Genomic DNA, 55503 nt, shown 5'->3' on the forward strand with positions numbered 1-55503 from the left:
TTAGTAATAGCTTTAGCCACGCCAAAGCAGAAACTGCTGATCAGTGGCTCAGATCGTTCGCATTTGCATGGAATCAGCTTATCTGAACACGACCACCGAAACACCGCCGCACTTGAACCGGTGGTGTGTGGGTGTGACGAGCCGCCGGGAAACCGATCGATAGCAACGAGAGACACCCGAAGGCAGCGAGAGAGACGATCCACTTGGACGCCGCCCGACGTCGGGAAACGGCGTCACGACCGCTTTACTTGTACTGCTCGCAAACGCGCCGGATACCCTCCTCGAAGTCGATCTGCGGTTCCCAGCCAGTCGCCTCGCGCATCTTCGAGGGGTCGGCACAGGTGTCGTGGACGTACACGTCCTTGGGAATCGGGTTCTCGACGTACTCGGGTTCGACATCGGTACCGAGTTCGTCATTAATGAGGTCGACGACAGTGTTGAAATCGTACGCCTCGCCCGTGCCGAGGTTGTACACGCCGTCGAGTCGGTGCTCGGCCGCCAGCACCAGCCCGCGCACGATGTCCGAGACGTGGGTGAAGTCCCGCGTCTGCGCGCCGTCACCGTACAGTTTGGGCGCCTCGCCGTTCGCGATGTCGTCGGCGAACTGCGCGATCACGTTGGCGTACTCGCCCTTGTGTTCCTCGGCGCCGCCGTAGCCCTGGTACACCGAGAAAAATCGCATCCCCGCCGCGGTCAGATCGTAGTGGTTCGAGAAGTACTCCGCGTAGCTCTCGCGAGCCATCTTCGAGGCCTCGTAGCCCGTGTTCACCGTCACGTCCATGGCCTCGGGCGAGGGGTCGGTCCGACTGCCGTAGATCGACGACGTCGACGCGTACACGACCGTGTCACAGCCGTCGGCTTTGGCCTGCTCGACCACGTTCACGAATCCCTCGACGTTCACCCGCGCGCCCGTCGTCGGGTCCTCCTCGTGCATCGCGTACGACGACAGCGCCGCCAGGTGGAACACCACGTCCACGTCGGTCGGGAGATCCTCCTCGAGCACGCTCACCTCGTGGAATTCGACGCCGTCGTCGAGGTTCTCGGGCGTGCCGAGGTAGCCGTCGTCGACCACGATCACGTCGTTCTCGGCGGCCAGCTCGTTCGCCAAGTTCGATCCGATAAAGCCCGCACCACCGGTCACCAGAATCCGCTTGTCCTGCATTGTTCGAGGAACCCCCGCGGAGAGTGAAAAGGTTATCTACACGATGTGATCGGAGAGGCCGAAGATCGAGAACGAAGCCGCGACAAGAGGGGGAACGAAGCGGCGATAAAAATGACTGAGCCCTCACTCCGTACGGTCGACGCCCGCAATCTCGAAACGGGCCCCGCCCGCCCGCCCATCGGTGACGGTGATCGTCCAGTCGTGGGCGTCTGCGATCCGACGGACGATCGCGAGTCCGAGACCGCTCCGATCCTCGGCGGTCGAGTAGCCGGACTCGAACGCGGCGTCGAGATCGTCCATCTCGAAGCCGTCGCCGTCGTCGGCCACGTAGAACCCCGCCGTTCCATCGCGTTCGAGCGGGCCGACCGTCACCGTCTCCTCGGCCGGTCCGTGTTCGATCGCGTTCTGGAACAGGTTCTCGAGGAGCAACCGGAGGCCACCCCGATCGGACTCGATCCGGATCGAGTCCTCGACGCGGAGCGACACTCCCGGTTCATCGATCGACAGCCAGGCGCTCTCGGCGACCGATCCGAGATCGGTCGGGGACACCTCGTCGAACTGCCGACCGGTGCGGGCCAGCGTCACGACGCCGTCGACCAACTGTTCCGAATTATCCAGAATGGCGGCGGTCCGCTCTATGTGCTCGTCGTCGTGCTGCCGACGCGCCAACTCCAGCGAACTCCGAGCGGTCGTGAGCAGGTTCGACAGGTCGTGAGACAGCACCTGTGCGACCTCCTCGAGCACCTCCTCGTCTTCGAAGTCAGTCTCAGTCAGATCGTTCCCCATCCTCCTGCTCGAACTTTCAGTCATACTAACATAACGGCGATGAATCCCCCGATTGTTGCCCCATTTTCCCGACCCAGAGCGCTCTCCGCCGGCACGATGCGAACGACTCTTTGCCGATCCGGGTGACGGCCGACTCGGACATGTGGCCCTGGGGACACGCCGCCGTCGGATACCTGCTGTACGCCGCGATCGCCCGCGGACGAACCGACTCACGTCCGGCGAGCGGTGCGGCCGTCTGGCTCGCGCTCGGCACGCAGGCCCCCGATCTGGTCGACAAACCGCTCGCGTGGACCGCGGGCGTGCTCCCCACGGGCAGGACGCTCGCCCACGCGCTCCCGATCGTCCTCCCGTTTCTGGCGGCGACCTACGCGCTCGCCGGACGCCGCGGTCACACGGAGTGGGCGTTCGCGTTCGGGCTGGGCTATCTCGCGCACGTCTTCGCCGACGCAGTACCGTCGCTGGCGTGGGGCGACCCGGCGTACGCCCGCTTCCTGCTGTGGCCGCTCCTGTCGGTGCCGCCGTACGACGAGACACAGTCGTTCCTCGCGCACCTGACGGGGATCGATCTGACGGGATACTTCACGGCTCAACTGGTCCTGACGGCAATCGCGGCCGCAGTCTGGTGGCGCGACGGGCTGCCGGGACTCGATGTCCTCGTTGCGGCGTGGCAACGCCTCGGCGCGGCCGTCACCTGAGAGCGGCTGTCTCCGGTCCTGCTGCCTCACAGTGGCGTCGTGGTGCCCCCAGCCACACAGTGGCGTCGTGAGACTCTCCCAACCTCACAGCGGTGTTGCGAGTCCAACCGACCTCACAGCGGCGTCGCGAGTCCACCCGGCCTCACAGCGGCGTTGCGAGTCCACCGTCCCCACAGCGGCGTCGTGACGCCGGGGTTCGCCACGGGGTGACAAACTCTTTTATTTTGGGCGCGAAAGCAACTCGCATGGGACCCTACGAGGGCGACGTACCGTCGGAGTCGATCGACTACGAGCCGGTTAGCGTCAAGGACGTCCTCGTGGAGATGAAAGACACCTCGGAGCTGCTGATCGATCTGTCGTACTCCGCGGTGCTCCACGGGAGCGAGGCCGTCGCCCGCGAGGTTCTCACCTTAGAGGAGAAAATGGGCGTGCTCCAGATGCGCGCCCGGATGAGCTTGATGATGGCCGCGCGCAACCCGACCGACACCGAGCGGCTGGCGCCGGTGCTCGGCGTCGTCGGCGGCGCCCAGAAGATCAGCGACGCCGCCGGCGACGTCGCCAAGATCGTCATCGAGGAGATGGGGTTACCCGAGGCGATGCGGGCGGCGATCCCCGAGGCCGTCGAGATGCTGGTCCGGGGGTCCGTCGCCCGCGACTCCGACTTTGCGGGACGGACGCTCGAAGACGTCAACCTCGAATCCCGGACCGGCGTCCGCGTCATCGCGATCCGCCGGGGGCCGGAGTGGATTCTCAACCCCGGCCCCGAAACCACGGTCGAGCCAGCCGACGTCGTGATCCTTCGCGGTCCCGACCAGTCGATCGCGGAGGTCTACGAAACGTACACCGGGGAGGCCTACGAGCCCCCGGAAGTCGACGAGCCCGGCGTCGCCGACCTGGATCGAGCGGTCGACTCGATCGTCCACATGAAAAACCTCAGCGAGCTCGCGGTCGATCTGGCCTACAGCAGCATCCTCTTCGACAACGTCGAACTCGCCAAGGAAGTCCGGAACTTGGAGGTCGAGGTCGACGCCCTGCAGTCCCGGTTCGAGGCGTGGACGCTCCGGGCCGCCGCCGACGCCGACGACCCCGTCGTGCTGCGCGGGCTGATCCGGCTCGGCATCGCGACCGAGGTGATCAGCGACGCCGCCCTGGAGATCAGCGAGGGCGTGCTGCGAGACATCGAGGTCCATCCCGTCGTCGAGCTCGCGGTCAAGGAGAGCGACGAGATCATCTCTCGGGTCGAGATCGCGCCGGGAAGCCCGCTGGTCGGCACGGACGTCGTCGAGGGGATTCCCGACACCGAGGTGAGCATGAGCGTCATCGCGATCCGGCGGCCCGACGAGGGGTGGCTGCTGGTCGCCGATAGCGAGACCGAACTGGTCGCCGGCGACGTGCTGATCGCCAAGGGGACGCGCACGTCGGCCGAAACCTTCGAGAAGCTGGCGAACGCCTGAGTTCTGCTGCCCTTCCAGCCCTGACAGTAGATAGTAGCGCAGTTTCCTTATTTAGAAATCTGCTTGAGGCGGAGTCAAGTGAGTTCGTTAAGTGCGTGTGCGAATCTCTCAAAAGAATTGCATCAAGGTCCATACCATCGCAGTACCCATTATGAGGAACAGGGCTACACCCCGTAGTCCACAGAAGAGCGTACTCGCTTGTTTCACGAGGTAGTAAAGCCGCGTTGGCCAATCTCGTTATTTTTCACTAAATTGTCGGGGCATTCATAATATATCTCGAACGGAAAATTTATATATGATAATTCTACATATATGACACCGTGGTTTCAAGACGTGAGTTGCTGAGTGGGGCTGCAGTTGGGGTTGCTGGAGTCTGCGCTGGATGTTTGGGGAACGACTCCACTATTTCGGCGTCGATCTTCAACGACGAACTGGTGAAAGACCGCCTGACCGGAGATGGGGAATTGTCTAACACCCGGGAGCAGTTGTTGGCCGATATCGTCGCCGGTGGTCTCACAGACGGGCTTACTGAAGAAACAGAACATTTCACTGGCCCTCCCATGTTGTATCAGGATGCACTCTACGACGTGGTTTACTGGCAGACCGACCAGCGAGAATGCTACCAGTTCGAAGCCGTTCCTGCCGCTGACACTATCGACGGTGAGCAGACACCGTTCGACGAACTCCCAGAGGCCGACCGTCGTGTACTGGAACCGCATCGGTGGCGGTTCGGTGACGAGTCTGGGTCGCTCGATGGACTCGTCGCCTACGAGGAGAACAGGGTCTTTGAGTCAGAACTCGTCGGCAATCAGACGCAGGAGGTGGTTCTCATCGGTGGCGCACCGTACCGATTCGAGTTCACCACGACGAACCCGGACAGCTACATCTTCGTCGGGCAGAGGGTCGCCTCTTCAGTCAGCGAGTATCGCCATCAACTGGTAGATGAACACCAGTTCGAACTATCGGGCCTCTCGGAGGCCGAGCGAGAAATCTTTGAGGATGCCATCGACGGAGGAACTAGTGGTAATTCGGACAACGACGCCCTCACGAGCCTCGTCGAACGGTTCAAAGAATACGAAACGGCTATCGGGGACGACTGGATAACCCGGTGGAGGGGAACGATATATTACGTCTCGATTATATACGACTCCCACTGGTGAGTGTCCTCACTGTTCGTTCCCTTCCATAGCCTGTTGCAAGGTTTCGAGATTACAATGACTGGTACTGATACATCCTTCACCTATACTGAACGGGAATTTCGAGGAGAACTCCGAATAATAAACCGATCTCCAACTACTGCTAATGTCACCGCAACACGGTCAGCGCCACGGCGAACAGGATGACGACGCCCAAGACGTCGGTGACGTTCGTGACGATCGGGATCGTCGTCTCGTCGGGATCGACGCCGAACCGATAGGACGCGTACGTCGCGCCGATGCTCAGCCCCGACGCGACGAGCGCGAGCAACATGCCGCTGCCCATCGAGATCACCAGCAGGTCGACCAGCCCCATCGGCGCGCCGAGCAGGTGGCCGATCGCGAACGCCGCGACGCCAGTGACGCCGAACACCGTCGCCGCGAGCGCGAGCGTCGCGAGCACGTCAACCCACAGCACCGGGTCGCGAGGATCGAACGACAGCGTCCCGAGGTGGAGCCGCGTCGAGAGCCGGGCGCTCAGAATCGCTCCGAGGTTCCCGCCGGTGCCGATCATCACGGGGACGAGCACTGCCAGCACCCGATACTCCGCCAGGAACGCCTCGTACGTGTCGAGCACGAGGCCCGAGCCGAGCTCGAGCATGCTCAGCGCGGCCAGCAGCGGCACCATCCGGCGCACGATGCCGGGGATCGTCCAGGCGCCGACGCCGTCCGCCGAGCTCATCGGCGAAGCACCTCCAGCCGCGCGGCACTCGCCGTGATCACAGCACCACCCCCACCGTCACGAGCGCGACGTAGAGGAAGAACACGCCGAAGATGTCGCCGATCGTCGTGACGATCGGGCCGACCAGGTTGTCGGGGTCCATCCCGCGCTCGTAGCTCGCGAAGATCAGCGTCAGCAGCCCGGCGATCAACACGACCGCCGTCAGCGTCCCCGCGATGAGCAGAATGGCGATCAGCTGAACGAGGCTCGCCGAGTCGCGCCCGAGCAGCGCCAGCAGCGCCCACGACGCCGTCGCGATGAACACCGAGATTGCGACGCCGTTCACGTACGACGCGACGACGGCGTTGACGAGCCGCTGCTGCCACTCGAACTCCGGTTCGAGCAGTCCCTGGTGGATGCCGCTGGCGACGCGCGCCCCGAGCGAGCCGTACACGTTCCCCCGGGTCGCCAGAAACGCTGGCAGGAGGAGCCACATCCCGGGGAACTGCTCGAACGCGCGGGTCATCGCGTCCGAACCCAAAACTGTGCCGGCGATCAATCCGCCGACGAGGCTGGCCAGCAGGACGGGCAGGGACTCCCGGTAGACCTGCCAGACCTCCCGGCGGACGTCCATACGCGACTGTCATCCAGTCGAATGTTAAACCTACCGAGCGTCCGCGGCGGCATCGGCCGCCGTTCGCCGACCGCTCGCCCCCGATCCGTCGTCGCGTCCGACCCACTCGTACCCGTCGGCCGCCTCCCGGATCGTCCCGTCGCGTTTCCACGCCTCGACGACCTGCCGGAGCCCCTCGCGGTAGGTCGGATGCACGGGCTCCCAGCCGGTCGCGGACCGAAATTGCTCTGCGGTCGTCGGCATCGGCTGCGAGAGCAGCGTCGCGTTCTCCGCACCCACGAACGCGCGCGCCAGCCACGCGGGAATCCGCCGCGGCGCTGACGCGTCGACCCGATCTACGAGTTCGCCGAGGAACTCGGCGGCGGTCGCAGGGCGGTCGTCGACGACGTGGAACAGCCCGGACGCCTCGGCGTCGACGGCGTCCGCGAACGCCGCGGCCGCATCGTCGGCGTGGAGCCAGGACAGTTCGGCGTCGCGCCGACCCAGCGCCCCGCCGCCGACGACCGGCAGCCGCCCGGCGAGCAACTGCTCGCCGAACTGCCGGGTGTGGGTCGCGTCGGGCGCGTAGAAGAAGCCACAGCGCAGGATCGCGGCGTCGAAGCCCCGCTCAGCGCCGGCGTCGCGCAGGTAGTCCTCGGTCTCCGCCGCCGATCGGGTCGCGCGCGTCGGATGCCGCGTCGCGGTCTCGTCGAACGCCGAGCCGTCGGGCTGGCGGGCGACCCAGACGACGCTGGGAAACAGGATTTGGTCCGCGTCGTCGCCCGCGACGGAGACTATGTTTTTCGCGCCCTCCAGCCTGACGCGGTCGTTTCGCTCCCACGCGGCCTCGCTCGGCTTCGACTCGGTCGGAATCGCGGTCGCGGCGTGGACGACGGCGTCGGGCGCGTCGATCGCCCGTTCCAGCGAGTCGCGATCGAGCACGTCGCCGCGCCGCGGGACGCCGCCGCGCGCCTCGATCAGTTCCGCGGCCGCGTCGTCGCGCGCTAGACCGACCACACTGTGACCGCGAGCCGCGAGTCGCTCGACGAGCCTGCGACCGAGAACGCCAGTCGCGCCGGTGACGAACACTCTCATGACGGGATGAGCTACGTCCCCCGACGCCGAGTCTCCGCTGCGGGACTGGCCCGGGAGCTTTAACAGCGGCGTCCGTAGCCGCCGCCGATGAAGCACGTCCGGCTGACCCTCGACGCGGGCGGCCGCGAGGCCGAGATCCACCCGATGTACGACGTGATGGCCAACGCGCCGTTCGTCGAGCGCGCGACGGCGATGCACTGGAACTACTCGGGCGAGGAACTCGGCATCATGCACTACGTCGAAGGCGACGCCGAGCGGTTCCGGGCGGCCGCCGAGTCGTTCCCGGAGGTGATCGACATCGAACTGACGCGCGCCGGCGCCGGCGAGTTCTACGCGTACGTGCTTGACGCGACGAACGAACCGGTACGAAAAATGTTCGAGGCGGTCGATCGAAGCCCGGCTGTCGTGATCCCGCCGATCGAGTACGCGGCCGACGGGACCGTGTCGTACTCGGTGTTCGGCCCCGGCGACGAGATCCAGGCGGCCATCGAGCGGCTGCCCGACCCGGTCGACGTGACGGTCGAAGAGATCGGCGGCCTGGCCGCGGTGCCGGGCGTCGAAGCGGGGCTACTGAGCGATCGCCAGCGGACGGCGATGGAAGCCGCACTCTCGCTCGGGTACTACGAGATCCCCCGAGAAGCGAGCCACGAGGACGTCGCCGAAGCGATCGGTTGCGCGCCGAGTACGGCCGCCGAGCACCTTCGGAAGGCCGAAGCCAAAGTCGTGCGATCGGTACTCAGGACGTAGCGACGCAAAAAACACGACCGCGGACCGCGAAGGTTCGGCCCTACTCCGCCGGATGCACGTCCGTCACGGTGCCGACGCCCTTGCTCTGTCCCTCGCGGAAGACGAACCGCTGGCCCTCCTCGACGAGGTAGGGCCGGAACTTGAACCGGACCGTCGCCCGGCCCTTGTCGCCGGGCAGCAGCGTCCCGCCCTCGGGGTAGAACGCGGCGGCCTCGCTGACGGTTTCGAGGTGGACGACCGGCTCGTAGCCGTCGTCGATCCGCGTCGGGTGGTTGAGCACCATCACCTCGGCCTCGAACTCGCGCACGGCGGTCGGCTCGGACTCCCGGGGGATCAGCACCATCCCGCGCTCGACCTCGGATTCGGGGATTCCCTTGAGCGCGATGCCGACGATCCGGCCGGCCTCGGCGTGGTCCACACGGTGGTAGTGCATCTCGATCGACCGGGCCTCGACCTCGCGGAACCCGCCATCCGGCATCGGCCCGATCAGGAGTTCGTCGCCCGCCTCGACCTCACCGGACATGATCGTTCCCGAGGCGACCGCCCCGACGCCGGTGACGTTGTAGGTGCGGTCGACGTACATCCGGAACTCGCCGTCGGCGCCGGCAGTCTTGGGCAGGCGCTCGAACAGCTCGTCGAGCACGTCGACGCCCTCCATCCGAACGGCGCTGGTGGTGACGATCGGCACGACCGTCTCGCCGATCTCCTCGACGGCGGCGTCGACGCCGTGGCGATCGATCCGCAGCGGCGAGCGGTCGGCCTCGCGGAGCATGCGCTCGATCTCTCGCTCGACTTCGCGCAGGCGGTCCTCCGAGACGACGTCGGCCTTGGTGATCGCGACGATCGTCGGCAGCTCGGTGGCGAGCAACACGCCGAGATGTTCGCGGGTCGTCTTGGTCGGTCCGTCGTCGGCCGCCACCGTCAGGAGGCCGTAGTCGAGCTTCTGGCCGACCAGCCCGCGGATCGTCGTCCGGAGCCACGGCTCGTGGCCGACCGTGTCGACGAACGACACCAGCCGGTCGGATTCCTCGACGATTCGCGCCCGATCGGACTTGCGGTGGGGATTGTCCATCCGGACCGGGCCGTCGTCGTCGAAGCCGTACACAGCGTACGACAGGTCCGCCGAGAGGCCGCGTTCGACCTCGTGGGGCTGGACGTCGAGATAGCCACGCGTCCCGCCGTCGCCGTCGTCGGCCTGCCCGGTCACGAGCGAGCCGACGAGCGTGCTCTTGCCGTGGTCGACGTGCCCCGCGGTGCCGACGACGATGTGACTGTCGTCGACGTCGAGAATGCCGCCCTCGCGGATCGTCGCGACGCCGACCAGTCCGCTCGTCGCGTCCTGCCCGACGGCGTCGCCGCGAGTGCCGCCGTGCGTGCCGTCGCCGCGCCCGCCCTCGCCACCGGCGTCGCCCGGCGGCGAGCGGTTCGCCGCGGAGTCGGCGTTCGACGGATCGACGCCCCACGTCTGGACGTCCTCGATGTGGGCGCCGGCCTCCTCGGCCAGCAGGCTCAGCACGTCCATCGACTCGGAGAACTGCGCGGGCGGAATACCAGCCAGTCCGCCCTCGTCGGTGACGCCGACGACGTACGTCGCCTCGCCGTCGCCCGAGAGCACGCGGTGACGGAGCTGGGCCGCCAGGCTCTCGCGGCGACCGTCCGACAGGTGCACGTCCCGCTGGAGTCGCTCCTTGAACTCGACGCTGCCGCCTTCCCGCTCGCCGCGCTCTATCGCCCGCTCGAGCACGGCCCGGTCGGGGCTCATATCGCTCGCTTAGGGAACCGTTACCAAAAGACTTCCCACCGACAGACAGTGACACGCACGATTCGTCCGGCTGAATCGGCCGATCGTCGAGTGAGAGGGGCCGCTCCGAGGCGGAAGTCAGCGTTTCGAGAAGCAAATACCCCGTAGCTCGAAGTCACCGCACCGCAGGTCGCCGCCCCGACTCAGCCCTCGGTATCGAACCGAACGCCATCGAGATCGACCCGGAGTCCGCCGGCGTCGCTCTCGCCGAGCGAGAGCCGCCAGCCGTGGGCCTCCGCGACGGCGCGAGCGATCGACAGCCCCAGTCCGGGCCGGACCTGCTCGGTCGAGTATCCCGCTTCGAGCGCCTGCTCGCGCTGGTCCTCGGGGATTCCGGGTCCGTCGTCGGCGACGAACAGCCCCGTCTCGGTCGCGCCCACGGTGATCGTCACCGGGGCGTCCTCGGTCGAGCCGTACCGGATGGCGTTCTCGAACAGGCACTCGTACAGCTCGAACAGGCGGTTGTACTGCCCGGAGACGGTGGGAATCTCCTCGACGACGAGTGTCGCTTCGGGCGGCTCGAGTTCGCCCCAGCACGAGCGGACCAGCGACTCGACGTCGATCGGATCGAACCGCTCGACGCGCTTGCCGAGACGGGCCATCGTGACGACGGCGTCGCCGATTTCGCCGATCTCCGCGAGCGCCTCGTCGACGTGCTCGAAGTACTCCTCGTCGCCGTCCCGGCGAGCGCGTTCGAGATACCCCCGGGCGATCGTCAGCGGGTTCTGGAGATCGTGGCTGACCACGCTGGCGACTTCCTCGATCCGCTCGTCGGGCGAGCGGACGCCGTCGGGTCCGGACGCGCCCGCGTCGGCGTCGTGCGGTACATCTGCGGCGGTGGCTTCGGCGACGGCGTCGCCCGCGGAAACCGTGTCGGCGCCGCCGTCGGTCGCCTGTTTGGCGTCCGTGCGTTCGGCGGTCGGTTGTTCGGCGTCCGTGCGTTCGGCGGTCGGTTGTTCGGCGTCCGTGCGTCCGGCGGTCGGTTGTTCGGCGTCGACGCCACACTCCGGCGACCCGACCGACACGGCCGTGTGGATTCGATGGGCCAGCAATGTGAACTGTGCGGGACGGCCCTTCTGAAGGTACTCGGTCGCACCGGCGTCGAGCGCCCGCTCGACGAGCGCCTCGTTGTTCCGTGCGGTAAAGAGGAGACAGGGCACGCCGGGAGCGCGCTCCCGCACGCGCTCGACCAACTCGATGCCGTCGCTCGTCCCCATGTCCAGATCCGTGACGACGCAGTCCACGTCGTCGACTGCCAGCAGTTCGAGCGCAGCGTCGGGATCGTGGAGCGTGGTCACGTCCAGCGAATCGTCCTCCACCGCGAGGTAGTCGGCAGTCAGCGCGGCGAACTCCTCGTCGTCGTCGACGTGCAGGACGGTGACCGATTCTCGCATCTACCCGAGAATACTGCCCCGGATACATATCTCTTATTGCGATATATTTCTTGTCAGACACTACATTTACTTACCGCCTACCGGCAGGTATTATGAGAGTTACCGGCGGAAAACAGCCCGCCAGCTATCCGTCGTCGGTCAACGTCTCGTAGGCGCGGTTCACCCGCTTGAACGCCTCCTCACTGCCTTCGTCGGTGTCCGGATGAACCGACTTGACCTTCTGCCGGTAGGCCTTCTTGATCCGGGCCTGGTCGGCGTCGGGCGTCACGCCGAGCACCCGGGCGGCCTCGGCCGGCGTCGGGCCTTCGGCGACCGCCTGACTCCCGTTGCGGGCTCGCTGTCCGCGTGGTCCGCCGCGTCTGCGACGCCCGCCTCCCTCGCCGCCACGGCGGGCGCCGGCGAACGGCCCGCGGGTGTCGCGGAACCGCTGCTCGCGCGGTCCGGCGCCGAAGCCGCCTCGGGACTGCTCCCGTCGCTCGTACTCGCCGGCCGCGGCGCGCTGGCGGACGCGATCGGCCATCCGTCCGGAGGCGTGGTACCACACCAGATACGACGCCAGCCCGAACGCCGCGGCGATGGTGAGGAAAAACAGACTAAAGCGAAGCGCGAGAACGAACTGCAGGACGGCCATGACGGCGAAGACGCCGGCCAGGGCCATCAAGAGCGGCGATCGCTGCACGGATGGGCGTACGTGCTCCAGCATTCATATACTCTCGTGCGCCCCGGAGATCCGCCGGAAGTCGCGGTTCGCGCGTGCGGGAGGGTCAGGTGGTCGACAGTCGCAGGACCGATCCTCAGCTCTCGATGCGGACGGAGCCCAGCTTCGCTCGTTCCCACTCGTGGCGCTGCCTGAGGCGGTGAAACCCCTTCTCAGTCAGCGAGTAGTAGTTCGTCCGCCTGTCGAGTCGGCCCTTCTCGACGAACCCCTCCTCGACGAGCGTATCCAGATTCGGATAGACGTTCCCGCGGTTCACGTCGGTCGTCGCCTCAGCCTCGAAGCGCGCTTTGATGTCCTGTCCCGACGGTCGATCCGTACTCGCGATGATGAACAGGAGGTCCCGCTGGAACGCCGTCCTGTCGAATAACGTCATACGCTCACTCCCTCGATTCGCACTATCGTTATTTGCTATCTGAAACGACGTATGCTTCTGTTACTCGGTAAATAACATCTTTCGAGTTATAGCAGTCACCGAGATTACACCATTTTCCCGTCATCACGGCCAGAAGCTCGCGGTCAGACCGGCTCGCCGAACGCGTACACGGTGCTGTGGCCGGTCACCTCGACCTCCAGGAACTCGCCGACCTCGACGCCGCGCTCGCCGGCGTTCTGGACGATGATCTGGCGGTAGGCGCCGTCGCGGCACTTCACGGAGTCGCCGGTGCCTTCCTCGACGGCCAGCACTTCGCGCGTCTCGCCGACCATCGAGTCGTAGGCCTCGGCGACGATCTCCTGCTTGAGTTCGGACATCTCCTTCGAGCGGTCCTTCTTGACCTGCCCGCCCAGGCCCTTGAGGTCGGCGGCGTCGGTGCCCGGCCGCTTCGAGAAGCGCGTGACGTTGACCTTCTCGGGACGAGTCTCTCTGAACAGCGCCATGCTCTGGGCGTGGTCGCGGTCGGTCTCGCTGGGGAAGCCGACGATGAAGTCCGTCGAGAGCGTCCAGTAATCGAGCCGGTCGTCGAACGTCTCGACGACCTCGACGAACTCCTCGACTTGGTGCTGCCGGCGCATGTCGCCGAGCACGTCGTTCGAGCCCGACTGGACGGGCGCGTGGATGAAGTTGTACAGTTCGTCGTGCTCGGCGAACACGTCGGCCAGCTCCTCGCGGATGCCGTGGATCCCCTTCGGATTGGCCATCCCGACTCGAACCCGAAAGTCGCCGTCGATCTCCGAGCAGATACGATCGAGCAGGCGGTGGAGCTTGCGCTCGCCCTCGTCCCAGCCGTAGACGCCGGTGTCCTGCCCCGTAATTCGAATCTCCTTGGCGCCCGCGTGAACGAGCGCGCGGGCCTTCTCGACGTTCTCCTCGACGGGCGGCGAGTCGATCTTGCCGGTGGCGTGCTTGGTGATGCAGTACGAGCAGTCGCTCATGCAGCCGCGGGCGATCGGCAGGATGCCGACGACGCCGTCGAGGATCGGCTCGGTGCCCGCCGTCGTGGTCGGACACTCGCCGTTGCCGACGGCGTTGGGAACTTCGTCCCAGTGGAGCACGCGAGCGTCGATGCCCGCGTCGGCGAACTCCTCGCCCTGCGCGATCGCCATGCAACCCGTGACGATCAGGTCGGCGGTCTCGGACTGGAGTTCCTCGGCCCGACGGAGCATGTTGCGCTCGGTCTTTTCGACGACCGTACAGGAGTTCATGATGGCGACGTCCGCCTCGGACGGCCCCTCGACGGGTCGGTGGCCCGCGTCGCGCAGTTTGCGCTCGATCTGCCGGCTTTCACCCCGGTTCGACGTGCAGCCGTAGGTCTCGATGTGGTAGCGGGCCATCGCGTCGTCACCGAATGGGGGCTGCGCGGCAAAAAGCACGACGAAACCACCCGCGTCTCGACGGCGCGCGAGGCTCACGGACGCCCCGTGTTGTTAGTGACCGTTTGGCAAACGAAAGAAGCGGTCCATATGGACCCTGGCCGGTGGAAACGTCGACGAATACACATATGACGAAATTATTCATCCAAGAAGTGTCGAAAGATGGATGAAGATATAAGTAGCAGCTAGCTAAATACTGGTAGCATGGTTGAAAGGAAATTCACAGTAACCGCCGGCGCGGCGACGTCCGCCCTCCTCGTCGCCGTGCTCGTGGTGAGCATCATCGGCGCGGCCGGCACGAACGGGGCCGCGCAAACGAACATCGACGGCGCAGCGATACAGTCGGCAGAGAACGTCGACGCCGCCGACGAGATCTACGTCGAGGAGAACGGCGACGCCGTCCTCGTCTACCAGACCGAGGAGGACAGCGACGCCAGCAGCGACCTTCGGACGATGGACATCGGGATGTCCGCCAGCGAAGGGCTGGCCCACGTCCTCGTCGAAAGCGATTCCGAAGAGCTCGAGGAGAACGCCAGCGGCGGGCTGACGCTGCTGCTCGAGCAGGATCGCTTCGTCGGGAACGGTACGTTCGGCATGGATCAGCCCGAAGAGCTCGAATCGCTCGCGCTCGACGTGACCGGCGAGCGAACCAGCGAGACCAACACGTTCGACGCCGACTTCTCGGCGTCCGTTCCCAACGAGGGCGGAGCGGCTCAGCTGGAGTCGTTCCAGACCAGCGGCCGGATGAGCACGTCGGCCGACACGTTCTCGACGAGCGGCCAGTTCGAGGCCACCGCGGCGATCCCGACCGACGTGGCGTACGATCTGAGCGTCGAGGACACCGGGTCGGGCTACAGCATGACGATCGACCGAACCGAACCGGTCAGCTCCTTCCAGGCCGGTAGCTGGGAGGACCGTGCCGCGGCCAAGCAGACTCTCGAAAGCCAGTTCGGCGGCATCGCCGAGAGCTTCGGCGGCACCAGCACCGTGACGATCGACGACTACTCCTTCGAGGAGGCAAGCACCGGCTACACGCTGGACATCTCCTACACGGTCGAGTACGAGAACGTCAAGGACGGCGTCGCGAGCGCGCTGGAGACCCAGCTCGCGCAGGACTCCGAGCTCGGTCTGAGCCAGGAGGAGGCCAGCACGGTCGCACAGAGCATCGTCGACGTCGAGCTCCGGACGCTCGAAGCCAGCGTCGAGACGACCGACACCGGCGCCACGGGTAGCTGGGAGGTCGAGGTCGCTAACTACGGCGATGCGGTCAGTTCGACGCTCGACATCGCCGAGAGCCAGTCGACCGACGAGAACGTCACCGAGAGCATCCAGCAGATGCAGACGATGCTCGACGCCCAGCAGGCTGCGGACCTGCGTCAGACCGTCGAGTGGTCCGCGAACATGAGCGCGACCGAGGAGACGATCGACGTCGGCGCCGAGGCCTCCAGCGACACGGAGAACTGGGCCGCGTACGTCGACGAACTTCAGGACAACGGCATCGACGCCGCGCAGAACGACGTCACGATGGATCTGCACGCCGAGACCGATGGCGAGCGTCTCAGCGCGGATATGTCGATGAGCGTCGAGCAGGAGGATCTCGTCGGCACGATGGTCGACTCGATCATCCAGTCGGCGTCCCAGGATCCGTCGACCGGCGAGGAGACCGAGCGCATCCTCCAGCAGCTCAAGAACTCCGAGTTCCAGACCGGCAAGATCGACGTCGGCGTCGACTCCGAGAGCGTGACGATCGAGGCCGGCGCCAAGTTCGACAACATGTCGGCGCTGGGCGATCAGGTCAGCGAGGCGTTCGGCGGCCACACCGTCACGCAGATCGCCGGTAACCTCGGCGACGAGGACTCCGGCGAGATGCACGTCCACGTCGATGGGCTCGTCGAGTCCGGCGCCGACGAGGACGCCGTCAGCGACCTCGCAGTGGCCAGTTCCTCGACCGAGATCAACACCGGCGGGGACTGGGACCGCTCGTTCAACACGATGGACACCGAGCGCGCCGAGCAGTTCCTCGGGTTGAACGACGATAGCAGCGAGAACGACGAGGCGTCCGACTCCAGCCTGCCCGGCTTCGGCCCGGCCGTCGCGACGATCGCGCTGGTCGGCGCCGCGCTGCTCGCCCGTCGCCGAGACTGAGAACGACACCGAACCCCGCAGCCGACGATCTTTTTTCGCGCGCTTACCGACCGTCGAGATACTCCGCCGCGATGGTCGCGCCGCCGCTGGCGCCGATCCGCTCGGCGCCGGCGTCTATCAGTTCGCGAGCGCGCTCGTAGCTGCCGATCCCGCCGCTTGCCTTCACGGGACGGTACTCCGCGAGCAGTTCGACGTCGTGAACCGTGGCGCCGCTCGAAACGTTCGGGTCCGCGGGATCGGCGAACCCGGTCGCGGTCTTGAGATAGTCGGCGTCGGCGTCGACCGCCAGCTCGGCGATCCGCCGGAGTTCGGCGTCGTCGAGCAGCGGCGCCTCGACGATCACTTTCACCGGCGCGGCGACCGCGGCGACGACCTCCGCGAGCTCCTCGCCCACGGCGTCGTCCTCGCCGGCGCGCAGCCGCCCGACGTTCGCCACCACGTCGACCTCGTCGGCGCCGGCGCGGACGGCGTCGACCGCGGTCTGCACTTTGATCGCGGTCGGCTCCTGACCGTGAGGGAACCCGGCAACGGTGACGAGTCGGACTTCGGGCGCGTGGGCGACGGCCTCCGGCACGTAGCACGGCGGAACGCAGGCGTTCGTGCCGTACTCGTCGGCTTCGTCGAGCACCCGGCGGACGTCCGCCGGCGTCGTCTCGGGGCCGAGGACGGTGTGGTCGATCCGCTCGGGGAAGTCGGCGTACTCCATGCGCCCGTCGAGAGCGGCCAGCGAGAAAAAGCCGCAGGTCGACGCCGAACGTCGCCCCGACGGCTTTTGTCGTGCCAGTCCGTACCACATCGCATGGCAGACGACGAGCCCGCCGGCCATCCCGACGCCGATCTATCCCTCCACCCCGACGTCGAGGCGACCGCGGCAGCGATCGCCGCGATGGAGATCCGCGGCGCGGCCGCCATCGCGGACGCCGCGGCGGCGGCGCTGGCAACCCAGGCCGAGACGAGCGACGCCGAGACGCCGGGAGCGCTTCGCGCGGAGCTTCGCGCCGCGGCCCGGCGGCTCCACGACACCCGACCGACCGCGGTGAGCCTGCCGAACGCGCTCCGATACGTGCTCAAGGAACTGGACGAGGTGGCCGCGGCGGCCGACGGACGGGACGTCTCGACGCTCCGAGCCACGGTCGTCGAGCGCGCCGCGGAGTTCCGGGAGACGGTCGCGGCCGCCCAGTCGCGGCTCGGTCGCATCGGCGCCAACCGGCTCCGGGACGGCGACACGGTGCTGACCCACTGTCACTCGACGGACGCGCTGGCCTGCGTCGAGGCCGCGGTCGAGGACGGCAAGGAGATCGAGGCGATCGTCAAGGAGACCCGCCCGCGCAAGCAGGGCCACATCACCGCCCGCCAACTCCGCGAGTGGGGCGTGCCGGTGACCCTGATCGTCGACGGCGCGGCGCGACGTCACCTCCGATCGGTCGACCACGTGCTCGTCGGCGCCGACAGCATCGCGGCCGACGGCTCGGTGATCAACAAGGTCGGCACCAGCGGGCTGGCGGTGGTCGCCCGCGAGCAGGGCGTTCCGGTGATGGTTGCGGCGGCGACGATCAAGCTGCACCCCGAGACGCTGACCGGCCACACCGTCGAGATCGAGCGCCGCGCCGAGAGCGAGGTGCTCACCGACGAGGAGCGGACGGCAATCGTCGGCAGCAACGAGGGCGAACGTTCCGACGACGGGAGCTTCGCCGTCGACAACCCAGCGTTCGACGTGACGCCGCCGCGGTTCGTCGATGCGATCGTCACCGAGCGAGGCCAGTTCCCGCCCGAGAGCATCGTCACGCTGATGCGCGAGCTGTTCGGCGAGGACGTCGCGGCGCCGTGGACGCGATAGCAGGACCGAGAGACGCGATAGCGTGGTCGAGTGACTCGGTAACGCGGTCGAGTGACTCGGTAACGCGGTCGATGAACAGCAGCGGAGCCGATGGACGCTTCTCCCACGGGGGCCCGAATGTTTTCTATCGGATGTTAGTAAGTAATTAAAGCGCATCCAACCGGAAGGTTTTCACGGTTGCCGTTCGCCTTCGTCAGATATGGTATTACCGGAAGGGTTGGCGATGCCACCGCTGCCGTACGCGATCGGGCTCGTCGTGGGGGTGATCGGAGTCGTCGGACTCGTCTACCTTCTCCGGCCGCCGGTGACGAACTGGACGGTCGTCGCGCTGTCCCCGTGGCTGGCGGTGGGCGGCGTCCTCCACGGGCTCGAACGGCTGGGGACGTTCCCCGGCGGCGTCGAGCCGCTGTTCGGCGCGCCGGCGGTGTACGCGACGATGGCGATCGTCACCGGGCTGGCGTGGGCGTTCGCGGGCGTCTCCGCGGAGGTCCGAACCCACGGATCGACCGACCGGACGCTCGGAACGATCGGCGCCGCGATCCTGATCACCTTCTCGGTGTTCGCGGTGTACCAGGGGATCAACAACGGGACGCTCGCGCCGTTCTGGCCGGTGATCGCGCTCGTCGTCTCCGGTGTCGTCACCGCGATAGCGTGGGTGCTCCTGAGCCTCGCGTTCACGGAGTCGGCGTCGGTCACCGGCGCGACGGGCGTCGTCGTGATCGCCGCCCACGCGATCGACGGCGTCTCGACGGCGATCGGCTACGACGTGATCCCGAACGTCAGCGAGCGGACGCCGCTCTCGCGGCTCGTCCTGGAGATCGGGGACGCGCTGCCGACCGCGGAGCTGATCGGCGCAGGCTGGCTGTTCGTGTTCGTCAAACTGTTCATCGCGAGCGCCGTCGTCGTGCTGTTCCGCGAGTACGTCAAAGAAGAGCCCACGCAGGCGCGCCTGCTGCTGGCGCTGGTCGCCGCGGTCGGGCTCGGTCCGGGGATCCAGAACCTGCTGGTGTTCGCGATCGGCGGGCTGTAGGGCCCGACAGCGTTTTCTCCCGCGGCGCTCAGTTTCGAACAGACCGTATGGCGCGCGTTCTCACCGCCGGGCACGTCAACTGGGACGTGACGCTGGCACTCGATCGGCTCCCTCGCCCCGACGGCGAATCGCTGGTCAAGAACCAGTACCGCTCGGGCGGCGGGAGCGCGGCCAACGTCGCCGTCGCGCTGGCCGGTCTCGACGTCGACGCCGGGCTGATCGGCAGCGTCGGCGACGACGAGAACGGCCGGCTCGTCCGGCGCGAACTCGACGCCGCCGGCATCGACGTCGGCGGGCTCGCGACGGTCGCCGACGCCGCCACCTCCGTGAAGTACCTGCTGATCGCCGACGACGGCGAGGTCGCCGTGCTGGGCAACGACGGCGTCAACGAGGCGATCGGTCCGGACGACGTCGACCCCGAATGCGTCCGGCGGGCGGATCATCTCCACCTGACGAGCCAGCGCCCCGAAACCGCCGCCAGACTCGCCGAGATCGCGGTCGACGCCGACGTGCCGGTGAGCTTCGACCCCGGCCGGCGGCTGCCCGATCGCGACTTCTCGCGCACGTTCGAGCTCGCGGACCTGGTGTTTTGCAACGACCGTGAGGCCAGCGCCGTCGCCGAACTCGAGGATTCGCTGGCGGCCGACTGCACGGTGGTCGTCAAGCGGGGCGCCGACGGCGCCGCGGCGCTGGACGCCGAGAAAACCTGGCGTCACGCGGGCTTCGGCGTCGATCCGGTCGACACCAGCGGCGCCGGTGACGCCTTCGCTGCGGGTTTTCTGGCGGTCTGGCTCGATGATGCCGATCACGAGCGCGCGCTCGCGGTCGGCAACGCCTGCGGGGCGCTCGCCGCCGAGCGAACCGGCGCGCGGACCGCGCTTTCGTGGGCCGAAATCGAGACCGTGCTGGGCGAGTAGCGTCACCGACGACAAGCGCGCGTTTTTTCTCGCGTTCGGGTGAAGGAGTTCCCATGGCGAAACAGCCCCACCTGCTGGTCGAATCGGGAGACCTCGAAGACGTCGCGCTGCTACCGGGAGATCCCGGGCGCGTCGACCGCATCGCCGGCCACTGCGACAGCTCCGAGGTCGTCGCCGAGAACCGCGAATACAAGATCGTCAACGCCGAGTACGAGGGGACGCCGCTGACGATCTGCTCGACCGGGATCGGCTCGCCGTCGGCCGCCATCGCGATCGAGGAACTGGCCGCGGTCGGCGTCGACGCCGTGCTCCGGGTCGGCACCACGGGAGCGCTCCAGTCCGGCATCGAGATCGGCGACATGGTCGTCGCGACCGGCGCCGCCAAGGACGAGGGCACGACGGGCCGCTACGAGTCCGACACCTACCCCGCGGTCCCCGATTACGAAGTGCTGTCCGGGCTCGTCGACGCCGCCGAAGCCAACGACGAGGATGTCCACGTCGGGCCGGTCGCCACCGACGACGCGTTCTACGCCGAGACCGACGAGTACGTCGAAGCCTGGGACGAGGCCGGCGTGCTGGCCGTCGAGATGGAGGCCGCGGCGATCTTCACGCTCGCCCGCCGGAAGGGTCTCCGCTCGGGCGCGATCTGCACGGTCGACGGCAACCTCGTCGAGGGGACACAGAAGGGCGAGACCGACGCTGACGAACTGCCCGAGAAGGCAAAGAACAACGTCGAGCGGGCGATCGACATCGCGCTCGACGCCGCGGCGTCGCTCTGAGGCGGCGCTCCGAGTCGTTCTGACGCCACTCTCCGAGTCCGCCCGCGACGACCGTTCGAACTCCGGCGTCTCGACGCCGCAGCCGAACGACGGCGCTAAAACACGTACTCGTCGTCGTGGCCCATCATCCCGTCGTCCTCGAACCCGGCCTCGTCGTCGTCCATCGGGCCGCTGGTCTTGTACGCCTTCAGCCCCGTCGAGAGCAGTTCCTCGACGGCTTCCTCTCGGGTGACGAACTCGTCCTGTTCGACCATCTGCGCGATCTGCATCTCGAGCTGCTCGGGGACCGTGATCTCGACGTTCGCCATCTGACAGCTATGGCTTCGGCAAAGGGGGATTTAACTGTTGGTGGGAGTGCGAAGTGCGGCGACGCGAGTCGCTCGATCGAGGTTCCGCGGCGACGACGAGCGTCCACCGCGACGCGGATGTGAGAGTCACGCACGGCGCCGGGGTGCCATCGAAGCCCTTATTGGCGCACTCGCCGTTCTCCACCGTAGTAACCATGGCAGAGAAACCGGCCTCGATGTACCGGAATATCGATAAGCCGCCCTACACCCGCAAGGAGTTCATGGGCGGCATCCCCGGCTCGAAGATCGCACAGCACCAGATGGGCGACCTCCAATCGGACCCCGAGGACTACCCCGTCCAGATCAGCCTCGTCACCGAGGAAGAAGTCCAGCTCCGCCACGGCTCTCTGGAGGCGTCCCGCCTCTCGGCGAACCGCCACCTCATCAAGGAACTCGGCGAGGGCAACTACAAGATGATCCTCCGGAAGTTCCCCCACCACGTCATCCGGGAGAACAAGCAGGCAACCGGCGCGGGTGCGGACCGTGTGTCCGACGGGATGCGTCAGGCGTTCGGGAAGATCGTCGGCACCGCCGCCCGCATTCCCGAGGGCGACCGCATCTTCACCGCCTACTGCACCGTCGAGCAGGCCACCGTCGTCAAGGAGGCCTTCCGCCGGTCGTACAACAAGCTCTCGCCGCCCTGTCGCATCGTCGTCGAGCGCGGCGAGGACAAACTCGTCTCCTGACAGAGACCACTCTCCCCGATTCCTGCCCACCGCTTGCTTCGTTCGATCAGTCTGCCGAAATTGGTGAGAGCAGCCACGACGAGGCCGGCCGACGCGGTTCGTTTTTCCAGCGGGAATTCGCGGCCGTAGCCGCGGTCGATCGACGACTCGACGCAAGTTTACGGCACGTATTAGTCAGTATCCGGAAACTCCCGGACGGCATCAGCGTAAAATGGCTTCTTACCCTCGCGAACCCCGCGTAATGGTTCGCATTACTATAGTGATCACCCACAATGCAACCAGTATGTCAGTGCTCGACCGGTTGCTCGGAGCCGACGAGAGCGCGAATTCAGTGGTCTGCGAGTGTCGACGGTGCGGAACGTCCGTCGAGCCGACCATCGTCGTCTGCCCCGAGTGCGGCGCCCGGGACGTCGTTCGCTACGAGATTTAGCCGCAGTTCGTCTCGCCGCCCGCTCAGTCTGACTGAACTCCGAGCGCACGCTGTAGCTCCGTCGCGCCGGCGTGAGACGATCCCGGTCCCCGGGCCGTGAGCAGGTCGCCGTCGACGCGGACGCTCTCCTCGGCGTCGAGTTCGGCGTCCCATTCGGCGCCGACCGCCGTCACCTCGTCCTCGACGTAGTAGGGAAGCTTCCGGCCGTCGGGCATGCGATCGTTCTCGTCGACGATGTTCTCCTCCCAGTCGTTCGGGAACCCGGTGATCTCCCGCCCGTCGACGAGGATCTCGCCGTCGCTGTCGCGCGTAAAGGCGAGGATGCCGACCGCGTGGCAGACCACCATCGCTTTGCCGTCCTCACCCTCGACGGCCTCGCGCAGCAGCGTGCGAGCGTGACGGTCCTGGTTGACGTCCCACTCGGTGCCGTGCCCGCCGGGGAACACGACGGCGTCGTACTCGTCCGCCGACGCCTGGGCCAGCGGCATCGGGTCGGCCATGCGCTCGTCGTTCTCGTGGACGTCTTTGACGCGCTCGGCGGTCTCCTCCCCGACCTCGTCGGGATCGATCGATCGGTCGTCGACGACCGGCTTGCCGCCGCTCGGCGTCGCGACGTCGATGTCGACCCCGGCGTCGGAGAGCAGTTCCAGCGGCGTCACGCATTCTTCTCCCCAGTAACCCTCTTCACTGACGACGAACAGAGCAGATGTCATCATCGGATGTAGGGCGAGCGACTCAATAAAGGACCGCCACCGCCCAGTCGCTGGCCGCGGCCGACGCACCCAAAAGAATCGGATCGCTGGCCGCCCCACAACCGTCGGCCGACGCGCTCACCGGGCCCGCCAAGCGACCGCCAGACAGACGACGCCGACGGCGACCAGCGCGACGCCGACCAGCAGGAACTCCAGGATCGCCGCGGTGGCGCCCGCCGCGAGGCCGGCGACGCCCGCCGCTCCGGCGACGGGCGCGAGAACCTGTCGCCGCGCCTCCTGTGCGGCGAGGCGCCGCAGTTCGGCTTCGTCGCGTGGCTCCTCTCGGTCGTCGGCCGCGGCGGCGAGGTCGCGCACGGTCTCGACCTGGGCTTCGAGCGACGACGCCGACTCCCGCGCGTCCGCTGCTACGTCCCGGGCGTCCGACGCCGTCTCGCGCGCCGATTCGGCGTCCGCGCGAACTTCGTGAACACCCTCGTCGACAGCATCGACGTCCTCCCTGACCGCGTCGAGGCCCTCCCTGATCGCGTCGACGTCCTCCCGAACGCTGGCCAGCGCCTCGGCGTCTGCGGCGTCGTCGAGCGATGACTCCGCGGCGTCGACTCGTTCTTCGAGATCATCGACGGTGGATTCCAGCTCCGCAACCGTCCCGTCGAGATCGTCGAATCGCTCGTCGTGGGCTTCGAGCCGTTCGTCGTGGTCGTCGAGTCGCTCGTCGTGGGCTTCGAGCCGTTCGTCGTGGTCGTCGAATCGCTCGTCGTGGGCTTCGAGCCGTTCGTCGTGGTCGTCGAGTCGCTCGTCGTAGTCGTCGATCCGACCCGACAGCTCGTCGATATCGGCTTCGGCGTCGTCGATCCGCGACGCGGCGTCCTCGACCGATTCGCGGAGCGCAGCGGCGTCTTCGGCGTCGGCGAGTTCGCCCTCGATGTCGTCGATTCGCTCGCGAGCTGTCGCCAACTCGGTCCGCAGTTCTGCCACCGTTTCCGCCTCGGCGAGGCCGTCGACCTCGTCTTCGAACGATTCGACGGCCTTGACGATCGTCCGGACGTCTTCGTCGATCGTGCCGACCTCGTCCTCGACGGCGGCGACCTCGCTCTCGACCGCACCGACGTCGTCGGCGACCGCGTCGACCTTCGAGTCGACGCTCTCGACGGCCGCCTCCTGCTCCTCGACGCGGTCGGCCAGCGCGTCGAGGCGATCGGTAGCGGCGGCGAGATCCTCGACCAGATCGTCGGTCGCCTGCCCCTCGGCGTCTTCGAGCCGGTCGGCCACCGCCTCTATCTCGGCCGACAGCTCGTCGACGTCGTCACGGAGCGCCGCCGCGTCGACCGCGGCTAGTTCGTCGACGCGGGCAGAGAGGTCGTCGATATCGGACTCGACGCCGTCGACGGCGTCCGCACGGGCAGCGACATCCGCGAGATCGTCCACGCGCTCGGTCAACGCCGCGACTTCCGATTCGAGGTCGTCGACCGCCGCGCGGAGTTCGGCGTCGTCGCCCGCCGCGTCGGCGACGGCCGCACTCGCCCCAGCAGTCGCGTCGGCGCCGTCACCGCCGGGGAGCCCGCTCGAACCGCCCGCGGCTCCGGACGCTCCATCGGCGTCGTCCGTGAGCGTCGACTGTGCCCCCTCGACTGGCGCCGCGGCGTTGTCGGACGCCGCTGGCTCCTCAGCAGGGCTCGACGCCACGGCCAGCGCGGGCACGAAGTCGGCGTCGTCGAGCGCACGTTCCGGCACCGCGGCGTCGGCGTCGCGCTCGGTCGCAGCGACGAGCGCGCCGCGAGCCGCCGCCGTGCGGGGATCGTCTGCGACGCGAACATCGCCTATCTCGAACGGGAGTTCGACGCCGGCGAGCGCGTCGGCCAGCGCCGGTGCGACGCCGTCGGGGATCGATGCGTCGCCCGCCACCGCGACCGGTACCGGCCCATCGTGATCGAGCGCGTCCGAAGGGAGATTCCGGGCGAGCTGTTCGGCGACGTACGATAGCAGGTTCTCGTAGTACACCGAAAGCACGCCGTCGACGCCGTCGTCGCCGGGGCGTTCGAGGTCGAACGCGTCGCGCTCGGCGGCGACGGCTTCGATCGGTCGGTCGGTCGCCTCGGCGACCTGCTCGTCGATCCAGCGCCCGCCGCGCGCGAGGCCGACGCGGGCGACCGGCGCGCCCCGATCGAGCAGGACGGCGTCGGTGGTGCCGGCGCCGAGCGCGATCGCCAGTCCGGTGAGATCCTCGTCGGCGAGTTCGGCGTAGCCAACCGCGGTCGCCCGGTCGATCGGGACGGGATCGTATCCGAGGGTGGTCAGTCGGTCGCCGAGCGTCCGCCGGTGGTAGAGCGCGTCTCCGCCGGCGTCGACGGGGGCGGGCGGCACGGCGTAGCCGATCGGCTCGCCCTCGGCCTTGGCCTCGCCCGCGACGCGGGCGACGAGCAGTTCGAGCAGGTCGGCGCCCGCGTCGCGGTCGCCCGCCAGAATCCCCGAAGGCAGGAGCTCCTCGGTCGTCGCGTTGAACATGTCCGCGAAGTCCGCGGCGGCGTCGCCGACCGCGAACGCGCTGTCGCCGCGCTCAACGTACTCGGCGTCGGCGCTCGAGAGCATGTCCAGCACCATCTCGTCGGTCGGGAGTTCCACGTACGCGGCGCGCTCGGTCCGCGCGTCGCCGCCCTCTGGTGCGACGACCGCGTGGCGCGCGTCAACGTCGAGTCCGGATGCCATCTGTTATCGCAGGCTATACTCGCCGCGTGTAATGGTTGTTGCGCCGACGAACCTCGATTGATCGCGCCCGCCGGCCGCGCTCCCGACCCCGAATCGCCGTCAGCCGTCCAGTTCGATCCGGCGCCGCGCGGTGTCGAACGCCCCTTGCGTGTCGGTGACGCGCAGTTCGACCGCCAGCTCCGACGCGTCCCCGTCGTCGAGCCGGTACTCGATCTCGCGGCCGACTTCGTAGGCGTCGCCGATCGACCAGTCGTAGGCCGCGATGGTGCCGTCGACGACGCGCGAGCTGCTCGCGTCGACCCGGAGCACGTCGCCGACCCCCGGCTCCTCGGGATCGTGGTCGAACCGCGCGAGCGGCCGGTCCGTCCGGGACGCCGCGACGCGGTACTCGTAGTCGCTCTCCCGATCGGGGTAGCGACGCACCGGAACGTCGACCCACCGCCGCTCGCCGGCGTCGAGGCCGACGACGTCCGAGTACGTCTCGAACACCTCGCCTTCGGCGTCCTGCCGAGACGGAGTCGAGGGGGTTCGAGAGAGCTTCGTACTCTCGTCACTGAGCGGAGCGAAGCTCCCGAGAGGTCCGACAGAGCGCTTCGCGCTCTTCTGACGGTGCAAGAAATCTCGATTTTCGAGCGCAGGGCTGGACGAGTTGCGCTCGTCGGCGCCATCGGCGGTCCACGCGAGATCGACCGCGACCTCGACGTGACCCCCCTCGCCGCCGTTCTCGACCTGCACGCGCATCGTCGTCTCCCCGTCCGCGGCGTCGGCCAGCTCCCGATCGAGCACCTCGACGCCGGTCGTCTCCGAGCCCGTGCAGCCGACGATCCCGGCGGTCGCGGCGATCGAGGCGGTCACGAGCAGGGAGCGGCGGCGCATGACGGCGATACCTCTCGTGCAAGTATCATAAGTGTTCTGTCGAATCCGGAGAGGAGACCGTCACTCGCCGGCAGGTTCGGCCGCTTCGTCGGCGAGGTCGGGTTCTTCGTCGGCGGGGTCGGCTTCGATCAGCGTCAGGATCCCCAGCACGGCAGTTCGGGCGTCCCGCACGTTCAGTCCGGCCGCCGCGACGTGCTCCATGGGCTCCTGGGTCAGCCGACAGCCCATCGATTCGTAATGCGAGTCGGCCCGCCAGTCCTGAAGTTTGGCGATCGCTCCCACGTCGCTGCGGCCGTGTTCCAGCAGAAGGATCTTTCCGCCGGGCCGACAGACCCGCTCCATCTCCCGCAGTGCGGCGACCGGGTCTGGGAAGGTGCAGGTCGACAACGAGGAGATCACGGTGTCGAAGCTGTCGTCCTCGAACGCCAGCTCCTGAGCATCCATCTCGCGGAGTTCGCCGTCGAGTTCGAGCCCGTCGAGTTGCTGGCGGGCGCCCGCGAGCATCTCCGGGCTGAGGTCGACGCCGACGAGGTCGACCGATTCGGGGAGGTACGGGAAGTTCACGCCCGTCCCGCAGGCGACGTCTAACACGCGGCCCGACGCCTGCGAGAACAGCGGCCTCCGGTACCGGCCGGTGAACAGGCGATCGAGCCAGTCGAACCGGGCGAACCAGCTCGCGCGATCGGCGTAGGTGTCGCGGATCTCGTCGGTCGACATCGGGCGGCTGTCGGCTCCGTCGGAGGTGCTCTCAGATGACGCGGCGTCGGTCATGTGGCTCCGTAGCACGTCGAGGGACTTGAATATCAAAGCGAGGCTTCAGACCGTCAAGTCGCGTCGCCAGCGGAGGCCGTCGACAACGAATTATTTATACTATATCAATTGGAAAAATACCGATAGATGTCGGAGCTCGTACTGCTCGCCGTGATCATCGTCGCCGTTCACGGGGTGCTGTTCGCCGCCGCCTTCGCGTACAACACCCGGACGAAGGTCCGGTTCGAGCAGCGGTTCACGTCGTCGTACACCGCGGCGGTGCTGGCGGGAGTCGGCGGGTTCGCAGTCAGCCTGTTGCTCGTTAGCGTCTTCTGGTACCGCGACATCGGACGCTGGGCGTTCAGACGGCTCGGCGTCCCCGCGGTGCTGTTCCCGGTGGGGCTGATAGTCGTCAGCATCGGCGTCGGGAACGCCCGAACCTGGGTCCGGAGCGTCCGCCGGGATAACGTTCCGACCGGGGCCGTGACGCCCGGTCCCGTCGCCGTGACGGGCGTCGTCCCGGACGACGAGTCGACGGGGTCGACGCCGGTGTTCGGCACGCAGGCGGTCTGCTGGGAGTGGTGGTTCCGGCAGAAACGAGACACTCACGCCTTCGAATCGGGCGCGGGCGGCGAACCGTTCCGGATCGACGACGGGTCGGGGCCGGTCCGCGTCGATCCGGATGGCGCCCGACTCGATCTGCAGGGGACGGGTGCCGACCGGGGCCCCGACGAGCGGTTCGACGCCGGCAGCGCCGTCGTGACCGATCTCGAAGCGGAGTACGGCGACACGGAACGCCAGTATCGAGAGACCGCGCTGACGCCGGGGACGGAGGTGACGGTGCTCGGCCAGGCCGTCGAGCGGGACGGGACGACGAACATCACCGGCGACGAGGGGCCGTTCGTCGTCACAGACGGCAACCGCGGGGCCGCACTGCGACGATACCGCAACAGAGCGTTCGGCTACGGCGCGGGCGGTCTCGTCCTGGCGTACCTCGCGTTGCGGTTCATCGCGATCGAACTTGGCGCGTCACTCCCGCCCTGACGCCGGTGCGATCGCCACACTGGTTGGGTCCGCCCCGCACCGATCCCCACGCTCGGTGCCCGACCGCTGCCGTTTTACGGACTCGTCGGCTACGGATCGCCAATGAGCAAGCCGAGTCCGGAAGTCTACGAGGCGGGGAAGGGGATGGACGCCCACAACAAGGTGATGCGGGAGATCCGCTCGGAGAAAGATGCCACCTACGACCCCCACGAGCCGACGCGCGTGTGGATCGACGAGGACAACACGCCCGACGGCGTCTACCAGAGCCTGACGATCATCCTCAACACCGGCGGCTGCCGGTGGGCCCGCGCGGGGGGCTGTACGATGTGTGGCTACGTCGCCGAATCCGTCGAAGGCGGCAGCGTCGCCCACGACGCGATGATGGACCAGATCGACGTCTGCCTCGACCACGAGGCCGAGAACGCCGAGGAGAAATCGGGCCTGATCAAGATCTACACCAGCGGCTCGTTCCTCGACGAGCGCGAGGTCGCCGCCGAGACGCGGCAAGCCATCGCCGAGACGTTCGGCGACCGCGACCGGATCGTCGTCGAGAGCCTGCCCGACTTCGTCGAGCGCGAGAAGATCGAGGACTTCACCGAGCAGGGACTGGAGACCGACGTCGCGGTCGGGTTAGAGACCGCGACCGACCGCGTGCGCCACGATTGTGTCAACAAGTACTTCGACTACGAGCAGTTCGTCGAGGCCAGCGCGGAAGCCGACGCCGCCGGCGCGGGGATCAAGGCGTATCTTCTCATGAAGCCGCCGTTCCTCTCCGAGCAGGAGGCGATCGACGACATGATCAGCTCGATCGAGCGCTGCGCCGAGCACGCCCACACCGTCTCGATGAACCCCTGCAACGTCCAGCGCTACACGATGGTCGACGAGTTGCACTTCCGGGACGGCTACCGCCCGCCGTGGCTCTGGAGCGTCGCCCACGTCTTAGAGGAGACCGCCGACGTCGACGCCATCGTCGTCTCGGACCCCGTCGGCCACGGCAGCGACCGCGGCCCGCACAACTGCGGCGAGTGCGACGACCGCGTCCAGCGTGCGATCAAGGACTTCGACCTCCGGCAGGACCCCTCGGTGTTCGAGCAGGTCACCTGTGACTGCGAACACACGTGGGAGGCCGTGCGCGAACGAGAGACGACGTTCAATCTTCCGCTGGCGCGCTGAATCGGCGTCGCCACCGCGGCGTCTCGCGCTCGACAGTTCCCCGGTCCGCTATTGCCACTGACGGCACCGTAGCGGCTCTCTTCTCCCGAGTATGCGGCACGTACTAATGGGAACGTGCGCTCCAGCGTCGAGTACAGCGCGGCGCGACGCCGCCGCGGGATGCCATGGACGGAACTGACGGGAACCAGCCCTCGACGGCCGAACCGGGGGAGACCGAACTGGTGTATCGCTCCGACGGGCGAATCGAACTGCGAACGCAGGACGCCACGGGCGAGTGGATCGCGTCGGACTCGCCCGTCGAGGTGCGTCGCTGAGCGGGGCGTGATCGCAACATCGTCGTGCGGGGCGTCGAGACGCCGCTGTGGGGGAACAGGGAGGGCGTCCGGGCGCCGTCGCTCGCCAGGGAGACCGCCGTTCAGTGGGAACGCCGCCGCTCAAACTGGACGCTTGGGGACGCCGCCGCTCAAGCGGGGCGCTGTTCGACGCGGGCCCGCGGGATCTCCAGCACGACCCGAGTACCGCCCGAGGGCGACTCGTCGAAGGAAAGTTCGCCGCCGGACTGGGTGACCACCCAGTTGACTAGCCACAGCCCCAGCCCGCTTGCGTGGCGGAGTTGGGTGATCTCGCGGTCCTCTGCGAGCAGCTCCCGTTCTTCGTCCGGAATTCCGGGACCGTCGTCAGCGACGACGATCCGGATGCGCTCGTCGCTATCGTCGACGGTGACGTCGATGTTGACCGAGGGGCGGTCGCCGTCGTTGTGGACGATCGCGTTCTCGACGACGTGATAGATCGCCGTCCGGAGCATACTGTCCGCGAGCGCGTAGGCGCTGTCGGGCAGTGACGTCGTCACGTCGACGTCGAACTCCCCGTCGACGCGGTCGGTGATCGAATCGATCGCCGCGACGACATCGACCGAGCCCGGCTCGGCGTCATCGCGATCGAGCGTCCGCTCGACCGCGCGGGTCTTCTCCGCGAGCGCGATCAGTTCGTCGGCCCGCTCCTGGATCGCTGCGGCGTACTCCGAGCCCTCGCCGACCATGGCGTCGAGCATCTCCGCGCAGCCTTTCACGATGTTCATTCCGTTGCGGAGATCGTGGCGCAGCACCCGGTTGAGCACCTCGACGCGCTGTTGCTGGCGGTTGTGCTCGGTCACGTCGGTGTAGACGCCGTAGCTCAGAGAGCTGTCAGCCTCGATATCGACCGGAACGACCGTCAACACGAAGTCCCGGTACCCCGTCGCCGTCCGGCGACGCACTTCGGTCTCGACGAGTTCGCCGCGGGTGCCCCGCTCGGCCAGTTCGTCCGCGTGCTCGCGTTCGTCGGGCGGAACGATGAGCTCGTCGAGCGGTTCACCCTGCATCCGCGCGCCGTCGTAGCCGAACACGCGTTCGAACGCGGCGTTGACGTCGAGGACGATCTGCCGGCCGCTCTCGCGGCGCGTGCTGACGACCGGATCGGGGACGTTTTCGAACAGCGCGGCGAAGCGATCGCGTTCCTCGCGAAGTTCGGTCTCGAACCGGACCCGTTCGACGGCGTTCGCGACGTGAGAGAGCAACAGCTCGGCGATCTCGGCGTCCTCGGCGTCGAACGAGCCGACGAGGTCCGTCGCGGCCTGGAAGACCCCGACGTCGCCGACCGGCACCGACAGCAGCGATCGAACCGCGCCGGCGCCGTCGCCACTCCGCCGGAGGTCGTCGACCAGCACGGTCTCGCCTCGGCGGCGCGCACGGTCGTACGCGTGCCGGTCGATCCGTCCGTCGGCGCCGACCGCAGGATCGATCCGGGAGTCCTCGGCGACGTAGCGACTCGCCGCCGCCCCGTCGAACGTTTCGATCGTACAGGCGTCGACGTCGAACACGTCGCGGGCGGCCTCGACCGCCAACTCGAAGATCGCAGACGCGGAGCGACAGCCCTCCAGCCGCGTCGCGACGCGGTGGACGCTCTCGATCTTGCGCTTTCGATCGCGGAGCGTCCGCTCCATGCGCTTGCGCTCGCTGATGTCTCTGACGGTGCCCACGCTGCCCGAGAACCCCTCGCCGGGGAGCAGCGACATGTTGACCTCGCAGGGGATCCGCTCGCCGTCCTTGCTGACGACGGTCACCTCGTAGGACGCCACGTCGACGTCCTCGACCGCGAGCAGCCGTTGCACCAGCTCCTCGCCGCGCTCGATGTCCGCTTCGAGCATGATTTTCGAGACGTGTTCGCCCAGCAACTCCTCGCGGTCGTAGCCCGTCATCTCCGCGACCGCGTCGTTGATCTCGGTGTAGTACCCCTCGGTGTCGAGCGCGTACAGCCCGTCGCCGACGGCGTCGAGCAGCCGCTCGCGGCGTTCGAGTTCGTGCTTTCGCTCCGTGCGGTCGAGCGCCGTCTCCGCGGCGGCGCCGACGACCGTCGCGAGGTACCTGTCGGTCTCGTCGAAGGCGCCGGGCTCGTCCGCGGCGAACGAGAGCACGCCGTGCTCGCCCAGCGGCTGGACGAGCAGGCTCGCGGCGTCGACGTCCGCGAACTCGTCGGTGTCCTCGTAGACGACCTGCTGGCCGGCACCGAACGCGCGCCAGAGCGGCCCCTCGTCGCGGGCCAGCGACTCGACCGTGCCGGCGTCCCAGCCCTCGTCCGCGCTGGCGACCGGGACGAGCGCGTCGGCCTCGGCGTCGTGAAGCCGAAACGCCGCGAGCGGATGGAGCAACACGTCGGCGGCGGCGGCCGTGACGATCGCGGCGACCTCGCGCCGTGAGCCGGCCCCGATCAGATCCCGGGACATCTCCTGGAGCGTCTCCAGGGCGGCGACGCGCTGGGTGCGGTCGGTGACGTCGCGAACGAACGACAGCGCGCCGACGACCTCGCCGTCCTCGTCGGTCAGCGGCGTGTTGTGCCACTCGCAGGTGATCCGATCGCCGTCTTTCGTCACGTTCTCGTTGACGACGTGCGAGACGCCGCCGCCCTCCAGCAGTTCTCGCCGGGCCTCGTCGACGGTCTCGCGTTCGGTCTCCGGGACGAGCAAGTCCCGCCCGTGGCGACCCATCACTTCCTCGGTTGAGAACCCGAACAACGCCTCTGCGGCGGGGTTCCAGCCGTCGACCGTGAACTCCGTCGTCCACTCGACGATCGCGAGCGGCGACTGCTCGATCAACAGCGAAAGGCGATTGTGCTCGTCGGCGGCGTCGTGCCGGCCGGCGTCGTCACCGTCCGACCTCGGTGGTCCCGTCGCGTCGCCGAGCACGCCTCGAATGCGGTCGACCAGTTCGGCGTCGGCGTCGCACCGCGGGACGTAGCCGGCCGCGCCGGCCGCCAGCGCGCGCCCGGCGAGTCGTTCGTCGCCGGACGCCGGGCAGAGGAACACCGGGACGTTGGCCCTGTCGAGTCGTTCGAGTAATGCGAGGCCGTCGGGCCCTGGCTGGTCGTGAGCCGCGACGACGGCGCCGATTCCGCCCGCCTCGACTGCAGCGACGGCAGCGTCGGCGTCCGACGCCGTCGCTACCCCGAAGCCCGCTCGCCGGAGCGGGACCATCAGCTGCGATAACGCGTCCTGATCCTCCGCCGCGCAGAGGATCGTGATAGCCTCTGACATGAGACAAACCGACTAGTTCGTCACCACCGACGAACCAGCCCGACTTTAATCTTGGCAGGATATATAAACGATACTACAAAAAAGATTCCGGCCGTTCCGCCGACACGATTCGGGTGTGCTCCGTCGGCGCTACTCCGCCGCGAAGCCCCGAAGAACGCCCTGCCCGTCGGTCCGACCGACGTCCGGAAGCGTCGCGCGCTCGGGGTGGGGCATCAGCACGGCGACGTGTTCGTCCTCGCCGAGAATGCCGGCGACGTTGTCCTTCGAGCCGTTGGGGTTGGCCGCCTCGGTCGCTTCGCCGTCGGCGTCGCAGTACCGGAACAGGACCCGGTCCTCCTCGCGGAGGGTGTCGAGTCGGTCGTCGGTGATCTCGAAGCGCCCCTCGCCGTGGGCGATGGGGATCTCGATCACGTCGCCCTCGTCGTACGCCGCCGTCCAGGGGGTGTCGGCGTTCTCGACGCGCAGGTGGACGTGCTCGCACTGGAACCGTGCGCTCCGGTTGGTCGTGAAGGCGCCGCCGGTCAGCCCCGACTCCGAGCCGATCTGGGCGCCGTTGCAGACACCCAGCACCGGCACGCCGTCCTCTGCGGCCGCTCGCACCTCGTCCATGATCGGCGAGCGGGCCGCCATCGCACCGGCGCGCAGGTAGTCGCCGTACGAAAAGCCGCCCGGCAGCATCACGCCCGTCGCGTCCTCGGGAAGGCCGTCCTCGTGCCAGACGATCTCGGCGTCGACGCCGAGATGGTCGAGGGCGCGCTCGGCGTCCCGGTCGCAGTTCGAGCCGCCGAAGCGGACGATCGAGACCGTCATCCGTTATCGCTCCTCGACCTCGACGTCGTAGTCGTGGATCGTCGGGTTCGCGAGCAGCCGCTCGGCCATCTCCGCGACGCGCTCGGCGGCGTCGTCGGCCGAGTCGGCCTCCAGGTCGATCTCGAACCGGTCGGCCGAGCGCAGCGACTCCAGCTCGAAGCCGAGTCGCTCGAGCGCGCGCTGGGTCGTCTCGGCTTCCGGGTCGAGCACGCCCGTCTTCAGGCGCACGGTGACCGTGGCGGTGTAGGCAGTCATCGCCCGTAGTTGGGTGACCGTGCGCAAAAACGTTTGTGACTTCGTCTCCGTATGCACGAACGTGGGTATCGATGCGGACGCCACGGCGCCGCGCCCGGACGCGCTTCCGGGGGGCGACAGCAGGCATAGAGGCGTGGTACCGTACGACGCGGCCGGGAGACGGCCGAAAACAAGCCTTTTACCCGCCGCCGCTCAGATATAGCCTGATGACGGACACCGATCCCGCGCGGAGGTGGTCGCGATGACGAACGAGCTGACCGAGATCACGGTTATCGGAGACGACTCCACGGGAATCGTCGCGCAGTTCACCACCCTGATGTTCGAGCGCGGGATCAACATCGAGGACATCGACCAGGCGGTCCGGGACGATCTGTTCCGGATGACGACGACCGTCGACACCAGCGAGATGGTCTGCACGGAGGAGAAGCTCCGGGAGGACCTCGAGGAGTTGGGCGACGAACTCGAGGTCGACGTGCAGGTTCGCTTCCCCGCCGACCGCGAGACTCAGCAGATCGCGGTGCTCGTGACCAAGGAGTCCCACTGCCTCGAAGCGCTGTTCGAGGCCTGGACCAACGACGAGCTGGGCGCGGACATCTCGGTCGTGATCGGCAACCACGACGACCTGCAACCCCTTGCCGAGCAGTACGGCGTCCCGTTCCACGACGTCGGCGACGAGAAAGGCACCCCCGACGAGGAGGAGCTGCTCGACCTGCTCGCGGAGTACGACGCCGACCTGATCGTGCTCGCCCGCTACATGCGGATTCTCAGCCCGAACGTCGTGTTCCGCTACGAGGACCGGATCATCAACATCCACCCGAGCCTGCTCCCGGCGTTCCCCGGCGCGCGCGCCTACGAGCAGGCGATCCAGGAGGGCGTCCGCATCGCGGGCGTCACGGCTCACTACGTGACCACGGACCTGGACCAGGGTCCGATCATCACCCAGCGGGCCTGCGACGTCCGGGACGACGACACCCGCGCGGACCTCAAGCAGCGCGGCCAGCCCCTCGAAGCTGACGCGCTGCTCGAAGCCGTGCGCCTGCACCTGAACAACGACGTCTCGGTCCACCGCGGCCGCACCAGTCTCCGCGACGATGCCGGCGGCTACCAGCTCGGTCTCACTCGGGACGCCCAGCGGGCCAACCCCGACCGGCCGGTCGACGGCCTCGGCGACGCGCTGAGCGAGCAGGCCGACGGCGCCGAAGTCACGACCGAATCGGACGACGACTGATCGACGCCGCACCGTCTTTTCACGCGTTCTGTTCGTCCGAGTAGCGACTCCGGCGACTCGCCGACCCGAACGTAGCGGAGACGAGACTTCGGTCGAGAGAAATAGCCGCAGTCAGTTCGCGTCGTCGAACTCCGCGACGCACGCCTCGCTGCAGAAGTGCCGGTGATAGGCCTTGCCGTCCTCGACCCGCGTTCGGACGACGTGGGCGGGGTCCTCTACGATCGGCTCGCCGCAAACCTCGCAGTTCGGGGCCTCGTCCTCGTCGATGTCCTCCTCGAGCTCCGATGTCGGGTCAACCATTTGTTCACACGGAGGGGGCTGGCCCACTATAAGGATTGCATTTCCGTCGGGGCGGCAAAATTCGCTGCGGGCGGGGAGAGCCGGGCGGACGGCCGTTCAGAGGTCCCGCGCCGCGGCGACGGCGTCGTCGATCGGCGGCGCGTCGAACAGTTCGCGGCCGACGTACGCGTTCGCGCCGGCGGCGTAGATGTCCCGCGCAACCTGAATCACGTCGTCGTCGAGCGATTCGGGCTGGACTTCACAGAGCGGGCGCCAGTCGGCGACGTCCTCGTCTTTCGCCCGTTCCTTCGCGGCGTCGACGGCGTCGACCCACTCGGGCTGCGTGCGCTTGTGGTACTGCCGGATGACCTCCTTCGAGAGCTGCTGGCCGTCGTAGGAAAAGCGGTTCTCGTCGAGCGTCCCGACGACGTCGGCGACGCGGATCTCGCCCTCGAAATACAGGCACTCGATCTTCCCGTCCTCGTGAGTCATACCCGCCTCGGCGGCGCGCTCGGTGACGATCTGGTTCACCTCGCGGGCGGTGGCGTCGAGCTCCTCGATCGACGCCACGCCGGCGATCGCGTCGGCCTCCTCGCGCGAGAGGTAGCGATCCGACTCCTCGTACTTCGTGGAGAACTCGACGACCGGCTCGTCGAGGTCGACGGCTTCGTCGGGCCACGAATCGAACTCGAGGCCGTGGTCGGCGGGGTCGGTGCGCCCGCGCAGGCTGGAGCCCACCGGCACCCGGTTCCGAAACACGATCTCCAGGGGGACGAGGTAGTTCTCGCCGGCCTCGTCGTGGTAGGCGTCGTAGTCGTAGTCGCGGCCGTCGTGGGGGAGATCGGGCACCTGCGTCAGGTCGATGGCCATCTCGCGGGGCGCGTCGTCGGCGTCGGCGAGCGGGACGGCCTCGTCAGCGTCCTCCGGAACGACGCCGCGGTAGTGCGTCGGGACGCCTTCGGCTTCGAGAAGTTCGAAGTTGAACGCCCCCATCGCACAGAGGCTCTTGCCTTTCTCGGGGATCTCGTCGGGCATCTTCCCCCAGTCGAACACCGAGTAGTCGTCGGTAAAGCGGAACGCGCCGCGACCCAGCTCTCCGGCCGAGGGCTCGACCTCGACCCGGAACTCCTTGACGCTCGTCATACTTGGACTCCCGAATCGGCGGCCTATGTACCTGCCGAAATTTCGAGCGAGAAAGGCAGCGGTTTCGGTCGAGGCTACCGTTCGCTCCTCCGCCAGCAACGACGCGAACACTACGCCCGAAGGGCGAGCGGTCGTCCGGTCGCGAGGGCTTCGAGCGTAGTAGTCGCCGCACGAGCAACAGCGAACGCCGGTCCAACAACACTCCATCCTAGCCGGTATCACCGGAGGTTTTTACGGGCGGACCGTCGTGCAAGAGGTGATGGAGAAGGGCGAGGGGGACGCGCCCGACGAGTTCGAGTTCGAGCGCGTCCCCGAGACCGATCAGTCGTTCGAGAACGCGCTGGACAAGGCCCGCGACGGCGAGCGGCTGTCGGTCGACGACGCGATCGAACTGCTGACCACCGGCACGGACGACGAGGGGATCGACCAGCAGCGCAAAGAGCGGGTGTTAGAGGCCGCGGATCGGCGCCGCGCCGAGGTCGTCGGGGAGGAGGTGACGTTCGTCGCGAACCTCAACAACAACGTCACGACGGCCTGTAACGTCGGCTGCAAGTTCTGCAACTTCAAGGACGCAGCCCAGCGCTTCGAGACAGAGTATGACGGGGAGAATCCGGGCTTCACCAAGACGCCGGACGAGTCCCGCCAGATCGTCGAGGACGCCGCCGAGATGGGCATCTACGAGGTCTGCTCGGTCTCGGGGCTCCACCCCGCGTTCGCGCTCGACGACGAGCACCGCGAGATCCTCGAAGCGGCCGACAATCCCAAAGAGGTCAACTACCGCCCGCCCGCGGACTACGAGACGAGTCCGGGGACGTACGTCGACCAGATCGCGGCGATGAGCGTCGGCGGCGTCCACGTCCACTCGATGACCCCCGAGGAGGCGTACCACGCCAAGCGAGGGACCGACTGGAGCTACGAGGAGGTATTCGAGCGGCTGAAAGACGCCGGCCTCGACAGCGTTCCGGGCACCGCCGCCGAGATCCTCGTCGAGGAGGTCCGCGACGTGATCTGCCCCGGCAAGATCGGCACCGAGGAGTGGATGGACGCGATGGAGGCCGCCGCGAACGTCGGGCTGGACCTCACGTCGACGATCATGTACGGTCACGTCGAGAACGAGGCCCACCGTGCGCTCCACCTGCAGCGGATCCGCGAACTGCAGGACCGGACGGGCGCGATCACGGAGTTCGTCCCCCTCTCGTTTATCCACCAGAACACGCCGCTGTACGAGCAGGGACTGGTGGAGGGCGGCGCGTCGCGCGACGAGGACGAACTGATGGTGGCAGTCGGCCGGCTCTTCTTAGACAACGTCGAGCACGTCCAGTCGTCGTGGGTGAAGTACGGCGACGAACACGGGCTGAAGCTGCTCTCGTGTGGCGCCGACGACTTCATGGGGACGATCCTCTCCGAGGAGATCACCAAGCGCGCCGGCGGCGACTACGGCGAGGTCCGGACGTTCGAGCAGTACGTCGACATGATCACGTCGATCGGTCGGGTGCCCGTCGAACGCTCGACCGACTACCGGCAGCGGCGCCGGATTGATCCAGAGGACCCGCCGTTCGGGCCAACACTCGGTCCGCGCGCGGACGGGACGCCGCTGTTCGAGCGGACGCAGCGGAACAGCGACGGCGATCCGATCAACGCCGACGACTGATTGGCGCGACGGTCTCGAATCGTCGGCAACACGCGACGCAAAAAAGAACTAACCGCGAGTCGTTCAGCTTAGAAACCGAAGTCGAACTCCCACTCGTTCTCGGCTTCGGCCTCGCCGTACTGCACGTTCGTGTTACTCTGTTCGCTCTCCTGTTCGGCCTCAGTCTCACCGCTGACGATACCTACCGCGATGGCGTCGTCCTGATCGTTGTCGTTCACCTGAACGGCGTCCTGGTCCTGATCAACGTCGGCATCGGCGTCCTGGTCCCACCAGTCGTCGTCGGAGTCGGAGGCGGCCACGGGCGATGCCGTTGCCCCGAGCACGAGCGTTCCCAGCAGTGATACCGCGATCAATATCCGGAGTGCCTTTTTCATCGGTTGTCACGGGTGCCACGTCGCACCCGGCATCCGCTACCACGAAACTGTTGATAAACCACTTCGATCGTTTTACTGCCGTATCAGGCCCTATACGTGGAGGAGAGCTGATGATTGCCGTCCACCGCAGAGAAGATCGATGATATACGTGAACGTGACAGTGCTAATTTCGCAGTTCACTATATAATACGCTAATACTCCAGTGAGCACCGGCCTCTGCAGTCCCGCAAAATCAGGGGTCGTGAATCGGGTCCCGGTCGATCGTTCCCGGTAACGTCTGCTGAGTGGCCGATACTTGCGTTTTCAAAAGTCGCCTTCCCGAATTTGAGCGGATCATTCTGGTAGTTCTCGCTCGGCGATTCGTGTCGGAACTTCGCCCGTGTAGCGAAGTGCAGAATGTCGTGGTTAGCACTACGCAACCCAAATATCCTTGAAATGCCGCTTGAAATAACTCTCGATCGAGAGTCCGCCTCGTCGCGTGCGACGGTGAGCGGACGACACGCGAATCAGCTGCGCACCCGCGGGTGAAGTCTCGAATCTTCGTTTGCCGTCACCACCGTTCGTCGATCATCGATAGACGGTGTAGTTTCGGTCAGACCGAAAGAAGATCGAGGGGGCGGCTGTGAGTGGTACAACGGGGCGGTCGCACGCCGCTGGTTGCCGATTACGAGTCGGTGGAGGTGCTGACGTTCACCTCGGACGTCGACTCGGCAGTGTTGGTCTGGACGACAGTCTCGGAATCCCCGCTGACGGAACTCGACGTTGATTGGGTCGTCTGGCTGGTACTCGTCTCGCTTTCGACGGTGGTCTCCTGATCGACGATCGTGCCGTCGTCGACGGTGACGGTCTGGTTGACGCTGGTTCCGTCATCCAGCGAGAACGTTTGACTGACGGTGGAGTCGTCCTCAACGGCGATTTGCCGATCGACGACCGTCTCGCCGTCGACGGTGACCGTGTAGTTGACAGTGGTTTCGCTCTCGGAGCTGGAGCCTCGGTCGTCGTCGGTATCGTCGAAGAACGCTCCCCCAACGACGGTCGTCGTAACGACCGCGAGACCAGCGAGCAGTACCGCCGTGATCAGGAGGAGTGGTCCGTCTCGTACGTTCATGTTCGGGTCGGACGATCACTGAGCCGCGTAAAAATCGGTGCGATCGTTTCAGTGTCATCGGAGACACCTGAACGAAACCCGGCTACGGCAGTCGACTACAAGCCAGTCTGAAGGCCGAAGATACCAGACGGTATACGAACTGTTCACTGATGTAGTCGTATTGGATTGCAAGAACGGTGCCGATCGGCACAGCGCCGCCGCTCCCGGGACGATCAGTAAAAAATCGTGGAAGTGGCTAGTTCGAGCGTCTATTCGCGTCGCAGTGCGAGCAGCGCTGCACCGAGCAGCGAGACAGCCGTCACCCCGACACCGAAGCCAGGGAGCGAGCTATCGCCCGAGTTCTCGTCGGAGTCGTCGGTATCCTGCTCGTTAGTGGAACTACCGTCGGCGTCCTGTTCGTCGCTGGAACTATCGTCGTCGCCCGTATCGCTGCTCCCGGTGGAGTCTTCCTCGTTCTCCGAGGAATCCTCCTTGTCGTCGCCCGCGTCGCTGTTCTCCGTGGAGTCCTCCGTCTCGCTGTCCGAGGAACTCTCCTCGTCGCTCTGTTGTTCGGACTGATCGTCGCCGCCCGAACTTGCTTCGTTGGTGGCCTCGGCGATCCCTTCTTGGATGTTTTCGTTGTACTGCTGGCTCGTCTGGAACGCGTTGGACTCGCCGTCGTTCGTGGCGTACGCGACCGCCGCGCTCTGGTGGTTGAAGTTCAGCTGGTCGATCAGCTGGGTCTGCTCGATCTCCGCCCAGGCGCTCTGGTCGACGGTCTCGTCGCCGGCGTCGAGCTGGATCGCCCAGCCGGGACGCTCGGACGTCTCGGCGCCCGAGATGATCAGCGAGGTGGTCCGTGAGTGGAGGTTCGCGGCCTCGACCTCGGCGGCCTGCACGTTCACGTTCTGCTGGAAGCTACTCTGGAAGGCCTGCGCGCTGCTGTTCTCGATCGCGATCGCGAGCGCGAGGTTCTGGTTGTTGATGTTGCGCTGCGTGACGTCCTGGTGCTGCTTGATCTTCGCGACCGACTCCTGGGTCGTCAGAGTCGTCCCGCCGCTGTTCTGCTCGACGCTCTCCGTAGACGTGCCGGACGCGTTGGCCGCCTCGCCCTCCGAGCCGTTCTCGGTAGCGTTCGCGCTTCCGTCGTCAGAGACGTTCGGCGCGGCCGCGGCCATCGACATGCCGGAGATGCCGAGGATGCCGGTCTGCACGTTGGTTGCCGAGCTGAAGGCGACCTGGCTGTTGGAGTTGTACTGGTAACTCTTCTGGACCGCCAGCGCCTCGCTGTTTTCGCCCACGGCGATGGCGACCGCCAGACCTTGGATGTTGACGTTCACCTGCGTGACGTCCTGTTCCTGTTCGACGTCGGAATCGGCTTCCTGCTCACCGTCGCCGCCGCCCGCGTCGACATTAGTCGCGTCTGCCTCCGCGTACTGCGTGTTGGAGTTTCGCTGCTCGGCTTCCTGGTAGGCCGTCGCGGTGCTGTTGTCGACCGCGAGCGCGATCGCGGCACTCTGGTTGTTGAAGTTCAGCTGGTCGACCTCCTGCGACTGGATGACCTCGGCTTCGGAGTACTGCGAGCTCTGGTCCTCGTCGTCGTCGGAGCCGTCCTCGACGACCATCCCGGAGAAGCCGCCGGACGCGTTCTCTCCGCCCGCGAAGATGACGTTGACCTGCTCGACGTTACTGAGCGAGGTCGTCTCGACGACCTCGTTGCTCGCTTCGGCGACGGCGATCTGCCGATTGTCGTTCGCCTGTTCGTTCTGCTGGATGGCGTTGGCCTGGCCGCCGTTGATCGAGATCGCGACGGCCTGCCCCTGCTGGTTGACGTTCAACTGATCGACGTCCTGATACTGAACGACGGTCGAGTCTGCCACCTGCGCACCGTCGCCGTTTTTGAACTCGTCGACCCACTGGTCGAGGTCCTCCGAGGCAGTGTCGGCGCCGAACACCAGATAGACCGACTGTTCGGCGTCCGTTTGTTCGTCTTCGCCACCGATCGACGCGTCGCCGAGTGCGACCCCGCTCGTTGCGGTCGCGAGCAGGACGAGCCCGACGAGCAACACGTTCATTGCGTTCGATTTCCGTATCATGTTAGTCTCGTCGCCCCAGGAAGCCCTGGCGGACGACTTGAGCGGAGAGATAGCGAATTAACCCTTTGTTATTGAGCGTTTGCTACGTGATGGACGACAGTAGATGAAGACATACGAAACGGATAGTAACGTTTTGTTACGACAATAGTATCGCAGGCAGCATTTACCGGCCGTTCAAAGCGTCGACGGGAACACGAAACAGCGCGTAAGCACCGGCTACGAGAGGCTTCCGCGAGAATCAGGAAAACGTACTTCGGGGCCGGCATGGATCGTGGGCACGTATGTCTCACGACCTGCTCATGATCGTCGGCGACTACGTGGAAGACTGGGAAGTGATCGTTCCGTATCAGGCGCTGCAGGCGGTCGGCCACGAGGTCGATGCGGTCTGCCCGGACAAGGAAGCGGGCGACACCGTCGCCACGGCAGTCCACGACTTCACGGGTGAACAAACCTACAGCGAGAAGCCGGGCCACACGTTCGAGCTGTCGGCGACGTTCGACGACGTCGACGCCGAATCGTACGACGGCCTGGTGATTCCCGGCGGGCGCGCGCCGGAGTACCTGCGCACGTACGACGAGGTGATCGAGTGCGTGCAGCACTTCTTCGAGGAGGACAAGCCCGTCGCGGCGCTCTGTCACGCGCCCCAGTTGCTCAACGCGGCCGGGGTGCTGGAGGGCCGGGCGCTGACGTCGTATCCCGCAGTGAGAGCCGAAGTCGAGTCCGGCGGCGGCGAGTGGCACGACGGCGTCACGGTCGACGGGAACCTCGTCACCGGCCGGGTGTTCACCGACCACGTCGAGTGGATCTCGGAGTTCCTCGACGTGCTCGGAACGGACGTCCAGCACGGCGAGCCGATGCCAGCCAGCGACGACTGAGCGGCACAGCCGATCGATCCGCGGCGTCGCCGCGACTGGCGGCGCTGACGCCGCCGCGGCGCCTCAGTCGTCCGCCGGAACCGGCTCGCCGGCCAGCACGCCGCGGTACCGCTCACCGGCGTCGTCGCGTGCCGCGATGGCGTCCCGAATCGTCGGCGAGAGCCAGTCGTCGCCGGGCGCCGGTTCGCCCGCGAAGGCGTCGGTCCGTAGATTTTCGGGAAGGAATCGCTCGTACACCGGCAGGCGCTCGCGGAGCGGGACGTCGCCGTGGTCGGCGACGGCTTCCAGTTCGCGCAGCGCGGGCCACTCGTAGTCGGGGTTGATGTAGTCGTCGGTGATCGGCGAGACGCCGCCCAGATCGTCGATCCCGCAGTCGACCAGTTCGCGTGCCGGCGCGAGGTTCGGCGGCACCTGCACCGAGACCTCCTCGGGGAGCGCCGCTCGGGCCATCGCGACGACCCGGCGCATCGCGTCGAGCCCCGGAGATCCGCCGCTCCAGCGCTCGTTCTCGACGACGGGCTGGACGATCACCTCCTGAATATGCCCGTAGCGCTCGTGCATGTCGCGAATCGCCAGCAGGCTCTCGGCCCGATCTCGCCAGTCCTCGCCGAGGCCGACGAGAATCCCCGTCGTAAAGGGGACCGACAGTTCGCCGGCGTTCCGGATCGTGTTGAGCCGCTGGCCAGGGTTCTTCCGGCGCCGCCCGGCGTGGGCGTCGACGTCCGCGGTGGTCTCCAGCATCACGCCCATGCTGGCGTTGGCGTCCGCCACGGTTTCCATCTGCTCGTAGGTCTGGTCGCCGGGATTGCTGTGTGGCAGCAGCCCCTCGTCGAGGGCGATCTCGCAAACCTCGCGGAGATACTCGTGGATCGAGTCGTGGCCCCACTCGTCCAACTGGGCGTGGATCCGTTCGTAGCGGTCGTCCGGGTCGTCACCGAAGGTAAACAGCGCTTCCGTACAGCCCGCGTCGGCGCCCATCCTGAGCGTCTCGCGGACTTCGTCGGTGCTCATCAGCGTGGCCTCGCCCGGCGGGTCGAAGTAGGTGCAGTAGGTGCAGGTGTACCGGCACGCGGTCGTCAGCGGGACGAACACGTTGCGCGCGAAGGACAGTTCTGGGGCCGGATCGACGTCGGCGGGCCCGACGTCGAGCAGCGACGCCACGTCAGACTCGTCGATCGTCACGTCGACGCCGTACTCGTCGGCCCCCGGAATCATCATCGGAAGGAGTGCGCGCTCCCCGATAAAGGTTCGAGTTCGGCATCGGGACGCCGCTGACGCATCGGCGTCGGAACGTCTCCGGGCGGGTCAGGGCGAGCGCGTCACGTCCGCCCGACCGCCCTCGACGACCAGTTCGAATCCGGCGTCGCGAAGCCACGCCGTCGCGCGGCCGTCGCCGTGCAACAGCAACTCGACCAGATCCGCGCGCTCGTCGACGTCGGTCGACAGCCGGTGGGAGTCGGCGACCGCGACGTCGGCGTCGATTTCCTCGGCGATCCGTCGGTGGTCGCGGTAGGAGAGTCCGTGGTAGTCGACGCGAAACTCGGGGTGGCGGACGACGAGCGCGTTCGTCCCGCCGCCTCGCCCCGGTACGATCGCCACGTCGCCCTCACTCGCGAACAGACCGGCGAGCGCGTCGTCCGTCGCGAGCGCGAGATCGGCCATCACGACGGCGACGGGCGACTCGGGAACAGCGTCCGCGAGAACGTCGTTGACCGCGGGCGTCAGCGCCCGATCGTCGACCCGGACCGGCGCGTCGACGTCGATCGGCGCCGTCGAGAGCACCGTCGGCTCGCCGCCGGCCGCGCGGACAGCCGCCAGCACGTCGGCGAGCATCGCGCGGGCCAGCGCCGAGCGCTCGCGCTCGTCGAGCAGGTCGGCGAGGCGAGTCTTCGGGCGCTCGGCGTCGAACGGGACGAGGACGCGCATGCCCTCGCTTCGGCGGGTGGGAAAAAGGGAGTTCCGGAGTTACCCGAGCTTGTCGTAGTCGTCGCCCTGGCGCTGATAGAGCAGGTAGCCGATCCCGCCGAGCACGAGCAGCGCGACGAGCCCGGCGCCGCCGTACAGCAGCATGCTGCGCGTCTGGGCGCTGGACTCGGAGCTTTCGGCCTCGGACGCCGCGTCCTCGGCGTTCTGGACGGCGCGATCGAAGTCGCCGTTCTCGTAGAAGCCGACGGCGTTGTCCAGGGCGTCCTGGGCGCTGGAGACGTCCGCGCCGTTGCTTTCGGCGGTCTCGATCGCGGACTCGGCGTCCTCGATTGCGTTGCGAGCCTCCTTGCTGTTCGCGGTGTAGTGGTGGGCGTCGTAGCTGTCGATCGTGGTGGTGCCGCCGCCCGATCGGACCTCGGTGAACTCGGTCACGGTGAACCGTTCCTCGGGGTCGTAGCTCCACTCGCCGACCTCGGGGGCGGTGCCGGTGACGGTCACTTCGATCTCGTCCATGTCCTCGCTGGAGCTGACCGCATACTCGAAGGACTCGCCGCCGTAGTTCTGCGAGTCTGCGACCTGATCACCGTCGACGCCGTAGGCCGTCACCGTCCAGCTGGCGTTGGTCAGATTCGTCTCGCCCTGAAGGCCCCACTCGGAGGGAGTGTTGCCGGCGTACAGATCCGACAGCGTGTAGGTGACGCTCACTTCCTCTCCGACTTCCGCTTCCTGGGGAACGCCGTCGGCGTCGACGGACGCAACGGCTGCCGCCGGGGAGACCGCGGCGACCGCGACCGCCAGAACGAGCAGCAGCGTCCCGAGCTTAGAATAGTGGTTCGAGTTCATCGTCGTCATCTTCGACTAACGTCTCTAAATTATCGTCGCTTTCCTGGCGGATCTCCTCGATGTTGTCCTGGGCCTCGATGGCGACCTGCTGGAGCTCTTTGATGCGGGGGACGTTGGTGACGCCCGACAGCAGGATCACGCTGGCGACGAAGTTCGAGTCCGGCACCGGGTAGTCGCCGCCGCGGACTTCCATGCTGCCGGTCTGCTCCTCGAGCCACTTCCGCCCGCGCTCTATTCCCTTGCGGTTGAGGTGCTGGGGCGGACCGCTCAGAACCAGCAGGGCGCGTTCGGCGCCGTCGATCTCGCAGGGTAGCGTGAGCCGTCCGAGCGCGGCCTTCCGCACGAGGCTGGTGATCCGGTTGGTCGTGTGGGCGGTGTCGACCTGGTCGTCCTCGCCGCCGGTGAACCGGGAGAGCAGCCCGTTGTCGTCGTCCGTCTCGACTTCTTCGCGGGCGTAACCGACCGTCGAGACGCCGCCGCCCGACAGCGTGTTGATGATCTCCGAGGAGTCGACGACGCTCTCGGCGACCTCGTCGCCCTGACCGACCTCGCCGGCGCCAAAGAGGATGCCAAAGCGCCTGACGATCTCGTCGTTGATCTCCTCGTAGCCGCTCTCGACGGACTCGCCGGACTGTCGCCAGGAGTCGTTGTCGAACACGAGCAGGTTGTCGACCTCCCGAACGAACGTCTGGAACGACCGGGCGGCGTTGAGCGTGTAGATCCCGCCCTCGTCGCTGCCGGGCAGCACGCCCAGCCCGTAGACGGGTTCGGTGTAGATCCGCTTGAGATGTTTCGCGATGACGGGGGCGCCGCCGCTGCCGGTGCCGCCGCCCATCCCCGCGACGATCAGGAAGGCGTCGACCTCGTGGACCGGGATCCCGTCGATGGCACCCTGGACCTCGTCGATGTCTTCCTCGGCGATCTCGGCGCCGAGCTCGTTGTCGGCGCCGACGCCGTGTCCCTTCACGCGGGACTGTCCGATGAGGACGCGATTCTCCTGGGGCACTTTCTCCAGCCCCATCAGGTCCGCTTTGGCGGTGTTAACCGCTACCGCGGACCGGACGATCCCGCTGTGGGTGCGCTCGTCGTACTCCAAGAATTTGTCGACGATTTTCCCACCCGCCTGTCCGAAGCCGATCATCGCCAGTTTCATTGTTGGTATCCGGGTCTCCGTTGGCATGAGAACAGAGTCATTAAGGATATAAGCCTTGTGATGGGGGTGGTGAATGGCAACCGATACGCAACTACGAATCGCACGACTGCGTCGAGGTGTTTGGGTTATCCCGGTTCGTCGGACAGGTTACTTTAGTGGAGACAGATGTGCCATATAAAACAGGAACTCGCCCCCGTCTTAAGTGGGAACCGACGAACCACCCCGCAACGGCGTGATCGGCGCCTCGAAACGCGCGTCCCAGAGGAGGTACGCGCTACGGGGAGCGGCCGATCACGACAGACCGAGATACTTCGCGAGCGTGGTGAGTTCGTCCGCATCGACGCCGAAGGCTGCGACATCGTTCTCGACGACCGTGTTGTCGATCCGTAGCGAACGTGCCTGGTCGGGACCCATCGGAACGAACGGCAGCGGGCCGGCGGCGGTCAGCCCGATTTTCGCGAGCGCCATCGGCACCGGAAGCACGCGAACCGATTTCCCCTCGGCGCGGTAGGCGAGATGGGTCACGTCGGCCAACGTCAGCACCTCGGGACCGCCGATCTCGTAGACTTCGCCGGCGCGGTCCTCGTCGATCGCGCAGTCGGCCAGCATCGGCGCGAGATCACCGACCCAGATCGGCTGGAAGCGGGTCTTCCCGCCGCCCGGCAGTCCGGTGACGTACGGCGTCGTCAGCGCCTTCGTGAACCCGACGAACTCGCCGCCCTCGCCGAACACGACGGATGGACGGACGATCACCCAGTCCATCGGCGCGTCCCGGACGACCTGCTCGGCCTGCCCCTTGGTCCGGAGGTAGGCGGTCGAGCCGTCGGGATCGGCGCCGAGCGCGCTCATCTGGACGAGCCGGTCGACGTCGTGTTCCTCCGCGGCGTCGACGACGTTCTGGGTTCCGCCGAGGTGGACCGCTTCGTGGCTCGCGCCGCCGGAGGGCTTGAACAGCGGCGACAACGCGACCAGATTGACGACGACGTCCTGGCCCTCGAAGGCGCCCTCGATCGAGTCGTACGCCGTCACGTCGCCGGCAACCGAGTCGACGCCGTCGGGTAACTCCGCGTCGCCGGGGTCCCGCGAGAGCGCCGTGACGTCGTGCCCGCGGTCGTGCAGTTCGACGCAGAGATTCTGGCCGATGAAGCCCGTACCGCCGACGACGAGAACGTTCATAGTTCAAAGATATGCTCGAACGAGTATAAAGGTGAGCCAGCCGGCCGAACCGTGGGCGAACGGCAGCTGACGGGACAGCAGCGCCACGGCAGGATGGCGTCGGGTGGGGGTGATGGTGGCCGTCGTCGTATCGGCAACGGTGGCGTCAACGGCGTCGGCAACAGTGACGTCGACGCACCGGCGATGACGGCATCGACGCACCGGCAACGACGGCGTCGACGCGTCCGAAACGGCATCAGCCGGCACAGCAAGGGAGATCGGTCGCCTCCGACAGACAGTTGATCCGGGGGCCGAAAGTCGGTGGTATGCTGCTCACGCTCGAAGGGATCGACGGCAGCGGGAAGACGACCGTCTGGGAGGCCCTGCACGACGTCTATCCCGACGCCGTGTTCACTCGCGAGCCAACGAACACGTGGTACGGGGAAGCGGTCCAGCGGTCGATCGACGACGACGACGCCGACCCGCTGGCGGAACTCTTCTTGTACACCGCCGACCACGCCGCCCACCTCGCCGAGACGGTCCGGCCCGCGCTCGACCGGGGCGAGCTGGTGATCTCGGACCGCTACTCCGACTCCCGGTACGCCTACCAGGGCGCGACGCTCGACGGGACGGTACCGAACGCGATGGACTACGTGCGAGGCATCCACGAGCCGTTCACCAGGCCGCCCGACTACACGATCTATCTCGACGTCGACGCCGAGACGGCCGCCCGCCGCAGCGGAAAGACCAACAAGTTCGAACAGGACTCGTATCTCGCACGCGTCCGCGAGAACTACGACCGACTGATCGACGCCGACCCCGACCGGTTCGTACGAGTCGACGCCACCGAATCGCCGGAAGCGGTGCTCGAACGCGTCGAGAACGCTGTCGCCGAGATCCTGTCCGACGAGGCCAGCGACGCCTCGTAAGACGCCCGAAATCTAACGTTCCCCAATTACTACGATATACATTCGTGCGAACGGTGCGTTCTATGAATAATTTATCCGAAACTTTTACTTTCCGTTTGAGAGGAATATAGCGTAACGAACTGTCTGGAGGGACCATCGCAGCCGGTCGACGCGGAGCGAGGGAGGACGGCAATCGAACGTCCGATCGCGACCGGCGTTCGACGCGCGAACGAACCCGACAGTCACTCACCCACACCAATGGATTCGACAGACGACACCACCGAGAACGGATCGAGCACGACGGACAGCGAAGAAGACCTTCCCACCGAGGTACCGGAGGATTCGGTGCTGTACAACGACGAGGAAGGCGACGAGGCGAGCGAAGCACGGGACGACGGCGGCTCGTCGATCAGCCGCCGCGCGGCGCTGGGCGGACTGGGCGTCGGCGCTCTCGCCGTCGGCGGCGGGCTGGTGTTCAGCGGCGCCCTCGGCGGGTCCTCGGACGACGGGTCCGGTGACGACCCCGAGAGTTCGACGCCCGCGTCCGACGAGCAGTCCACCGACGAGGGGAACGGCGACGAAGGAAGCAGCGAAGAGGGTGCGGAGAGCCGCGACCCGGCGATGACGTTCGACAATCAGGCGTTCAAGGGCAACGGCGTAAATATCTCTGCGACGACGCCCGGCGAGTACGCGGTGCTCGTGACCTACGGCGAGGACGGCGACAGCGTCGTCGCCGGGACCGCCGAGGCGAACGACCTCGACGACGAGGCCGTCGCCGTCCGTTTCGAAGAGACCAGCGGCATCCCCGGCACCCACACGGCCCACCTCGTCGAAGGCGACACCAGCGGATACGAGGCGGGCGACGCGCTCACCGCCGAGACGATCGGCAACGCGGTCGTCTCCGACGCCGCGTTCGTCTCCGGTGAGGGCGACGACGCCGAGACCGGCGTCACGTTCGCCGATCAGGCGCTCGAAAACGGCGGCGTCAGCATGGAACTCACCACGCCCGACGACCACTTCGTCATCCTGACCTACGACCACGACGGGCAACCCATCGTCGCCGGCGGCGACGACACGAGTAACCTCGACGCCGAGACGCGCGCGGTCGACATCGTGGACCGCGACGGCGTCCCCGGCGAGCACACGGCCCACCTCCTCGCGAACGCCGACGGCAGCCAGTTCTACGTTCCGGGCGACGAGCTGTCGGAGGCCACCGCCGACGTGGTGACGGCCTCTGCCACGGCAACCGTCTCCGAGCCCGCCGTCGACCCCGCGGTGGCGATCTCGTTCGAGGACCAGTCGCTCGACGACGGATCGGTGACGCTGACGGCGACCGCGCCAGACGCGCACTTCGTCCTCGTCACCTACCGGAGCGGCGACGACCGAATCGTCGCGGGCGCCGACACCGTGAGCGGCCTCGACGGCGAGTCGGTCACCGTCGACCTCGACGACGACGGCGGCGTGGGCGGACTCCACACCGCCTACGTGGTCGCGAACGACGACGGCAGCCAGGTCTATCAGGCCGGCGACGTCGCCTCCCAATCGACGGTCGGCGCCGCCAAAGTGGCCTCGACCGCGGACGTCAGCGAGTGAGGACGCCGGCCGGAGCACACCCGACGAGCGGGCTCACGAAGGGTGCTGGTGACTGATCCGCTCGGCGATCACGCCGGGCACCGGCGTCCCGCAGTCCGTGCACTTCCAGGTCGAGGACACGGTTCCCCGCTCCCTGTCGAGATCCTGCTTGTAGCGCAGCGTCGCGCCGCAGATACAGCGGTGGGTCGCTCCCATACTCGACGGGAGGCGTCGCAGCAGCAAAAGCGGCGCCCCACGGTACCGACCGGCTGCGATCGCCGCAGTGCTGTGACCAGCCGCGATCGACGTCGACGACGCCGATGCGCAACACTGGTTATCCGGAGCCGTCTACGACGACGCGAATGACCGTCATCGGGATCGACGACACCGACTCCCGCGAGCGCGGGATGTGCACGACCTACGCCGCCAGTCGCCTCGCTCGCCGGATCGAGGCCGCGGACGGCGGCGTCGAGCGCGTCCTGCTCGTGCGCCTGAACCCCGCCGTCGAGCACAAGACGCGGGGCAACGCCGCGCTGGCGGTCCACACCGATATCGATCCCGCGTGCGGCTTCGAGCTCGCCAGAGATCTGATCGCCGACAGCGCGGAGGTCGACGACCCGCGGACGAACCCCGGGCTGGTCGTCGCCGACCAGGATCCGGAGAACGCGCCCGACGCCGTCGCCGAGTTCGCCCGCGAGGCCGTGCGGGATCACCACGAGATCGCCGACGCCGAGGCGCTGATCGAGCGAGCGGGCTACGAGAGCGCGGGCTGGAAGAACGCGCGCGGGAAGATCGGCGCCCTCGCCGCGATCGGCGCCTGGGCGGCCCTCGACGAGTGGACCTACGAGTACGTCAGCTACCGCGAGGCCGAGCGCCGCGGGACGCCGCGCGACGTCGACCTCGACTCGGCGTTCGCTGCCGCCGACGAACAGTACCCCGTGGCGTGGGACACCGTCGACCGCGTCGAGGGCCAGGCCGTCTGCGTTCCCCGCGCCCCGGGGCCGATTCTCCACGGGATCCGCGGCGACGACGCCGATGCCGTGCGAGCGGTCGCGGCCGGCATCGAGAGCGAATCGGTCGAGTCGTCCCAACTGTTCGTCACCAACCAGGGCACCGACGCGCACCTGCGCGACGCCGCTCTCGGGGCGGTCGAGGACGGCCGATCCTACCGCGTCGACGGGACGGTCGTCGAGCCGCCCGAAACGCGAGAGGGCGGACACGTCTTCCTGAGAATTGCCGGCGACGACGCAGTCGCCGACTGCGCCGAAAGCGACGCCGACGCCCGTCTCGACTGCGCGGCGTTCGAGCCGACCAAGCGCTTCCGCGATCGGGTGCGCGCGCTCCGGGTCGGCGACCGGATCACCGCCTGCGGCGAGATCGGCGACGAGACGCTCAAGTTAGAGAAGTTCGCGGTTCGAGAGCTGAACGACGTCGAACTCGCGACGCCGGACTGCCCCGACTGCGGCCGGTCGATGGAGAGCGCCGGCGCCGATCAGGGGTACCGCTGTCGGGACTGCGGGACGAGTCACGGAGGAAAGGTCGAGCGTCGGATCGACCGCGATCTCGAAGACGGGTGGTACGAGGTGCCGCCCTGTGCGCGGCGTCACGTCGCGAAACCGCTGGTTCGGGGCGGCTTCGATGCGCCGATCCACCCCGAGCGGTGATTGTCGGCGGCGATCAGCCGTTCGGCGGCCAGCCGCTCGGCGGTCGACAGTTCACGACGACGCCGACGCCGACGCGGCGTCGCGGCGCCGGATCCCGAGACGCCAGGCGAGGCCGACGAACGCGGTTCCGAGCAGCGCGACGCTGTCTGGCGTGACGCCGATCACCGCGAGCGCGACCGCGCCGATCCCGGTTGCGATTCCGAACGCGGCGGTCGCGGCGTCGTCGACCAGCGCGAGCGCGTAGTAGGTACCCGCGACGTAGGCGGCTCCCAGCGCCGCACCGGCGACGACGTCGACGAGGTAGTGGACGCCGAGCACGACCCGAGTCGCACAGACCAGCGTCACGATCGCGGCGGCGACGCCGTAGCGCCATCGGCGCGTCCGGATCGAGAGGCGCTGGGCGAGCAGTCCGTAGACGACCGTCGAGGTGACGGCGTGGCCGCTCGGGAACCCGTAGCTGCTGGCGGTGCCGGTCGCGACGTACAGCGGCTGGAGGACGCCGGGGAACTGGTCCGGCCGGGCCAGCCGAGTCGGCGGACGGGGGAGCGTAAAGGCGTACTTCAGCGCGAAGGCGAGTCCCAGCGCGCCGATCGTCAGGCCCGCGATCGTCGCGACGGCGTCCCGATCGACGACCTCGTCGTCCGCGTACCAGTGGAGCCCGACCAGCAGGGCGCCGACGAACCACACGTCGCCCAGCTGCGTCGCCAGCGCCGCGAGGAGGGCGACGGCGTCGGGGAGCACGGATTCGATCGCGTCGAACGCGCCGATGCCTCTGCTCATCGAACGGCCGTACACGGCGATCACACAAAGGTCCCGCGGCTACGGATGGGAAGACGGGCAGCCAGCGAATCAGAGCGTCTTCATCCCGCTGCCGGTCAGCGGGACGACGACGTCGTCGCCGGGCGCGACGACACCGCGGCTGCGATACTCGCGCAGCGCCGCGGTTGCGACGGCGCTGGTCGGCTCGACGTAGAAGCCCGCGCGGTGAAGCCGATCGAGTTCGCCCTCGACCGCGTCGCCGTCGATCGCGATCGCGTCGCCGCCGGAGTCGGCGATCGCGTCGAACAGCTGCTGTTCGCGGGCGGGCTCGGTGATCTGAATCCCGTCGGCGATCTCGTTGGACGGGACGTCTTCCGACGACTCCAAGGCAGTCGTCAGCCGGTTGTCGGGCTCGTCCTCGTCGTCGGCGTGGAGTTCGGCCGCGATCGGTGCGTAGCCGGCGGCCTGGCCGGCCAGAAGGCGGGGGATCCGATCGGTGTAGCCGGCCTCGCGCAGCGCGCGAAAGCCGCGGTAGGCACCCAGGAACAGCGTGCCGTGACCCAGCGGGAGCACGACGGCGTCCGGCACCGACCAGTCCCGCTGGGCGGCGATCTCGTAGGCCAGCGTCGCCGTCCCGGCGTAGAATGCGGGATTCCAGGCGTGGCTGGCGTACCAGACGTCCTCGTCGTCGGCCGCGTCGAGGCAAGCCGCCGTGACTGCCTCGCGGTCGCCCTCGATCCGGATCGGGCGGGCGCCCGTGCGCTGGATGGCGACCAGCTTGGACTGCTTGACGTCGTCGGGGACGTACACGTCGGCGTCAATGCCGGCGCGGGCGGCGTAGGTCGCGATCGCGGCTCCGGCGTTGCCCGAGGAGTCCTCGACGACCGTGTCGACGCCGAGTGCAGCCGCCCGCGAGAGCGTCGTCGTCGCGCCGCGATCCTTGAAGCTACCCGATGGGAACAGATACTCCAGTTTGAACTGCGCGTCCCAGTCGTCGGCCTCGACCAGCGGCGTGAAGCCCTCGCCCAGCGTCACCAGCGGCGCTTCGGGGAGAAACGACTGGAACGCCCACAGGCCCAGATCGCGGTCGAGCGCCTTCGGCGCCGGGGCGGAGCCGCGATCGGGGAGCGAGGGCTCGGCGTAGTCGAGCGGGTGACCGCAGTCACAGCGCCACGGCTCGTCGGGGCTCGCCGCGTAGGTGCGCCCGCAGTCGCGACAGTACAGATCGGCGACCATCAGTAGGTATCGACGTTCGTTCCGACCGAGCAGACGTACTCGCCGGTCGCCACCTGCGGGAGCCGTCGAGTGCGCCAGAACACGCCGTCGCTGTCGGCGGTCACCGCTTCCTTCTCGGTGCCGAACACGTCCGTCACGGTAAACAGCGTATCGCCCCCCGAGACGCGCTCGCCGAGGTCGACCTGAAAGTCGACGAGGCCGCCGGCGGGCGCGCCGTACTGCTCGAAGCCGGAGGCGCGGACCTGCGCCTCGATCTCGGATTGGCCGTCGAGGAAGCCGTACTCCCGCAGCACGTTGAACACGCCCTGCACGCCGAGTTCGATGCTGTGCTCGTCCCAGCCGACCGCGCCGCCCAGCTCGGGATCGATCGTCGGGACGCCCTCGTCGGGCGCCGCGCGGGCGAGCTGGCCGTCCGGACCCTTCTGGTCGAGGATGTAGCCGCAGCCGAACGTCTTGGCGAGTTCGAGACACTCGCGGTGGAGCCGGTGGCGCGAGCCACAGCGCACCCGCGTCTCGTCGATCATCCGGCTGGTCGACCCCTGGTGGAGGTCGATCACCAGGTCGGCCGAGACCGCGGCGTCGAACGTCGCCTTCGCGATGCGCTCGCTCGACGTCCCGTTCTCGTCGCCCGGGTACGCGCGGTTCATCTTCGTGTCGTCGATCGGGTTGCGGTGCTCCGCGACCTGGAAGGCGTGATAGTTGACGATGCCGACGATCAGGATCTCGCCCGCCAGCTCCGCGGGGTCGAGCTGTGGCACCACCCGGCGGACGACGCCGACGCCGTTGAGCTCGTCGCCGTCGCTGGCCGCCTGCACGTAGAGGCGTTTGCCCTCGCGAGCGCCGTTGATCACGGCGACCGGAAGCCCGACCGAGCTGCCATCTCGGCTCTCGCCGACCTGCAGCCGCCCGGTGTCCATCTCACCGGGGGCCGCAGTGGCCGTTCCCAGCGTTGTCATACCCCTACTGGACGGGCCCACGCTCTTTAGCGGTTCGGTCTCCGGGGCCGATTGTGCACGACCGGAGCCGCGGGAGGATCGCTGGGTGCCGAACGTATTTGATCCTCGCATCCGCACGTCCGAGCAAATGGCGACCGAACCGGCCGACGGCGAGGAGCCCGACGCGTTCGACCCGTTCCGGCAGTTCCTCGCGCTCGAACGGGACGTGCTCGTGCTCTCGGTGGCGATGTTCGCGTTCTCGCTCGGGTTCCAGATGACCAGCCGGTTCCTCCCCGAGTACCTCGTCGCGCTGGGCGGGGGCGGCCTCGTCGTCGGCGCCTACACCACCGTCGGCAACGCCATCTCGGCGGTCTACCCCTATCCCGGCGGGGCGGTCTCCGACCGGATCGGCTCGCGGTACGCGC

Annotated in this window: 54 protein-coding genes and 1 pseudogene (1 of these 55 only partly in view); 22 read left to right on the top strand and 33 right to left on the bottom strand. The window is 67.4% G+C overall.

The annotated features are described in order from the left end of the window. Positions 1–86, top strand: a pseudogene (locus tag NO931_RS15220) (IS6 family transposase); the annotation flags it as partial. A gap of 158 nt (positions 87–244) precedes the next feature. Here NO931_RS15220 and NO931_RS15225 read toward each other — a convergent pair. Further along, positions 245–1162, bottom strand: coding sequence for an NAD-dependent epimerase/dehydratase family protein (locus NO931_RS15225; protein WP_256393213.1), 918 nt, complete (start codon positions 1160–1162; stop codon positions 245–247). A 123-nt stretch (positions 1163–1285) separates the two neighbouring features. Next, positions 1286–1948 (bottom strand): sensor histidine kinase, encoded by a 663-nt coding sequence (locus NO931_RS15230; RefSeq protein ID WP_256393214.1) that lies wholly within the window; start codon positions 1946–1948, stop codon positions 1286–1288. A gap of 140 nt (positions 1949–2088) precedes the next feature. Between NO931_RS15230 and NO931_RS15235 the strand changes: the two genes are divergently transcribed. From NO931_RS15235 to NO931_RS15245, 3 genes are all read left to right on the top strand, one after another. After that, positions 2089–2643, top strand: a complete 555-nt coding sequence (locus NO931_RS15235; protein ID WP_256393215.1) for a metal-dependent hydrolase — start codon at positions 2089–2091, stop codon at positions 2641–2643. A 245-nt stretch (positions 2644–2888) separates the two neighbouring features. Next, positions 2889–4097: a potassium channel family protein gene (locus NO931_RS15240; protein WP_256393216.1), complete on the top strand. Its 1209-nt coding sequence runs from the start codon at positions 2889–2891 to the stop codon at positions 4095–4097. A gap of 320 nt (positions 4098–4417) precedes the next feature. After that, complete coding sequence (locus NO931_RS15245; protein WP_256393217.1) at positions 4418–5257, top strand: hypothetical protein; 840 nt, start codon at positions 4418–4420, stop codon at positions 5255–5257. Between the two features lie 145 nt (positions 5258–5402). On the opposite strand, the gene NO931_RS15250 is transcribed toward NO931_RS15245, so the two are convergent. From NO931_RS15250 to NO931_RS15260, 3 genes are read right to left on the bottom strand one after another with little or no spacing between them, the layout of a single operon-like run. Beyond that, a complete protein-coding gene (locus tag NO931_RS15250) occupies positions 5403–5975 on the bottom strand; it encodes a magnesium transporter (protein ID WP_256393218.1) in 573 nt (190 codons plus the stop codon). 37 nt (positions 5976–6012) lie between these two features. Further along, the gene (locus NO931_RS15255) at positions 6013–6588 is read right to left on the bottom strand and encodes a magnesium transporter (RefSeq protein WP_256393219.1); all 576 of its coding nucleotides are present in this window, start codon (positions 6586–6588) and stop codon (positions 6013–6015) included. A 30-nt stretch (positions 6589–6618) separates the two neighbouring features. Beyond that, positions 6619–7662, bottom strand: coding sequence for an NAD-dependent epimerase/dehydratase family protein (locus NO931_RS15260; RefSeq protein ID WP_256393220.1), 1044 nt, complete (start codon positions 7660–7662; stop codon positions 6619–6621). Between the two features lie 87 nt (positions 7663–7749). Here NO931_RS15260 and NO931_RS15265 point away from each other — a divergent pair, with 87 nt between their 5' ends. Beyond that, positions 7750–8409, top strand: a complete 660-nt coding sequence (locus NO931_RS15265) for a helix-turn-helix domain-containing protein (RefSeq protein ID WP_256393221.1) — start codon at positions 7750–7752, stop codon at positions 8407–8409. Positions 8410–8449: 40 nt separating this feature from the next. Here the strand turns inward: NO931_RS15265 and NO931_RS15270 are convergent, their stop codons facing one another. The 5 genes from NO931_RS15270 to NO931_RS15290 form a co-directional block, all read right to left on the bottom strand. Beyond that, positions 8450–10171, bottom strand: a complete 1722-nt coding sequence (locus tag NO931_RS15270) for a GTPBP1 family GTP-binding protein (protein WP_256393222.1) — start codon at positions 10169–10171, stop codon at positions 8450–8452. Between the two features lie 182 nt (positions 10172–10353). Further along, a complete protein-coding gene (locus NO931_RS15275) occupies positions 10354–11604 on the bottom strand; it encodes an ATP-binding response regulator (protein WP_256393223.1) in 1251 nt (416 codons plus the stop codon). A 124-nt stretch (positions 11605–11728) separates the two neighbouring features. Continuing rightward, a complete protein-coding gene (locus tag NO931_RS15280) occupies positions 11729–12283 on the bottom strand; it encodes a J domain-containing protein (RefSeq protein WP_256393224.1) in 555 nt (184 codons plus the stop codon). A 115-nt stretch (positions 12284–12398) separates the two neighbouring features. Then, positions 12399–12695: a PadR family transcriptional regulator gene (locus NO931_RS15285; RefSeq protein WP_256393225.1), complete on the bottom strand. Its 297-nt coding sequence runs from the start codon at positions 12693–12695 to the stop codon at positions 12399–12401. Positions 12696–12838: 143 nt separating this feature from the next. Beyond that, positions 12839–14092, bottom strand: a complete 1254-nt coding sequence (locus NO931_RS15290; RefSeq protein ID WP_256393497.1) for a tRNA (N(6)-L-threonylcarbamoyladenosine(37)-C(2))-methylthiotransferase — start codon at positions 14090–14092, stop codon at positions 12839–12841. A 243-nt stretch (positions 14093–14335) separates the two neighbouring features. Between NO931_RS15290 and NO931_RS15295 the strand changes: the two genes are divergently transcribed. Beyond that, the gene (locus NO931_RS15295) at positions 14336–16276 is read left to right on the top strand and encodes a PGF-CTERM sorting domain-containing protein (protein WP_256393226.1); all 1941 of its coding nucleotides are present in this window, start codon (positions 14336–14338) and stop codon (positions 16274–16276) included. Between the two features lie 43 nt (positions 16277–16319). On the opposite strand, the gene deoC is transcribed toward NO931_RS15295, so the two are convergent. Next, positions 16320–16982 (bottom strand): deoxyribose-phosphate aldolase, encoded by a 663-nt coding sequence (gene deoC, locus NO931_RS15300; protein ID WP_256393227.1) that lies wholly within the window; start codon positions 16980–16982, stop codon positions 16320–16322. Between the two features lie 93 nt (positions 16983–17075). Here deoC and NO931_RS15305 point away from each other — a divergent pair, with 93 nt between their 5' ends. The 4 genes from NO931_RS15305 (at position 17076) to NO931_RS15320 (ending at position 20839) form a co-directional block, all read left to right on the top strand. Continuing rightward, positions 17076–18113: a ribose 1,5-bisphosphate isomerase gene (locus tag NO931_RS15305; protein ID WP_256393228.1), complete on the top strand. Its 1038-nt coding sequence runs from the start codon at positions 17076–17078 to the stop codon at positions 18111–18113. Between the two features lie 199 nt (positions 18114–18312). Next, entirely contained in the window at positions 18313–19143 is an 831-nt protein-coding gene (locus tag NO931_RS15310) for a DUF63 family protein (RefSeq protein ID WP_256393229.1), read from the top strand. Between the two features lie 47 nt (positions 19144–19190). Beyond that, on the top strand, positions 19191–20060 hold the full coding sequence (locus NO931_RS15315) for an ATP-dependent ribose-1-phosphate kinase (protein WP_256393230.1): 870 nt from the start codon (positions 19191–19193) through the stop codon (positions 20058–20060). 53 nt (positions 20061–20113) lie between these two features. After that, the gene (locus tag NO931_RS15320) at positions 20114–20839 is read left to right on the top strand and encodes a guanosine phosphorylase (RefSeq protein WP_256393231.1); all 726 of its coding nucleotides are present in this window, start codon (positions 20114–20116) and stop codon (positions 20837–20839) included. Positions 20840–20934: 95 nt separating this feature from the next. Here NO931_RS15320 and NO931_RS15325 read toward each other — a convergent pair whose 3' ends face one another. Next, a complete protein-coding gene (locus tag NO931_RS15325; RefSeq protein ID WP_256393233.1) occupies positions 20935–21147 on the bottom strand; it encodes a DUF7120 family protein in 213 nt (70 codons plus the stop codon). Between the two features lie 194 nt (positions 21148–21341). Here NO931_RS15325 and NO931_RS15330 point away from each other — a divergent pair, with 194 nt between their 5' ends. Beyond that, positions 21342–21872 (top strand): 50S ribosomal protein L16, encoded by a 531-nt coding sequence (locus tag NO931_RS15330; RefSeq protein ID WP_256391803.1) that lies wholly within the window; start codon positions 21342–21344, stop codon positions 21870–21872. A 283-nt stretch (positions 21873–22155) separates the two neighbouring features. Beyond that, a complete protein-coding gene (locus NO931_RS15335; protein ID WP_256393234.1) occupies positions 22156–22302 on the top strand; it encodes a PhlB family protein in 147 nt (48 codons plus the stop codon). Between the two features lie 23 nt (positions 22303–22325). On the opposite strand, the gene NO931_RS15340 is transcribed toward NO931_RS15335, so the two are convergent. The 4 genes from NO931_RS15340 to NO931_RS15355 all read right to left on the bottom strand — a co-directional run bounded on the left by NO931_RS15340 (position 22326) and on the right by NO931_RS15355 (position 27365). Beyond that, positions 22326–23015 carry a type 1 glutamine amidotransferase domain-containing protein gene (locus NO931_RS15340; RefSeq protein WP_256393498.1) on the bottom strand — a complete coding sequence of 230 codons (690 nt, stop codon included), beginning with the start codon at positions 23013–23015 and terminating at the stop codon, positions 22326–22328. A 117-nt stretch (positions 23016–23132) separates the two neighbouring features. Beyond that, the gene (locus NO931_RS15345) at positions 23133–25718 is read right to left on the bottom strand and encodes a disk-shape morphogenesis protein volactin (protein WP_256393235.1); all 2586 of its coding nucleotides are present in this window, start codon (positions 25716–25718) and stop codon (positions 23133–23135) included. 99 nt (positions 25719–25817) lie between these two features. Then, a complete protein-coding gene (locus NO931_RS15350; RefSeq protein WP_256393236.1) occupies positions 25818–26594 on the bottom strand; it encodes a hypothetical protein in 777 nt (258 codons plus the stop codon). 60 nt (positions 26595–26654) lie between these two features. Next, entirely contained in the window at positions 26655–27365 is a 711-nt protein-coding gene (locus NO931_RS15355) for a class I SAM-dependent methyltransferase (protein ID WP_256393237.1), read from the bottom strand. A gap of 126 nt (positions 27366–27491) precedes the next feature. Between NO931_RS15355 and NO931_RS15360 the strand changes: the two genes are divergently transcribed. From NO931_RS15360 to NO931_RS15370, 3 genes are all read left to right on the top strand, one after another. Next, a complete protein-coding gene (locus NO931_RS15360) occupies positions 27492–28388 on the top strand; it encodes a GIDE domain-containing protein (RefSeq protein ID WP_256393238.1) in 897 nt (298 codons plus the stop codon). A gap of 102 nt (positions 28389–28490) precedes the next feature. Next, on the top strand, positions 28491–29561 hold the full coding sequence (locus NO931_RS15365) for an archaeosine biosynthesis radical SAM protein RaSEA (protein WP_256393239.1): 1071 nt from the start codon (positions 28491–28493) through the stop codon (positions 29559–29561). A 164-nt stretch (positions 29562–29725) separates the two neighbouring features. Then, entirely contained in the window at positions 29726–29875 is a 150-nt protein-coding gene (locus tag NO931_RS15370) for a hypothetical protein (RefSeq protein WP_256393240.1), read from the top strand. Between the two features lie 149 nt (positions 29876–30024). On the opposite strand, the gene NO931_RS15375 is transcribed toward NO931_RS15370, so the two are convergent. From NO931_RS15375 to purS, 3 genes are all read right to left on the bottom strand, one after another. Then, entirely contained in the window at positions 30025–33129 is a 3105-nt protein-coding gene (locus tag NO931_RS15375; protein WP_256393241.1) for a PAS domain S-box protein, read from the bottom strand. Positions 33130–33258: 129 nt separating this feature from the next. Then, complete coding sequence (gene purQ, locus NO931_RS15380; protein ID WP_256393242.1) at positions 33259–33939, bottom strand: phosphoribosylformylglycinamidine synthase I; 681 nt, start codon at positions 33937–33939, stop codon at positions 33259–33261. Between the two features lie 3 nt (positions 33940–33942). Further along, positions 33943–34194: a phosphoribosylformylglycinamidine synthase subunit PurS gene (gene purS, locus NO931_RS15385; RefSeq protein ID WP_256393243.1), complete on the bottom strand. Its 252-nt coding sequence runs from the start codon at positions 34192–34194 to the stop codon at positions 33943–33945. A gap of 241 nt (positions 34195–34435) precedes the next feature. Here purS and NO931_RS15390 point away from each other — a divergent pair, with 241 nt between their 5' ends. Further along, on the top strand, positions 34436–35422 hold the full coding sequence (locus tag NO931_RS15390; RefSeq protein ID WP_259371588.1) for a formyltetrahydrofolate deformylase: 987 nt from the start codon (positions 34436–34438) through the stop codon (positions 35420–35422). A gap of 111 nt (positions 35423–35533) precedes the next feature. On the opposite strand, the gene NO931_RS15395 is transcribed toward NO931_RS15390, so the two are convergent. Beyond that, positions 35534–35722, bottom strand: coding sequence for a DUF7576 family protein (locus NO931_RS15395; protein ID WP_256393245.1), 189 nt, complete (start codon positions 35720–35722; stop codon positions 35534–35536). A gap of 96 nt (positions 35723–35818) precedes the next feature. Then, positions 35819–36844: a phosphoribosylaminoimidazolesuccinocarboxamide synthase gene (locus NO931_RS15400; protein ID WP_256393246.1), complete on the bottom strand. Its 1026-nt coding sequence runs from the start codon at positions 36842–36844 to the stop codon at positions 35819–35821. A 259-nt stretch (positions 36845–37103) separates the two neighbouring features. Here NO931_RS15400 and cofH point away from each other — a divergent pair, with 259 nt between their 5' ends. Beyond that, positions 37104–38495: a 7,8-didemethyl-8-hydroxy-5-deazariboflavin synthase subunit CofH gene (gene cofH / locus NO931_RS15405; RefSeq protein ID WP_256393247.1), complete on the top strand. Its 1392-nt coding sequence runs from the start codon at positions 37104–37106 to the stop codon at positions 38493–38495. Between the two features lie 68 nt (positions 38496–38563). Here cofH and NO931_RS15410 read toward each other — a convergent pair whose 3' ends face one another. From NO931_RS15410 to NO931_RS15420, 3 genes are all read right to left on the bottom strand, one after another. Further along, positions 38564–38848, bottom strand: coding sequence for a hypothetical protein (locus NO931_RS15410; protein WP_256393248.1), 285 nt, complete (start codon positions 38846–38848; stop codon positions 38564–38566). A 685-nt stretch (positions 38849–39533) separates the two neighbouring features. Continuing rightward, positions 39534–39977 (bottom strand): hypothetical protein, encoded by a 444-nt coding sequence (locus NO931_RS15415; protein WP_256393249.1) that lies wholly within the window; start codon positions 39975–39977, stop codon positions 39534–39536. Positions 39978–40225: 248 nt separating this feature from the next. Then, complete coding sequence (locus NO931_RS15420; protein ID WP_256393250.1) at positions 40226–42052, bottom strand: PGF-CTERM sorting domain-containing protein; 1827 nt, start codon at positions 42050–42052, stop codon at positions 40226–40228. Positions 42053–42333: 281 nt separating this feature from the next. On the opposite strand from NO931_RS15420, the gene NO931_RS15425 reads away from it, so the two are divergent. Beyond that, positions 42334–42927, top strand: a complete 594-nt coding sequence (locus tag NO931_RS15425) for a DJ-1/PfpI family protein (protein WP_256393251.1) — start codon at positions 42334–42336, stop codon at positions 42925–42927. A gap of 63 nt (positions 42928–42990) precedes the next feature. Here NO931_RS15425 and cofG read toward each other — a convergent pair whose 3' ends face one another. The 5 genes from cofG to NO931_RS15450 all read right to left on the bottom strand — a co-directional run bounded on the left by cofG (position 42991) and on the right by NO931_RS15450 (position 48025). Continuing rightward, positions 42991–44142 (bottom strand): 7,8-didemethyl-8-hydroxy-5-deazariboflavin synthase subunit CofG, encoded by a 1152-nt coding sequence (cofG, locus tag NO931_RS15430; RefSeq protein WP_256393252.1) that lies wholly within the window; start codon positions 44140–44142, stop codon positions 42991–42993. A 90-nt stretch (positions 44143–44232) separates the two neighbouring features. Then, positions 44233–44853: a 2-phospho-L-lactate guanylyltransferase gene (cofC, locus tag NO931_RS15435; protein WP_256393253.1), complete on the bottom strand. Its 621-nt coding sequence runs from the start codon at positions 44851–44853 to the stop codon at positions 44233–44235. A 39-nt stretch (positions 44854–44892) separates the two neighbouring features. Further along, entirely contained in the window at positions 44893–45696 is an 804-nt protein-coding gene (locus tag NO931_RS15440) for a hypothetical protein (RefSeq protein ID WP_256393254.1), read from the bottom strand. After that, a complete protein-coding gene (locus NO931_RS15445) occupies positions 45674–46849 on the bottom strand; it encodes a tubulin/FtsZ family protein (RefSeq protein WP_256393499.1) in 1176 nt (391 codons plus the stop codon). Before NO931_RS15445 ends, NO931_RS15440 begins: the two co-directional genes overlap by 23 nt. Before the next feature lie 291 nt (positions 46850–47140). Beyond that, positions 47141–48025: a complex I NDUFA9 subunit family protein gene (locus NO931_RS15450; RefSeq protein WP_256393255.1), complete on the bottom strand. Its 885-nt coding sequence runs from the start codon at positions 48023–48025 to the stop codon at positions 47141–47143. A gap of 305 nt (positions 48026–48330) precedes the next feature. On the opposite strand from NO931_RS15450, the gene tmk reads away from it, so the two are divergent. Together tmk and NO931_RS15460 are read left to right on the top strand one after the other, a co-directional pair. After that, on the top strand, positions 48331–48933 hold the full coding sequence (gene tmk / locus NO931_RS15455; protein ID WP_256393256.1) for a dTMP kinase: 603 nt from the start codon (positions 48331–48333) through the stop codon (positions 48931–48933). 237 nt (positions 48934–49170) lie between these two features. Continuing rightward, entirely contained in the window at positions 49171–50505 is a 1335-nt protein-coding gene (locus tag NO931_RS15460; protein ID WP_256393257.1) for a hypothetical protein, read from the top strand. Between the two features lie 33 nt (positions 50506–50538). On the opposite strand, the gene NO931_RS15465 is transcribed toward NO931_RS15460, so the two are convergent. Beyond that, positions 50539–50700: a hypothetical protein gene (locus tag NO931_RS15465; protein WP_256393258.1), complete on the bottom strand. Its 162-nt coding sequence runs from the start codon at positions 50698–50700 to the stop codon at positions 50539–50541. Between the two features lie 146 nt (positions 50701–50846). Here NO931_RS15465 and NO931_RS15470 point away from each other — a divergent pair, with 146 nt between their 5' ends. Then, the gene (locus NO931_RS15470; RefSeq protein WP_256393259.1) at positions 50847–52148 is read left to right on the top strand and encodes a tRNA(Ile)(2)-agmatinylcytidine synthase; all 1302 of its coding nucleotides are present in this window, start codon (positions 50847–50849) and stop codon (positions 52146–52148) included. A 51-nt stretch (positions 52149–52199) separates the two neighbouring features. Here the strand turns inward: NO931_RS15470 and NO931_RS15475 are convergent, their stop codons facing one another. From NO931_RS15475 to NO931_RS15485, 3 genes are all read right to left on the bottom strand, one after another. Then, positions 52200–52928 (bottom strand): phosphatase PAP2 family protein, encoded by a 729-nt coding sequence (locus tag NO931_RS15475; protein WP_256393260.1) that lies wholly within the window; start codon positions 52926–52928, stop codon positions 52200–52202. Between the two features lie 69 nt (positions 52929–52997). Then, a complete protein-coding gene (locus tag NO931_RS15480) occupies positions 52998–54143 on the bottom strand; it encodes a pyridoxal-phosphate dependent enzyme (protein ID WP_256393261.1) in 1146 nt (381 codons plus the stop codon). Next, a complete protein-coding gene (locus NO931_RS15485; RefSeq protein WP_256393262.1) occupies positions 54143–55099 on the bottom strand; it encodes a succinylglutamate desuccinylase/aspartoacylase family protein in 957 nt (318 codons plus the stop codon). Before NO931_RS15485 ends, NO931_RS15480 begins: the two co-directional genes overlap by 1 nt. Before the next feature lie 127 nt (positions 55100–55226). Here NO931_RS15485 and NO931_RS15490 point away from each other — a divergent pair, with 127 nt between their 5' ends. Beyond that, positions 55227–55503, top strand: partial view of an MFS transporter gene (locus NO931_RS15490; RefSeq protein WP_256393263.1) — the 5' portion only. Its footprint extends 1112 nt past the window's final position; 277 of the gene's 1389 nt are visible here — the first part of the coding sequence; its start codon is at positions 55227–55229; its stop codon lies beyond the right edge, outside the window.

The organism is Natronoarchaeum rubrum, from assembly GCF_024494695.1.

Excerpts from the sequence above, each read along its gene's own strand:
- NO931_RS15225 (WP_256393213.1), bottom strand. The coding sequence starts at position 1,162 with ATGCAGGACAAGCGGATTCTGGTGACCGGTGGTGCGGGCTTTATCGGA.
- NO931_RS15230 (WP_256393214.1), bottom strand. The coding sequence starts at position 1,948 with ATGGGGAACGATCTGACTGAGACTGACTTCGAAGACGAGGAGGTGCTC.
- NO931_RS15235 (WP_256393215.1), top strand. The coding sequence starts at position 2,089 with ATGTGGCCCTGGGGACACGCCGCCGTCGGATACCTGCTGTACGCCGCG.
- NO931_RS15240 (WP_256393216.1), top strand. The coding sequence starts at position 2,889 with ATGGGACCCTACGAGGGCGACGTACCGTCGGAGTCGATCGACTACGAG.
- NO931_RS15250 (WP_256393218.1), bottom strand. The coding sequence starts at position 5,975 with ATGAGCTCGGCGGACGGCGTCGGCGCCTGGACGATCCCCGGCATCGTG.
- NO931_RS15255 (WP_256393219.1), bottom strand. The coding sequence starts at position 6,588 with ATGGACGTCCGCCGGGAGGTCTGGCAGGTCTACCGGGAGTCCCTGCCC.
- NO931_RS15260 (WP_256393220.1), bottom strand. The coding sequence starts at position 7,662 with ATGAGAGTGTTCGTCACCGGCGCGACTGGCGTTCTCGGTCGCAGGCTC.
- NO931_RS15265 (WP_256393221.1), top strand. The coding sequence starts at position 7,750 with ATGAAGCACGTCCGGCTGACCCTCGACGCGGGCGGCCGCGAGGCCGAG.
- NO931_RS15270 (WP_256393222.1), bottom strand. The coding sequence starts at position 10,171 with ATGAGCCCCGACCGGGCCGTGCTCGAGCGGGCGATAGAGCGCGGCGAG.
- NO931_RS15275 (WP_256393223.1), bottom strand. The coding sequence starts at position 11,604 with ATGCGAGAATCGGTCACCGTCCTGCACGTCGACGACGACGAGGAGTTC.
- NO931_RS15285 (WP_256393225.1), bottom strand. The coding sequence starts at position 12,695 with ATGACGTTATTCGACAGGACGGCGTTCCAGCGGGACCTCCTGTTCATC.
- NO931_RS15290 (WP_256393497.1), bottom strand. The coding sequence starts at position 14,092 with ATGGCCCGCTACCACATCGAGACCTACGGCTGCACGTCGAACCGGGGT.
- NO931_RS15295 (WP_256393226.1), top strand. The coding sequence starts at position 14,336 with ATGGTTGAAAGGAAATTCACAGTAACCGCCGGCGCGGCGACGTCCGCC.
- deoC (WP_256393227.1), bottom strand. The coding sequence starts at position 16,982 with ATGGAGTACGCCGACTTCCCCGAGCGGATCGACCACACCGTCCTCGGC.
- NO931_RS15305 (WP_256393228.1), top strand. The coding sequence starts at position 17,076 with ATGGCAGACGACGAGCCCGCCGGCCATCCCGACGCCGATCTATCCCTC.
- NO931_RS15310 (WP_256393229.1), top strand. The coding sequence starts at position 18,313 with ATGGTATTACCGGAAGGGTTGGCGATGCCACCGCTGCCGTACGCGATC.
- NO931_RS15315 (WP_256393230.1), top strand. The coding sequence starts at position 19,191 with ATGGCGCGCGTTCTCACCGCCGGGCACGTCAACTGGGACGTGACGCTG.
- NO931_RS15320 (WP_256393231.1), top strand. The coding sequence starts at position 20,114 with ATGGCGAAACAGCCCCACCTGCTGGTCGAATCGGGAGACCTCGAAGAC.
- NO931_RS15325 (WP_256393233.1), bottom strand. The coding sequence starts at position 21,147 with ATGGCGAACGTCGAGATCACGGTCCCCGAGCAGCTCGAGATGCAGATC.
- NO931_RS15330 (WP_256391803.1), top strand. The coding sequence starts at position 21,342 with ATGGCAGAGAAACCGGCCTCGATGTACCGGAATATCGATAAGCCGCCC.
- NO931_RS15335 (WP_256393234.1), top strand. The coding sequence starts at position 22,156 with ATGTCAGTGCTCGACCGGTTGCTCGGAGCCGACGAGAGCGCGAATTCA.
- NO931_RS15340 (WP_256393498.1), bottom strand. The coding sequence starts at position 23,015 with ATGACATCTGCTCTGTTCGTCGTCAGTGAAGAGGGTTACTGGGGAGAA.
- NO931_RS15345 (WP_256393235.1), bottom strand. The coding sequence starts at position 25,718 with ATGGCATCCGGACTCGACGTTGACGCGCGCCACGCGGTCGTCGCACCA.
- NO931_RS15350 (WP_256393236.1), bottom strand. The coding sequence starts at position 26,594 with ATGCGCCGCCGCTCCCTGCTCGTGACCGCCTCGATCGCCGCGACCGCC.
- NO931_RS15355 (WP_256393237.1), bottom strand. The coding sequence starts at position 27,365 with ATGACCGACGCCGCGTCATCTGAGAGCACCTCCGACGGAGCCGACAGC.
- NO931_RS15360 (WP_256393238.1), top strand. The coding sequence starts at position 27,492 with ATGTCGGAGCTCGTACTGCTCGCCGTGATCATCGTCGCCGTTCACGGG.
- NO931_RS15365 (WP_256393239.1), top strand. The coding sequence starts at position 28,491 with ATGAGCAAGCCGAGTCCGGAAGTCTACGAGGCGGGGAAGGGGATGGAC.
- NO931_RS15370 (WP_256393240.1), top strand. The coding sequence starts at position 29,726 with ATGGACGGAACTGACGGGAACCAGCCCTCGACGGCCGAACCGGGGGAG.
- NO931_RS15375 (WP_256393241.1), bottom strand. The coding sequence starts at position 33,129 with ATGTCAGAGGCTATCACGATCCTCTGCGCGGCGGAGGATCAGGACGCG.
- purQ (WP_256393242.1), bottom strand. The coding sequence starts at position 33,939 with ATGACGGTCTCGATCGTCCGCTTCGGCGGCTCGAACTGCGACCGGGAC.
- purS (WP_256393243.1), bottom strand. The coding sequence starts at position 34,194 with ATGACTGCCTACACCGCCACGGTCACCGTGCGCCTGAAGACGGGCGTG.
- NO931_RS15390 (WP_259371588.1), top strand. The coding sequence starts at position 34,436 with ATGACGAACGAGCTGACCGAGATCACGGTTATCGGAGACGACTCCACG.
- NO931_RS15395 (WP_256393245.1), bottom strand. The coding sequence starts at position 35,722 with ATGGTTGACCCGACATCGGAGCTCGAGGAGGACATCGACGAGGACGAG.
- NO931_RS15400 (WP_256393246.1), bottom strand. The coding sequence starts at position 36,844 with ATGACGAGCGTCAAGGAGTTCCGGGTCGAGGTCGAGCCCTCGGCCGGA.
- cofH (WP_256393247.1), top strand. The coding sequence starts at position 37,104 with ATGGAGAAGGGCGAGGGGGACGCGCCCGACGAGTTCGAGTTCGAGCGC.
- NO931_RS15415 (WP_256393249.1), bottom strand. The coding sequence starts at position 39,977 with ATGAACGTACGAGACGGACCACTCCTCCTGATCACGGCGGTACTGCTC.
- NO931_RS15420 (WP_256393250.1), bottom strand. The coding sequence starts at position 42,052 with ATGATACGGAAATCGAACGCAATGAACGTGTTGCTCGTCGGGCTCGTC.
- NO931_RS15425 (WP_256393251.1), top strand. The coding sequence starts at position 42,334 with ATGTCTCACGACCTGCTCATGATCGTCGGCGACTACGTGGAAGACTGG.
- cofG (WP_256393252.1), bottom strand. The coding sequence starts at position 44,142 with ATGATTCCGGGGGCCGACGAGTACGGCGTCGACGTGACGATCGACGAG.
- cofC (WP_256393253.1), bottom strand. The coding sequence starts at position 44,853 with ATGCGCGTCCTCGTCCCGTTCGACGCCGAGCGCCCGAAGACTCGCCTC.
- NO931_RS15440 (WP_256393254.1), bottom strand. The coding sequence starts at position 45,696 with ATGAACTCGAACCACTATTCTAAGCTCGGGACGCTGCTGCTCGTTCTG.
- NO931_RS15445 (WP_256393499.1), bottom strand. The coding sequence starts at position 46,849 with ATGAAACTGGCGATGATCGGCTTCGGACAGGCGGGTGGGAAAATCGTC.
- NO931_RS15450 (WP_256393255.1), bottom strand. The coding sequence starts at position 48,025 with ATGAACGTTCTCGTCGTCGGCGGTACGGGCTTCATCGGCCAGAATCTC.
- tmk (WP_256393256.1), top strand. The coding sequence starts at position 48,331 with ATGCTGCTCACGCTCGAAGGGATCGACGGCAGCGGGAAGACGACCGTC.
- NO931_RS15460 (WP_256393257.1), top strand. The coding sequence starts at position 49,171 with ATGGATTCGACAGACGACACCACCGAGAACGGATCGAGCACGACGGAC.
- NO931_RS15465 (WP_256393258.1), bottom strand. The coding sequence starts at position 50,700 with ATGGGAGCGACCCACCGCTGTATCTGCGGCGCGACGCTGCGCTACAAG.
- NO931_RS15470 (WP_256393259.1), top strand. The coding sequence starts at position 50,847 with ATGACCGTCATCGGGATCGACGACACCGACTCCCGCGAGCGCGGGATG.
- NO931_RS15475 (WP_256393260.1), bottom strand. The coding sequence starts at position 52,928 with ATGAGCAGAGGCATCGGCGCGTTCGACGCGATCGAATCCGTGCTCCCC.
- NO931_RS15480 (WP_256393261.1), bottom strand. The coding sequence starts at position 54,143 with ATGGTCGCCGATCTGTACTGTCGCGACTGCGGGCGCACCTACGCGGCG.
- NO931_RS15485 (WP_256393262.1), bottom strand. The coding sequence starts at position 55,099 with ATGACAACGCTGGGAACGGCCACTGCGGCCCCCGGTGAGATGGACACC.